Here is a 56,555-nt window from a genome sequence, read left to right as displayed (position 1 = left end):
AACTGGCAACAGCCAAGTGAGATGTCCGAATGGCTCACTCGCTTAGAAAAAGTTTAAACGAAACGCGTTGTTGTCCAAGACGGCACGCGAGTAGCAACCGGAGCGAATTTTGCTAAAACATTTCGCCAAATCCTTACATATCGGTCGTCTCTACACGCCTGTTTCCATGAAATAATGGGCGCCACCCCCGAATCGCGCCTCTGTATCCTCGTAAGCAAGGGGTTAGGGGTTAAGTTTCAGAACACTTATTACCCATGAAAATTTTTCCATTTGGTAGTTGATACATTCCTTGTGGCTCAACTATGCTGTCACCTTTTTTCCAAGGGCGCCGTTGTTGCGTGGATAATTCTTGTTCTGGTAGATTACTAACACTTCCTGTTGAATAGGTACTGAGTGGAGCATTACCAGGACGCGCGCTTAAACCACCAGAACCTTTGAAATAAAATGTACCGCTTTTTTTATCTCTAGCAATACAACTAGTAGCAATAATCGCATTAGTATCGATTGTAGCTTTATTTAACTCTGTCAGATTATTGGGAATAAAACTATTATTAGGAGAATCAATATCAGCAGTACCAGAAACACCAAATTGAGAACTGACTGTGATATCACTCAATTTTGTTTCTTGAGGACTAAAACCAATTCCAAATATACCTTGAGTATTAATTTGGACTCTGCCACCATTTCCTTCAAAAGCATTAGCGTTGATATTACTGTTTTCTTTGGGAATCGCTACAACAAATCTGGCATTAATATCGATGTTACCACCGTCTCCCCCGGTGCCTGCTGTTCCCGCAGTTGTAGAAATTTCGCTATTACGTCTTAATACAAACTTATCACTAAGAGCAAATTTGATATTACCACCATCACGACTGGCAGAACGAGCAGTAATTGAAGCTTTATCGAGAGTGAGATTTCCACCTTTAATAGAAATACTACCAGCCGTTCCCGCACCTTCGCTATTAACTGAGATGCGTCCACCGTCAGAGATAGTAAATTCACGAGGGTCAATAATAATGCTACCACCATTACCTATAGAACCAGGCGCCGTATTGGCGAATAATCCACTAGCGGCGCCGTTATTATTCAAAGCTTCATTTATTTTCTCATCTCCGGCGCCTGTTTTTCTGAAATTTTCTTGTACTAAAGCGACGCGCTGGTTAAAAGTTGGGTCGCTTCCTGATATGGTGATACGGTCTTTGACATTGAGGAGAATATTACCTGCGTTTCCACTGCCAAAAGTAGTTGTAAAAACTTGGGCGCCGTTGAAAAGTTCAAAAATATTGGCATTGATAGTGATATCACCACCTTTATCCTGATTTGAAGTAGCTGCAGATACAATTGCTCCATCAGCAATGCGAATATTTGAACTAGTAAGGCTAATATTTCCTGCTGCTCCTGATGCACCTGTCTCAGTCAAGCTTCCGATTCCAGTCGAAAAACCATTTGCACTATAACCAGAAAAAATGATGGAATCTGAAGCATTAATGCGAATATCTCCACCTTGACCTTTACCTGGAGGTAAAGAAATATTTCCAATTTGGTTAGCACTAGAAACACCAGTAACTACAGAGGAATTTTTTGCTGTTACATTTCTAGCAGTAATATCTATATCTCCACTATCTCCCACACCACCTATTACACCACTTACAATATTACTACTATCAAGTGATATATCCTCAGATAGTTGGATGAAAATACTACCAGCATTCCCACGTCCAATAGTTGTATTTAGGAAAGAAGAATTATTACTTATGTCTGATTTTCTCGCAGTTAAGCTGATGTCTCCAGCATTGCCTTCTCCACCAGTGCTAGCATTCATTTGGGCGCCATCTAGCAAAGAAAACGAATCTGCTTTAATTGTTATATTTCCTGCATTACCTGTTGCTCCTAAACCAACAAAATTATCAACACCACTAGAACCATCAATTCCTATAGAACTTGCATCTTTAATACCAGCAAAAACTATCGCCCCATTAACATTAATATTTACGTTACCAGCATTCCCAATTCCTCCTGAACGATTATCATCCTTTGGCTGTAATGAAGTTATAATTTTCGCACCATCTTTAAATATTAAAGAGCCAGCTTGAATACTTACATTCCCAGCATTACCTATTGCTCCAGCCCAAACATTAGCAAAGATATTACTGCTAGTAAAAGAAATAGACTTATTTGCTTGGATTAAAATATTACCAGCATTCCCATTTCCAAAAGTTGAGCCACCAATTAATGCTCCATTAATCATATTCAAAGAACCAGTGGTAATATTAATGCTCCCTGCATTGCCTTTTGCTCCAGCTTGAACAGCATTAACAATACGACTAGGATTTCCATTATTATTCTTGCTACTATCAAAGCTAATAAAATCGCGAGCATTAATAGTTATATTTCCTGAATTTCCTATTCCACTTGTAATAGACTGAATCTCTGAACCATCACTAACTTCAAGCGAACCAGTATTAATAGTAACATTACCAGCATTACCCTCGACACCAGATTCTACTCCGGTAATAATACCGTTGCTACCAGATAGCGGTCTCGCAAAAATAATTTTGTCCCTAACGTTGATATCTACATTACCACCATTACCCCGACCAGCAGGTAAATCTGTTTTTGCGCTTACACCTGTTGATAATAGAGCGCTATTAGTTAAAGAAAGAGAACCAGCTTCAATTTTAATATTGCCACCATTACCAACTCCACCAGCTTCAACTATACTGGAAATATTAACATTGTCAAAATTGACTAAATCTTTTGCTTGTATCAATAAGTTACCAGCATTTCCTATTCCTTGAGTAGCTGTATCTATTGTTGCAGTATCCAATAACGAGAATGAACCAGCATTAATAGTAATATTTCCGCTACGTCCTTCTGCTCCTACACCTAACTTAGTAGAAATTGTGCTAGGAAATGTATCTCTATTTCCTGAGATATTAACAGCATCACGGACGTTAATATTGACATCACCTCCATTTCCTTTACCACCAGGTAAATCAGCACTTTTTCCAACTAATCCCGTCAATATTTGAGAGTTATTAGTTAAAGAAAGAGAAGCCGATGCAATATTAATATTACCACCATTACCAACAGACCCTTCATTTGCATCACTAAATATATTACTATTATCTAAAGAGACAAAATCTTTAACTTGAATAGAAATATTACCAGCATTTCCTTGACCAAATGTACCGGAATTAAGTTGTGCTTGATCTGCTAAAGACAAAGAGCTAGAAGTGATTGTAATATTGCCTCCACGTCCTTCTGCCCCACGACCTAATACACTACGAATACCGCTAGGTATGCCATCTTTGGTGCCGGAAATATTAATTGCTCCACGGACGTTTACATTAACATTTCCAGCATTACCTTTTCCGGCAGCTTTTCCATCATTTTGGCGCCGAACTAATGTTTGAATTTGCGTACCATCAGTAATTGATAGTGAACCTGCCTCAATATTTATATTACCCCCATTTCCTACTGCGCCTGCTTCCACGTTGCCAAATATGCTTGTATCTGCTAAAGAAATAGTAGAACCAGCTTTAAGATTAATACTACCACCATTTTCTACAGCATCACCTTCTACACTACTAAAGATGCTTGCACCTAATATAGATATATTATTACCAGCTTCAAGATTGATATTACCACCATTTCCTACGGCGCCAGCTTCTACATTACTATCTAAACTAGAATCACCAGTCAGAGAGATAGCATCATTCACTTTGAGTAATATATTGCCAGCATTACCATTTCCAAAAGTGCTGACATCTAAGAGACTTCCATCAGTTATAGAAAGCAAATTAGCTATAACGCTTATGTTACCTCCATTTCCTCTTGCCCTCGATTGTACACTACTACCAATAAAGCCATCATTTACAAGTACTTTATCAGATGCAAAAATAGATATATTTCCTGCATCTCCTATACCAAAAGTACTTGTACTCAAACTTGCATCATTACTTACAATCAATGAATCTGTAATGATATTTACATTACCGCTTTTACCTAAAGCTTCCTCATCCAAAACATTACTAATACGAGAATTCACATCAGTTAAAGTTACCGTTCCCGTCGCGTTTATCTGTATGTCACCCGACTTACTCGTGAGACTACCCAACTTCTTATCAATACCCGCTCTAACTATACTAACCTCACTAACATTTACATCCTTGGCAGTAAAAGCAATATCTCCACCACCAGAACCACGAACATTGATTTCTGCCCCATTAGTGAGCGATATATTACCCCGTTCCACACCTTCAGGAATGTTAAAACTCAAACTATCGCTAGCTACATTAAACCCTACAATACCAGGCGCCGCTAAACTCCCAAGCTCTATTCTTCCGTTATAAGCGCGCAGTCCACCACCTTCTATATTGACATCGCCACCTAAAAGTAACAAACTCTTACCATCCGGTACGCGCAACCCTGTGATATCCTCACCAATTAGATTTTGTCCCGCAGATGCAACTGAACGATTGGTAATATTACCCTTGGATATTTGATTGAATAAGAAAGCTGAAGGATTGATAGTCAGCACATCAGCAGGTTGACCACCATTCGCATTGTATACTCCGCGTTCGCCAAACTGAATTCCATTTGCCGTTGTTGCTAAAAACGAACCACCTACATCTAACCTCGCATTTAGTCCGAACAAAATTCCATTCGGATTCATCAAATACAGATTTGCTGTGGAAGGTGTGAAGTCCAAAGCTTGACGTACACCCAGAGTTCCAAAGATTTGTGAAGGGTTACTCCCTGTTACCCGTGCAAAAATATTTTGGATATTGGCATTGGGAGTCAGAAAATAAGCTCCCCTACTTTCGCTGATGTTAAGCTCTCTGAGACTGTGAAACAAATTCTGTCCACGTTCGGCGCCTCCTATTATCGCATCGTTTGTGGCGCCGTTAAAGTTGAAAATGACTCTCGAAGACTCTGTTCCCAAAGTTTCGTCAGGTACAATGTTGCTTTGGGCAAAACTTGGACTGATAGATGTAGTAAAAGCACTTATGCATCCAAGTAAAAGAGATGTACTCAAACGCCAAATGATACTGCCCAAACCAACATTTTTCACTTCGAGTCTCCCTTGGTATTAATAAGTTCAATGTTTCGGAACAATCGATTTACGCTCCGGGCGCCTGTGTATATACTGGAAACAGGTAAAACTTTGACTCCTGTCATGCTGAGGAACGAAGCATCTATTAAGATTTTCGTTCGCTTTAAAAGTAAAGTTTTATCCTGTTTTGAGTATACCTATCCAAACAAGACGAACCGAGAGTGATAATCAATATGTCTTTAAAAATACCATGAGAATGTTTCCGTGTAAAAGTAATCTATACTACATTCATATATCACCCTAATAGTGGTATGGTTTTGTCTATATATGAATTTAAAATCCTCCCTTAGTCTTGTTTTTGTTTAAAAACCTTTAAAATCAGCCAATGAAACACCTATTTCGCAAGCGTCAATTACTGGTATCCCTTTGCTGCATTAGCCTTGTAGTTTGTTTGTGGTTAGGTAATATCACATCTAATACTGTTCAAATTCAGATTGGTAAAGCTACAAATGCACAAAACAGTACATCAAGTCAATGGGTACAAGAAGGTGTAGAGAAATATCAAGCAGACCAATACCTTGATGCAATTGAAGATTGGAACAAAGCTTTAGATATAGAAAAAAATAATCGTAACCCTCGAAATAAAGCAATCATTATAGAAAACTTAGCCAGAGCATACCAACAAGTTGGGCAAACAGAAAACGCAATAAAACACTGGGAAAATGTAGTACAGTTGCATAATCAATTAGGAGATGCAGCAAAAGTTGGGCACTCACTCACCGAACTAGCGCAGGTATACACTAGTTACGGGCAACCCAAAAAGGCGATAGAGCTTTTGTGTAATCCTAATGAGAGTAATGAATGTCAGACTGGTACATCTGTTAAAATTGCCCAACAGAACGTAGATATTGAGGGAGAAGTCGCTGCATTGGGTAGTTTAGGAGATGCTTATCAGTTATTTGAAGGTTGCGAAGAAGAAGGAAAATGTCGGGCAATACAACGTCTTGAAGACAGTCTTAATAAAATTAAAGAAAAAAACAAAAACATTAATAATAAAAATTATGAAATTTCTATACTGAATAGCTTAGGTAATATTTATTCTAACCGTGCATCATTAAGATATCGTCGTGCTTTTTTTCTCGAAAAGCAAGAATCTTACAATTTTCCTAATTTAAAACCCAATTTACAAAACAATAAACGTGAATCAGAAAAAAAAAGGCAAGAAGCGACAATAGATGATACAAATGCATTAAATAAATTTAAAGACAGCTATAATATTGCTCAAGAAATAGGTGAAAAATCCGCAAAAGTCAAAGTTTTACTTAGTGAAATTCCTATATATTACCGTACAAAGCAAGCTGAACAAGCAAAGCAAGCACTGACACAAGCTAGAAAATTATTACATTCTTTACCTAAAAATAGCCAAATAGTTTATACATATATTGATTTTGCAGACAAATTGCAGCCAACAGTAGATAATAAAGGTGTACCATTAAATCTTAATAGATGTTCGCAAACATTAAACAACTCTCCTGAAAATTTTAATGAAGCTCAAACACTACTCAAGGAAGCTGCAAAAATTGCCCATAAAATTAAAGACAGTCGTGCTGAATCTTTTGCACTTGGCAAATTGGGTAAATTATTTGAGTGCAATAATAAATATGATGCAGCGTTAGCATATACTCAACAAGCTAGAGAAGTAATAGAACAAAACTTAGCAGCAAAAGATAGCTTATTTCTTTGGGAATGGCAAGCAGCAAGAATTTTAAAACAGCAAGATAAAATAAACGAAGCGATTATTGCTTATCAAAATTCTAAAAACACTCTAGAAAAAGTTCGCCAAGACATATTAAGTGAAAATCGCAACTTTCAATTTGACTTTAAAAATGAAATTGAACCTATTTATCGTGAATTAATAGCACTACATTTAAATGTAGAAGCTGGAAAAAAAGAAAATAAATTAAACAATCAAAACTTGCTAGCTGCGTTAGAGACAATCGACTCGTTCAAAATAGCAGAATTACAGAATTATTTTGGTAGCGATTGTATAATTACTATTCCTAATGAAAACCCAAAGGATAAACAAAATAGTTTTAAAAATAAAATATTATCTTTGACTAGCGATAAAAAAACGGCTATTTTTAGTTCGATTATCTTAGAAGATAAAATCGCAATTATTCTAACTTTACCTAATGGAGAATCAAAAATTAATTTGAGGGACAGAGAAACTATTCAGCAACAAGTAATTGAATATAGCACTGGGTTAAAAGAAGATGCAGAAACTAAATACCTTAAACCAGCACAGCTTCTTTATAATGAGATTATCCGCGACTTTGAGCAAAGCTTAACACCACCTATAAATACACTTGTATTTGTGCAAGACGAAATTTTTCAGAGTGTACCAATGGCAGCTTTGCATGATGGAAATAATTTTTTAGTTGAAAAATATGCCATAGCAACCACACCCACTCTCTTGCTAACAGATGATAAGAACTTTGAACGAAAAAACTTGCAAGTATTAGCATTAGGCTTAACTGTTGAAAAAAAACCATTTCCAAAGTTAGAAAATGTACAAACAGAATTAGATGCTATTCCAAATAGTACACAAGTTAAAAACGAAAAATTCACACGTGAAAATATTAAACAAGAATTAAGTAGGCAAATATATTCTGTAATTCATATTGCTACTCATGGAAAGTTTGGTATAGAGCCAAAAGATACGTTTTTAGTTACGTGGGACAATGAAAATTTTACTATTAACCAACTAGATAGAATAATTCGCAATACTACAACAAAACAAAATAGAATTGATTTACTTACTCTTACTGCTTGCAATACTGCTGTCGGAGAATCATTAGGATTGGCAGGAGTTGCCATACAAGCAGGAGCAAAAAGTATCCTAGCGTCATTATGGTCAATTGATGATACAAGCACATCAGAGTTAGTTCAAACTTTTTATCAAGGTTGGAAAAACCCTGAATTAACCAAAGCAGTAGCATTACAAAAAGCTCAAATGGCACTAATTAAAAATCCTAAATATCAACATCCCTATTTTTGGGCGCCGTTTGTACTAGTAGGCAATTGGCAATAAAAGTTACTCCTAAGAAACCGAATTTCTAATAAGAAGCTCGGTTTCTGTTCGAGATGCAAGATAAAATATTATTTGCTAAGACTTTTCTAACTCATTAATTATTCCTTGTAATCGCTGCTGTAACTCTTTATTGGCATTTTCATTGGCATCTTCATTGGCATCTTCTTCTATTAATGTACTAAGTAACAATCGTTGATAATCTCGTGTTGATTTATCTTGTTGCACGCGCAAAGTTTGCATAAATGCATCATACCATATACCATCACTTGCATAAATTTTTGCTTTATCTAATGAATTACTACGTGATTTAATTGTACTTTTTAATTCAGGTGATAGCTCATCTAATGTGAATTTAGATTCGTCTTGATATGAGTCTGAAATATCAGATAAATTACAGTAAATTTTTACTCGCCAAGTATACTTTTCGTTGTAGGATAATTTAAGAGTTTTGGGTAATGTATACTCATTAATTCCTTTCTTGCTTAGTATTTCACCCATACTTGTTGAGTAAAACGGATTTTTTTCTTCATTACGATATACAAAAATTCTGATTGGGTAAGTTCCTGAGTCAGGTATATACCAAGCTAAAGTAGGATTTTCTGATGTTATTAGACCTAAATAATTCTTAGGTGCTAAAGTTGTTAACTGTATTTGTGAATTCCTCTTTTCACAAGAACCAGAACCACGTTTTGCAGTAATTGTTGTTTGACTTGTAATCTTTTTAGCATTTGTACGTTTTCTATAACCCTCTGTTACATTCCGTCTTTTCGGTTGTTTACTAGCGCTATTTTGACTAATGGGAGATTGAGCATTAGCTAGATAGTAAGCGCTTACTGGGGTTAAAATACTAAAAAATAGTATCAACGAACAAAATAAAGAGATGTATTGGTTTTTTGGGTTTCTATAGGGGGTTTTCTGCTTGCTCATAGTTTTAACTCAAATATTCTCTTATTTATAGAATACGAGTTTTTACTTAGAAAAACTACAAACAGAAGTGCCTATTTAGATGCAGAAAACTGCATTCGCTATCAGCCGGCTTTGGCAGGCGCGGTGAATATAGCCCCACCCTTCTAGGGTGTAGGTTTTTATATTTACCAGATAAATTCACAAATAGTACCTTTTGGGCTATGAGAATACCTACGAAATTCTCCTTGGAGTTTTTTTGCTAATTTATTAGTTAGTTTTGTACCTAAAGATTGAGATGAAGAATCCTGGTTTATTCCTATTCCATTATCTGTAACTCTAATTATTTGCTTACCGTTTTCTTGTTTACAAACAACATGCAAACGTGTGGCGCCGTTAGCATACTTACCTACATTGAGTAATGCTTCTTCTAGAAACCGACATAACCCCCGTTTATCTTCTACATTAAGTTTCGAGTCATCAATTGGGTCGAAGTTAATAATTTTGACTTGAATACCTTGAAAATAAGGAAAATCTTTTTCTAAAGTATGTATATAAACATTTTGTAACAATTCCCGTAATGGTTGTCGTAAATTTATTCTCATATCATTTCCCAATACCAAAACATTCTCTTCATCTAGTACATGTGCTTTGTCGTCATCACAAATATCTCGTATTTCTTGATTTAAATATTCTAATTTTAATAATAAAGACTCAGGTATACTATCTCTTTCTCTAAGAAGTAATTGTAAAGTTTGTAGTGGTTCATTATGAATTCTTGTAAAAATACGTTGTTTAACTGCTTCTTTTTCTTTAAGTCTTGATTCGCGTACTTTAATATCTTGGTAGTAACGGTAAAATAACGTAGCTGTCAATCCTCCGCCATTTAGCCATAAAATGATTAAACTTGGAACAACAGGAACCCACCAACCAAGCATAATTAATCCATAACAAAATAGAAGTAATAAACCGCTACTAGTCAACAACACAAACATTATTTTCCAGGGTGAACGCAAAAATCTTCCAAGACTTATTCCTACTATTCCCCAACCAAAAATCCATATATACTCCCAACCATCAGACCAAACGTTGAGTAATGGTCTTCCATCTAATACTGCACTAATAATTTGACTTATAGCATGAGCTTGAGCTTCTACACCATATACTAGTGCTGGGTTTATTCCTCCAATTGCCGATGAATTGACAACATCTTTGGCACTTAAAGCAGTAATACCCACCAATACAATACGATTTTTAAAAAATTCAGGTTTCACTTTTCCACTTTCAACTTCACCAGCAGAGATAAAACGAAAGGGTTGATTTCCACTGCGATAGTTCAGCAATATTTGATTTTCACCGTCATCTGCATTAATATATCCTCCAAAATTACGTCGAAAGCGCGTTAGTTCCAGGGAACCAAAACGAGCAGCAAGTGGGTCTTTTTTTCCTGGTTCTAATATAATATTTTGGTCATGAATTTGTAGATAATGCGCTGCTAATAATAAAGAAAGAGACAAGCGAGGTTCTACTGACCCATAAGAAATATCTAAAATACTGCGTCGTAAGTAACCATCGTCATCAAGTATCGCATCTACGAAACCAACCATTTCTTTCGCTATTTTTGGTGGTGGTGCTATCGTATAGCCATCACGGTCTTTCAAAGCTTTTTCAACTGCAAATACATCTTGATTATTTTTATCCCTAAAAATTGCATTTAATTCCTCAGTTCCGGGTTTAACAGAAACATTCCGAATGATATCAAGACCAATTAAGGCAGGTTTATAGGAGCGAATCTTTTTTAATAAATTAGCAATATTACCATCTGGGATTGGGTAAGTTTTTGCTTTTTCAATATCCCTCTCAGTAATGCCAACAATTACGATTCTTTCATCTACTGGTTCTGGAGGACGTAACCGTAAAAAATTGTCTAACATTACTAATTCTAAAAACTGTAAAGAACCTGTTAGACGCGCGATGATGACAGCAAGAAATATCAGTAGCCCTGGCAGTAAACCAACTTGCCAAACAGCGAATTCTGATTTAACTCTATTCCAAAGCTGATGTGTCATTGACCTTTATTATTAATATATATAATTGAACATAATAGACGTGAACAATGTAAACGTTAATTATTTTAAATATACTTCAATCAATTAATCCTTCATGTCTAGCTCGAATCCCTGTTAAAATCCGGAGATTTTTTCCATCTTCTGGATAAATACCCAAGACATCTTGAATATTTGTCCAGTAACGACGTACTGTTCTTTCACCTATATTCATTTGTTCGGCTATTGCTTTGTCTTGCAGTCCATGATTAAATGCTAAATCCAATACCGTTAACCATTCCTCTTTAACTTCCAAACCAGAACGCATTTCTTTAGGTGTATAAATTACACCACCAAATGCCCAATCTACCCTTGTCAGCATCTCTTGTGTTGTAAGCTTTTTCTCTGCGACTATAAACCCGGCGCCGTGTTCATGAATTGCAAATTTTAATTTCACCAAAGGACGAAAATCAGCACTTTGTACGACAATAGGTAACGAAGGATAGCGTTCCATTACCGTCTTAATCAAATTAATCCCTACCTCCGAGCGCGCGCTTCCTCCTTCTTTATCTGGTATAGAAATATCAACTACAAATAAATTAGGCTTAACCTTATCTAACTTTTCTAAAGCTTCCCATGCGGTTTTAGCAGTATACATATCTACTTTTGAATAGTGCTGCTCTAAAACCTGAACAGTTGAGCCTAAAATTAACTCATGGTCATCAACGACCAAAATTCTTAATATTTCTTGGTTAGATAAAGCTTGACTCATGGTAAAATGCTCCGATTTAAAAGTAAGTTTATGACAATTTACTATCGCTTTTCCAATTAAGACGACATATTAATATTGCATCTTTTTGATAATAATAAAATTTTCCAGAAATTAAAATAGCAAATATTTTATTGATATAATCTAACTCTTTTATTCGTCTAATTTTGTTGACAATGAGAGTATCTTGATAATTAAAGTTGACTGTTACTCCATTTAAATCTCCTTGCTTGGCTAAACAAACTTGTATTTGCTGCGGTATTTGTTGCTGCGATAAAATAACTTGGAATAATCGATTCAGTAACGATAACAGGACTCGACTGTGTATAGGAGACTCGTTATCCCAGTCAACAGGTAGTTTTGTCACCCAACTTGCTGCTGTCACTTTTATCTTCCAAGCCGAAACCAAGTACTGAATCGCCAATGGTAGACTATCATTGACATAGGCAGGGGACAGGTGATTAATCAACTCCGTAACTGCATCATATATCTTTTCGATGCTATTTAAGTATTTTTCCTTAACTTTGCCAGAATTTGACGTGAGATTTCCATCTAATAGTTCTATACTCCGGCGAAGGAAAAAAGACTCTTGTAACAAGCCATTTTTAGCAAACTCCGCTTCTTCGTTGAATTCTATAGATTGCGTCTCATACCACCACTGCAATGCATTTTTTGTACGATAACGAGAACCCAGAAGCATTGCTATTGATATAAAAGTAGTTAAGATTACAATCTGCTCAACAGATATCATTGTTTGAGTGTAAATAATAAATCGATTGTCATAAACCACACAACTACATACGTTGATAACTTAATATAAAGTAATATTTTTAACAATGTAAGGGTTTTCTGTGCCAAAGTTTAGGCAGAAAGTACCTAAAAGCGTGGCACTTTTATGCCATCAGTTGAAACATGATAAGGCAAAATTAGTACATAAATTAATACAAAACCTGTAATTCCCCCATATGTGATTCCCATTATCACCCCAATCATAACCAAATTAAAAAAAGTTCCTGTACCCAAACTCATAAAACCCAACCATACACCTATAGCAGAAGCAAAAGCATTAGCATTAATCCACCAAGCTATTTGCTTGATACTTGCTTGCAGATATTTTATCATTGCCAAACCCTGAGCAAAACCCATCAAAATACCCATACTAGCTCCCAGCCACAACAATTTTAGAAATATGGATAAAGTCCCTATCATCTCTGTATTCAAAGCTAACTCTAAAACAATCACCGTACTTACCATTAATAACAATATCCATTCTAAAAATTCTGCAATTGTCGTTACAACTAACCAAAATATGAAATTAGAAAGATACCGACGCAAAACCCAATATCTTGCAACTCCTAATACAACCCCTCTAATTAATCCCATTAAAATCAAAATATTATTAGAATTTTCATCCTCAGCAAATTTTATCGAATGAATTATAATCGAAATTATCGTAAAACTAAGAATCTCTGCCACTACATTAACAACTACCCATCTTTCCCATAACATTAATGCATATCTACGACGAAAATTTCGAGGTGTGGGTCTCATACCTTGCATCATAACCAAATAATCCAATTACACTAATTAGTAAAGCTCCAGTCGAAACACTTTTCTTGAAGTTCATATTCTCAATTCTCCAGATTAATAAAATTTCACAAACCGTCAAAGATAAACAAAAGCGAAGCGGATTGAAACACAATGTACTAACTTTGGGCTTTAAATTTTAGAATCAAAAGCTATCCCAACATCTAAGCTCGACTTTATCCAAAATTAAGAACTTGGTTGCCTTTATCTGGCAAAAATCTTAGGTTTTAGGCAAAAACTTTTTCAATGTCACTAGTTTACGCTGAAATAGAAAAAGTAAAACTACCGTCTCATAAAGGTTTCAGCCTATGCTTAGGCGTTGAAGAAAAATGGATAAAGTCGAGCTAAGAGGATGTTTGAAAAGTCGGCTAAGGTATAAATTGTCATTCTGAGTGGAGTCTTACGGAACGAAGAATCTAGGGTTTTGGACATATACACCAGATGCTACCCTGCGGGAAAACTGCGTTAACGTTCCTCAGCATGACATTCACAGACACTTTTCAAACAACATCTAAAACCCAAAAATAACACTGCCATTAAAACCTATAACCAACACCAACTTTCCAAAGTGTTCCACCCCCATTAGTGAAATAAGTTCCATCACCATAGAGAACAACATTTTGGTTAATAGCTCCTTCGGCGCCTGCTTGCACCACAGCACCAGTGCCCAAAGAAACCGAAGAATTACTATCACTTATCGAAACAGCCGAAGCACCAATACCTGCATAAATATTTGCGTTTTTACCAATACCAAAATCATAAGTAACAGTCGGAACAACCAAAGTTGCACATAAACCACTATCACAAGCACCCGTAACAGTAGTTCGTATCGAAACAGGGTTTAAATCAATACGTCCTGTTGCAGATGCTGCGGCGCCACTTCCATCCGCACTAATACCAACACCTACATAACTTCCGCGCATACCTTCATTAGCACTAGCAGACTCAGTATTTAATAAAACAGGGACAGATGTGATAGCACAAACATCAGTCATCGTCACCACAGACTTCAAGAAGTGTTGCATAATAGCCTCTATTCAACTAAGTTATAAATTTTTTTCAGATGTTTTAGCCGTCAGTGTTTTTACTGACACTTACAGATTAAAACAGCAGGCAAGTAAATAAAATAACCAAAGCAACCACTTTACTGGCATGAAGAGTTGCCAACAATGGCACAAAACTGTAATAGACCCTAAATAAGTCGGCGCCAAAACACAAATACTGTAGAGACGCGATTTAATCGCGTCTCTACGCTATCTATGTTATGGGTAATTAATCGAACATGATATGACGCTTATACGAGAATGTTACCATACCCCAAATTTTTCTGGGTATGGTAACAGAAAGCTCTAATTACTCTAATTAGGGACTTCCAAAATATTTAATTCTCCATCTTGTGGGGTGGGCATCCTTGCCCGCCCTCTTTGAATGAACGGGCAGGATGCCCATTCCACAAGAAAATATTGGAGATTTTTTTATTTGGAAGTCCCTTATTTCACGGTAAATGTCGCGCTATCGCTAAGTTGAGAACTACCGTTACTGAAATTTGCAGTTATCCACCATTCTGCGCTGGCTCGTGCAAAACGCACCCCAGGACTAACTGTACAAGTACTGTTGCTAGTACAACTAGCTTGTGTAGGGGTAAAATCGCGATTAATTTTACCTGGTATATTGGGGTTGCTATACTCGTTAACCCAAAGTTTGTAACTAGTAGCTCCAGGTACTGCTTGCCAAGAGAAACTTGGCGTATTAGTTGTAATTTCACCTTTTGGCGAGATAAGTACAGGCTTTGTCACACTCACAAGCTGCTTAAAAGTTTGACCAGAAGGTTTAAGTTGACCATTGATGTTAAAAAGTCCAAACCTACCCTCACGGTCATCTTTCGCATATCGGTCAACAAGTTGATACCAACAAGCAACCGGAACAAAATTCCAAGTGTTAATTAAGGCAATAGAAGAGCGTAGATGGTCAGCTTGGTCGTTTGGAAATCTGGAACCATTCCATCCAGTTGTGCTACTAAAACCAAATTCAGTAAACCAAATCGGTTTGTCATCACCTTTGGCTAACATCGCTTGTCTAACTCGCTCAACACCAATCTTGAAGCACCACAGTTTTGAAGATTCAACTCCTGCTGGACATTCATTCGGTCCGTAACTCCTGCCACTAGAATCACCAGGATAAACACCACTGTAAGGATGCATTGACAGCGCATCAAAGTAACCCTTAATGCCAGCCTTATACATTTCGTTGACATAATCAACATCTCCACCAGCAATGGCGCCTGCTAATACTGTAGCCTTGGGGTCAACACTTTTGATTTTGCTATAAGATGCTTTCACTAGATTTGTATATTGTGAGGCGCCTTGAAGATTGATAAACAAATTATTCAAGTCGTTGATTGCCAAGGGACGAGAGCCAAGCGGTTTCCAATTACCTCTAAGATTAGGCTCATTCCAAATTTCCCAAGCATAAACCCTGCTACGATAACGCTGTACAAGTTTAGCAATAGCGTTTGCATAGTCATTGTAATTCGTCGGTGGGTATAGCAAGTAATCGGTGTAACTTGAGTCGTTGCATCTTTTATTTAGTGCCGATGAAGCCCAACATGGTGTCTGTCCTAATTCAATAATCAGCTTAACTCCTGCTTTTTCGGCAGCAGACACATCTGCGTCTAGTTCATCCCAAAACCATTGCGGTGTTATTCCTTGTTGCTGCGGTTCCATCAAATGCCAAGTTACTGGTAAACGAACAACTTTCGCTCCTACTTGCTGCACTTGGCTAATTCGCTCTGGCAAATTACGTCCTACCTGTCTAGCAATGTTAAACTCATGTACTCCGTATAGCTTGCTACTAGTTTGTTGTGCTATAATCGGTCTAAAAAATATGAATTGAGAGAAAAAAAATATCAATTGTAAAACAATAACCAGCATGAAAATTGATATGAATTTTCGCATGAGTAATCTCCTTATTTTTCTTGAAGTTCATATTCTTACTTTTCCACACTCCTAAAATTTAGGCGCCTAAAAATATACCTAAACTCTGACCAGAAGCGAGCCTAAAAGTACCAGCGGGTAAAGCAGCGGAAAACGTGCTGCGAACATCTGCAACCAAATCAAAACCAGACCCTCTTGCAACAAACAAATCAAACCCAGCAGCATCTGGTCTAGCAAAATAAGTTTCACCAATACCCAACCGAATCACATCTCCCCTAGATAAATCAGAAATTTGAGCATAATCACCATTACCAAAACCATAGTAAGACCCACTGCGGTCGCCTAGAACAAATGCATCATTATTAGCTCCACCCACCAAAACATCAAACTCACCCTTACCGCGCGAAAATTGATTAGTACCCAACAAAACATCATTACCAGCATCACCAACCACCAAATCATTGCCAGCAGAACCAATCAATAAATCATTCCCACCACCACCAAAAAGGGAATCATTACCAGCAAAACCATCAATCGTATTATTAAAATTATTGCCTACAACCCTATCACTATTACCAGTAGCCAAAACATTACTAAAATTTACCACCTGAAAATTCAACGAACCAATTCCTGGAACATTGTTAACAGTCAGTCGATTTTGACTTAAATCAACATTTAAAGAAGCTCCCCTGGCGCCACTCGAAGCATTAATTGTATTTCCTAGAACATTAGGAGCAATAATTCTTTCAACATTCAATAATTGGTCAGTTCCAAAACTACTTTTACCAATACCACCACGAGGCAAAAGTGAGATAGCTTGCCCAAAATTCCTGTAATCAACAGTATCAAAACCGCTACCACCACTAATTACATCATTTCCAGCAGAAGAAACAAAGGTATCATTACCAGCAGAACCAAATAATCTGTCATTATTTTTAGAACCAAAAATCGTCATTATTTTTTCTCCAATTTAATTACTTTTCAAAAACAAACATCTTTGTGCAGAATAAAACTTACACAACCGAAACATAAAACCTAGGGTGCATAACGCTACGAAAAATTTGAACTTAGTGATAAAACTTGTAACGTAACGTAACGCACCGATGTAATAGCACAAACAGCAATCATCGTCGCCACAGACTTCAAAAAGTGTTGCATAATAACCTCTATTAACGGGCGTTCTTAATTTTTTTCAGATGAGTGTAAATAGCAACTCAAACATCTGTATAATTACTTTTCAGCTTTAGAACTTGATGTTTGAGCCGCCATTGTTTTTACTGACACTTTCAGAGTAAAACAGCAAGCAAGTAGATAAAAGAACCAAAGCGACCACTTTACTGGCACGAAGAGTTACCAGTAAATGGCACAAAACTGTCATAGACCCATCCGGAAAAAAAATTTGCACATTTTTTTGATAGAGTAATGCTTTAATCGCTGTTCATCTCTATGTCCCAGGTACTGCTTCCCCAAACACTCCAGAAAAACCTACCCCTCACCGCTCTTGCTCCTATGCAAGATGTCACAAACCTCTGGTTTATGAAGGTCATTGCTCAATACGGCAGTCCTGATTACTTCTTTACCCAATATTTCCGCGTCAATGAAACCTCACGCCTCAATCGTACCATTTTATCTTCAATCACCGAAAACGATACAGGGCGCCCTGTTTTTGCTCAAATGATTGGCGAAAGCATTCCAGACTTAGTAAGAACAGCAAAGGAACTATGCACCTATAATATAGCTGGAGTTGATTTAAATATGGGATGTCCGGCGCCTAGAATCTATCGCAAAAATGTTGGGGGTGGATTACTGCGAGAACCAGAAAAAGTAGATAAAATTTTGGCAGAACTGCGGCAAGCAGTACAAGATAAACCTTTGACTGTCAAAATGCGCGTCGGCTTTGAAAATACAGATACATTTTACGAAATATTAGATATAATCAATCGCCACAACATAGATTTACTAAGTTTGCACGGTCGCACAGTAAAAGACATGTACCACGGGGTAGTAAAATATGATTTGATTGCCGATGCGGTTAAACGGGTCGATTGTCCAGTGCTTGCTAATGGTAATATTCACTCTGCAACGACTGCCCTCGAAGTGCTTGAAAATACGGGAGCAGCAGGTGTAATGGTAGGACGCTGGGCAATAGGGAATCCTTGGATTTTTAATCAAATTCGGCAAGCTTTACGGTCTGAACCAATTACACCCGTTCCTTTAGTAGAGGTACGCAATTATATCGAACGTTTATGGCAAACCCCTAGTAAAGATAACTTTCCAGTACAATCGCGTCTAGGCTACCTCAAAATGTTCCTTAATTATATAGCCCTCTTGGTTGATGCTGAAGGGCATTTCCTGCGGTTGATGCGAAAAACTTCTACCGAGCTAGAACTATTTAACCTCTGTGATAGCGTTCTCCTTAGCGATAGTACAAAAACTCTAGCCCTGGCGCCGTACTTAGGACTGTAATTTGGTAAAATACGGGATTTAAGGCAAGAGTATGGACTTAAACCGCTTTGATCTAATTATTTTTGATTGCGATGGAGTGTTAGTCGATAGCGAACCAATCGTGAATCGTATTTTTGCTGAAGTATTAAACGAGGCAGGATTTAAGATTACCTATGAAGAAGTGATGCAGCAATTTATTGGAAAGTCACTTGCCACCTGTCTAGAAATTATAAAAGAATCCTACGGTAGACCACTGCCCAAAAACTTTATTGAACTTTGTAAAGAACGAGAAATTGCCGCATTGCAGAAAGAACTACAGCCAGTTCCAGGAATTACCGAAGTTTTAAAGCAAATAACATTACCAAAATGTGTTGCATCAAACAGTAGTCATCGCCATATTCAAATGGTTTTAACATTAACCGACCTTTTGCATAACTTTCAAGGAAAGTTATATAGTTGCTATGATGTCGAACGTCCCAAACCTTTTCCCGATTTGTATCTCTATGCAGCCCAGCAAATGAATACAAATCCAGAAAATTGTCTTGTAATTGAAGACTCTGCAACAGGTGTACAAGCAGCATGTGCAGCAGGAATGACAGTGTTTGGCTACGCTCAATATAACGATGGCGCCGCTCTTGCTCTTAATGGCGCCAAAATAGTCTTTAACAACATGCAACAACTTCCTGAAATGCTCTAGTTAAATTTTAGCTCTACCCACTGAGGAATATACCCGTTTACTGCTGCAATTATAGGAGCGAAGAGTTAATTAATCGTTTTAATTAGTCTTTTACTTTATATTAAGTTAATCGCAGGCGCCTTTATAGTCAGATAATAAAGTAGGCGCCTGCTTGTTTCTGCATTTAGTCAATAATATAGCTAGCTATATCTTATTTGTAGAATTAATCTACTACTTGTGGTTGGGGGTTTCACACGATGAATACAAGTAGGATTTTCAATAAATCCAAACCCTGCATTGCCAAAAAGCATTATTTTATTGCTTGAACTGAAATATTTTTCAATTTTGTCGGCAGTAATAATATTATTTGAGAATAACAGTGTTTGTGGCGTATAGTTCCCGTGACTTTTTTCGATATATTCGTGCGGTCCTGAATTGTTACCTCTAACATCAGTAATATAAAAATTGAGTGTCAACGATTCACAACCAACGACATCATAGTGCCAGTTAGTGGGTGCATAATCACGATTTACGTTGCTATCAGTGGGTGATGTAGGAAAGCTCCACGTTAGATGCGATGTGATTTTAGTTGGTTTATAACCTAGAAATTTAGTTGCTAGTCGAAGCGAAATTCTATTGTACGCAATTGCGGATATTGAATCACACTTGTGAGTATTTGTAACAAGTCCACGATATATTTGTTTTTTACTGACTGTTTCATATTGGTGGGAGTAAAATGCAATTCCATCCAACTTTGGGTCAACACATAGAGTTGATTTTGCGTGCAATAGAATCGACGATATCAAGTGTGGTTGTAAATTTAACCCGCACCACACTGCTTGACTATTAACGGTAGAAATTGCCTTGGGAATATCAACACTTGAAGCAAACACATTTATATCATTCGCTTCCAAGTCAAGCATATCATTTCTTTGCGTTTGTTTCTTATAATAACCAACAAGATTTCTATACCAACCAAATCGACCTAGCTTTTCAAGTTTATTTATATTGATGCGTGAATTGAAATCAGTTGGATTACACGTAAACATTTATGTATGTATTCTTGCTGAACTAAACACTATCATGCAGTCAGCAATGCTTCGTTGCCTACTGGTACAAATACGTTGAAGAATATTAAGCTTTACCATAATTATATAAACTATTGGTAACATGACCGAAATTATAATTAACTTTGAGTGGCGCCATATCACCATCCACAGTTATTTTACTTACTTAAATGTATAAATATATACTAAATTACTGAATAGAAAAAGCGAATAATTTAAAAATATGCACCTATAGTGGTGAACGGCACTTACTTAAAGAATTGTAGGTTGGGTGGAGGCTTTTCCTCAGTTAGTCCATTATTTAACCCTGCGGCACCTTGTTGGTCTTGGTTACTAGAATAAACTATATGAATAGGCGCCTCGGCATATTTAGCATATTTGGGCTGTTTGACAAGTTCGTTGAAATGTTGGGTAACTGCTTGTTTGTAAGCGATTGCTGCTTTAATCGAATATACCGCTAGCATAGCTTTACCCGTACCTCGAATTTGTCGATAAACGTCTTTTACCAGCAAGTCGGCAATATATTGGGCAATGGCATCAATACGGTCACGGTTTTCGTAAATATCTTTTTTATCTACGTCTTTGTAATTGGGTTCTGAAAAACCTTCTAATGTATTGCTAGGAATATCAAACAGCATTTTGGAGGCAACTGGGACAATGTTTTTTAGAGGATTGAGAATAAATCCGTCTTCGATAGCTTCCTTCATCGTGTAAGAGTCGAAGGGAACCCAAAGCTTTTCACTTTCCGCGTAACCACTAAATTCTCCAAAGCGCGCGAGAGTGTGGTTGTCGGGGGTTGCGGTAAAACCAACTATCAGGTTTTTCTTAGTGCGGGTTTGGTTGTATTGGGTTTGTTCATCGAAGGGGGTTTGGAGTTCATCAAAAATGTTGACCATTTCTTCGTGTTGGTCGCCACTATTGGAGCGGTGAATTTCGTCGATTAAGAAAACAATGCGGAGTTGGGCTAATTTTTGCAGGGTGTCTGCATCGAGCATTTCTCGGACGGCGCCGAACTTTTGCAGGTTGACGATAACCAAACGGGTATCAGATTTGAGGGCATTTTGAAACGTTTTTTTATTATTTGCCTCAACATACATGCGGTTATCGATATTCATGTTGAGCATTTTTGAATCAATTTGGCTGCGGAGTTGCAAGCGGTCTACCACAATCATGATTTTGTCATAGACGTATTCACCGTGGCGTCGTAGGTCTTTGAGTTGAAGCGCTGTCCAGCCAATGATATTGGATTTGCCAAAGCCCGCCGCATATTGTAGTAGTAAAGAATAGACGTTTTTGTTATTAGCGTAGGCTTTACGCTTTTCGATTAATTCCTGATGTCCAAAATTATCAACTGGAAACAGGTTAACGTTACATAACTTCACATTTTTCGTTTTCATCTCGTAAAAGTAACCGTACAATTTCTGGTAAATCCTCCACGCTTCCCAACCACTGGGAAACGGCGCCTGCTAATGAGAGTACGCTTCGGTTAATTTATAATTTATCTACGCACAAAGCTTTACCGCCAACATCTGGCAGTTCCTGAATCATTGGCGGGTAATCGTATTTTCAGAAATTTTAGTATAAAATATTATTCTATCAGCCCTATATTCTCGGATTAGGCAAGCTGTCATATTGTAGAAGTTGATTCAAAGGATGCCCCAATGCCAGAAGAAAACCGCGTAGAATTAGCAGAACTGATAGAGCAGGTTAAGCAAGAACTACTTTCTACTTACCCAAGTGATAAAAGCAACACTCCTTTCCTTAGTGTAGACTCTATTGAGTTAGAGCTACAGGTAACAGTGAAAAAAGAAGCAAAAGGTGGGGTAAAAATTAATGTTTTGCAATTTGGTGGGGGAGAACTAAGTGGGGGAGGTAGCAGAGACGATGTGCAAAAGGTGAAAGTAACACTTTCTCCTCTTTTGAAAAAAGAACAACTGCTTAGTATCTATCAAAAGCATAATCCAGAACAGTGGAAGCAATTTTTGGAAACTAGTGTAGAAGCTCTTACAAAAGGTAGTGAAAAAAACATAGTAGATGAATACTAGTAAGGTTTGAAATTAAGGAAGTATATAGGTGGAACTGTTAAAGTTGTCTCTATCTGCCATAGATGAACTTAACTTCAAGATTTCTGCTGATTCTAGTGCAGGTGAGGGAGAAATTAAATCAAATTTGCCTTTTTTTGATAATGGCATTAGCCGACTTAACACCATAATTAAGACGTTAGATATTGTTAATTTTTCTGTTGATAAATTTCACCAGGAAGAAATAAATTGGATGATAATAAATAAATTAATCAAAGAGGAAAAAAATGCTTTTAATCCTAACTTATTAGTTCTTATTGGAAATAATCTGTTTCAAGCCCTTTTTCCACCTAATAGTCAAATTAAGTCAATATTAAATAGTGTTATTACTTTAGCTGATAATAAGCATAGTAAGGTTCACATACAATTTACTTATAGAAGTGAAAACCCATCTGATTTAACTTATTATCCTTGGGAATTAGTGCATGACGGTCAACAATTTCTAGCACAACGTAATTTTACTTTCTCAAGATATATAGCTTATGATGCTGTCCAACCAAATTTACCACCAGTAGAGAAGCTTAATATTCTTCTAGTTTCTTCAAGAGCTTTCGACTCTAATAATGATTTAAAGCAATTTCCTAGTAGTGAGCAAGAGGCAATACGTAAAGGAATAGCTAAAGCTCAACGACAAAAATTTGTTTCCCTTTCTAAACGTAAAATCAATAAATTTAATGAATTTCGAACATATCTGACTGAAAATAAAAATAAAAAAATTCCTCACATAATTCATTTTGATGGACATGGGATGTATGGAAGAGCTTGTACAAACCAGCTATGTAGAAAAATTAATTCTGGAGTAAAAGTGAGCAAATGTAAATACTGTAATTCCGATTTAAGTAGCCCTCAAGGATATTTGCTTTTTGAAAGCGATGAGGGTACAGCAGATTACGTGAGTGCTACTAAGTTCGGCGATTTAATACAGAAACATAGTTTTAATTATAAAAGTCAACAAGGTATACTCTTGTTAGTACTTAGCGCCTGTAAATCAGGCATGGCACTTGCTGGTGATTCAAATTTTAATGGTATTGCCCAAAACTTGATCAGTCGTCAAATACCCGCAGTAGTAGCAATGCAATATTTAATTGAAGTATCTGTAGCAGAAGCTTTTACAGAACAATTTTACCGCTCATTAGGACAAAAAAACTCTCTTGCTACCGCAGTTAGTGACGGTTATGAAGCAATAGGTTTTGAAACCAATCAGTGGTATCGTCCAGTTCTTTATTTACGCTGGAGAGACAATGAAGGTGGACAACTTTTTGAGAAGTCATCAGAGTCAGAACCAGACCAAATAAAAAAAATAGTTCATAAGTATTTAGCGAATCAGCGAGATTCTGCTACTTCTGAAGAACTATCTAAAGAATTTAGTAGTGCAATAGATACAGTTGAATCATTCATTCAAACTACTCAATTTCTTAAACCAGCTGAAAAATGGCTGCAAGATGATAATATACGGTGGGAATTAGCTGAAACTTTAGTCAAGAAAACGCTAAAAGCACAACATTTGAAAAGTTATCGAACCCAAGAAGCTAAGGACGAGGCAAAGTTTCAATATCATCTAAACTTGTATAATTGTTTATATTGGCTTCTGGAAGCATTTCAGACTTGGCGAGCCAAAGAAATAGACTATTTTTATGATGATTTAAGCGAGTTTCCTAATCAACTATATATTGATGCTTTAAATAAGTTGAGAGATATCGCTCTGAAAGATTTTGCATCTAACAAAAATGTATTCAATGTGATAAGCTATTTCATTGATATGTTGATAGACAACTTAAATAAGTACACTTAATTTTAAATATTTTGAAAAATATTTAGAATTTTTTCTTACGCTTCAAAGACCTTTTTCTCCAATGACCTGATACCAATACCCCATTCCTATAGTGTTCGCTCACCCATATAGAACCATCTTTTATATGTGAAATCGATTGCGAACTTAAATTTGATTTTTGGTAAAATTCTCTTTTTGAATTATTGGTAATGTTTTTTGGAGGAGGCTTTGGTATAAATTGTTCATTACTAGCTTCATAAGCTTTAAGACTATCTATTGCCAATTTTAAATACGCGACTGTTTGTTGTACCTGCGAAGAGCGCAAGTTTATTAATCTTGAACGAATTCCTTCTAAGGTGTCAATAAATTGAGTTAGAAAATCTTTTCGTACCATATCTACTTAGTTTCAATAAAATTTTTAGTAAGATTTAAAAAAACAAGAAACAATCCGAAAACTGACTAGCCTACGCAATTAATATAAATATTTATTTTTATGAAATTCGTTTATCACATTAATAGAGACTTATGCAAAATTACTAAGCGTTTATAACCAATTTTTTACTATTGGTTATATTCCTTATTAAGATGTCATACTAATAGTTTCTTTTTGACAAGTCACTACCGTTAACTGGGACAGTGGCTTACTGATGATGAACTACTACTTAGAAGAGCTAAAAAGCGTAGCAAGCTCACACGCGGAGCCTGTCACTCGCTACAAATGCTTATAAACACAAGCGATTTTGAAGAATTTTTATAAGCTTTCTAGCTTGTGTTCTTAAGAAATACATTACTTAGCAGCTAATAAAGACAATCTGCAACATACGTATTTATGTGTTATGTAAGTTACTTTCCAAAACAAATGTAGAGTAGTAAGGCTTATACTTCATAACGACTGTCACATGCAAGCCTTGCCATTAGGTTAAAATTTTGACGAATCTTGAAGCTCAGTGTTCTGAGCTTTAAGATGAGACAAAATAACGACAAGTATCTTAGTTTTCTAGAAAAAATCCGCTGGGAAGCACAGCCACAGTGCCCTTACTGTGAATCAAATAATGCCACACCTTACAAAAAAGAGCGAAGATATCACTGTAATAGTTGTTATACTTCATACAGCGTTACTGTCGGTACACTCTTTCACAAAACTCATATAAGTATGGAGAAATGGCAGTTGGCTATTCGCATGATACATAATTCGCCAGACGGTATTAGTGTTCGTCAATTAGCCAAAGAATTAGGAATTAATAAAAATAGTGCTTCTTACATGATGGAGCGTATTCGCAAAGCCACATCTGAGGAACAAAAGCTCCTACAGAAGTTTGCCAACTTTCAGCTTAAGGAGGATGTTTAGCAGCCCTATCTAAGCTAACAATTTATTAATTTGTACACTTAGATTTTATCTAACTCTTGTGGGATGGGCATCCTGCCCGTCCAAGAGTGCAAATTTTCAGTGTATCCTTTTAGCATTTGTAAACTTAAACTTTTTATAATCATCTAGACACTTATGACTTTGATACTATTTACTATGGCAAAAGTGCGTTGGTGCGTGACGCTACAAGTATTGTCGTTACTTTGAAGTTTTTTCATGGCGTCACGCACCCTACTTCAGAATGGCACTTACTTAAGCATTCGCTCCAAGGCAAAAGCATTGGTATGATAGGCTTGCAGGCTCTGGTGATGGCGATTTACACGGTCGGCACCTGCATCAATACCAATACGTATCAACTATACATCAACGTAAAGCGCGATTAATTTATAAGTGGTGAAAAACAATTTATCACTTTCTCAAATCTAACTATATAATTACAAAATCTTAATTAATACGCAAATACTATTTAATACTTACTAATAAAACCGGAGGGCGCGTGAATAAATCGCGCATTTAGGGCGGGCGCCTGTAACACTATATTTAAGAATAGAGGTAAGTAAGTAAGTAAGTAAGTAAGTACAATCAAACGCTCAGGATGTAAAATTGTTGTTGTAAAAGCTTTAAAAATTAGCTTTTAAGCAATTTATATTTCTGAATTCTGTTATACTTTATGAAGTCTGGCTAAGAGATAAAAATGCTATACAATCATCACAAAAATAAATTAAAAGATGTTTGTATTAATACACTTTACGCAGCAATTTGAGGTTTAGTAGCATTTCTTGGTTTGGTCATAAAAGGATATGATTTTTGTCTACGTTTTATAACTCTTGGCTCAGTACGGTCGCTACGATCTGGAAGTAGCTTTTGTACAATTTTATCAAGCATGTCTGTGATGATAATTCTGTGTCTGAGATAGTTGATGACAACAGAACTTCTTCAATTGTTGATGCTGATAAGATTCCTTGCCACGGTATTCCTAGAGAACGACTAAATTTTTCCTTGAGAATTTCTACACAATTAGGCATAGTAGATATAATTGTTTTTTGATTTTGTCTCCAAGTCCTGAATGAAGTGAAATCAAGCAGGTTCCTATTTAACCTTGCTTTCCAGTTCACTTTTTTACCTTGCTTGGAGATTTTTTACATGCCTATTCTCTCATATTGCACATACTATTTCCGGAGCTAAATTCTTATATAAAAACAAGTAAGCTCCTTGTATAGCTGTGATATTTTTAACATAGTGTTACAGGCGCCCGCCCTGAATGCGCGATTTATTCACGCGCCCTCCGGTTTTATTAGTAAGTATTTAAATAGTACTTAAGTATTCATTGATTTTATAATTGATAGTTAGATTTAAGAAAGTGATAAGTTGTCGTTCACCACTAATAAATTAATCGCGCTTTACGTTGATATATAGTTTATACGTATTGATATTGATGTAGGCGCTGACCGTGTAAATCGCCATCACCAGAGCCTGCAAGCCTATCATACCAATACGTTTACCCTTAAGTAAGTACCATTCCCCCATAGGGGGGGATTGGCGATTACTACATCAAACTCATCGTTATAAAATTTATCATCTGTGAGTGTGTTGCCATGCTCTATTTTTGAATCCACCCGAAACCGACTTTCAATTTTTGCCAGTGCGTACAGCGCATCATTCCAGTCTTGCCCAAAAGTTTGGGTTAGTCGCTTAGACCTTTCATTAATTCTATCTTCCACACCGAATAATAAGTTACCACCGCCACAGGTGCAGTCGTAAATTTTTAACAGCTTATCAGATTCCTCAATCTTAGAAGCAATAATTTCCGCAATTAGCCCAATTACATCATCTGGTGTGTACTGTTCCCCTGCTGTCTCTGCCGAAATATCCGCCCAACGTCGCTTAATATGCTCTTCCAGCGTTGTAATTGCTGAGTTATCAAACGGTTTTAAATTAATACCGCTCCATTCTTTCGTATAACCCAAAAGCGCTTTTTTCGCCTTAAGCTTTGTAATTATCCCTTTAATATCGAGAAACTTCTCCCCCTCTGTCGCATCAACACCCAGCAGGTCTTTTGTTTCCCCATCAAAACCCCGCAGGTATGCTTCAAAGTCCACGTCAAAGGATTTATCATTTTTACAAATATCCTTCAGGGTTTGGTTCCTCTCAAAAATATAAACGTTATATCCCTGCCCCTTATCCTTAATTAGGTCGATTAAATCCTCTTTTGCGATATCTGCCAATGCCTCGGCGCCAATTTCTGCCTTTAACTCATCAAACATCCTCACCAAGCGACTTTCAATCATCACCAGTGCAAAAAATGGCATCATATAAGATGGCCACTCCGACTCCTTAATGCCGCAACCCCTTAGTAAATCAGCAGTTGCCCAGATATTTGATTCGTATTGGAGGATATTGTTAACGGTCATGCAGCAGTCTTTGGCTCAAAGGTAAAAATCACTATTACTCATTGTGACAGGGGAAGCGCGAAAATACACAAGTGATGCAACATTATTACCCCTAATTTGTTAAATGTAATTCAGTGTCGTTATTATAACAGAGTTTATCTGCGTGAGCTACAGTACTTAAAAGAAATCCCCCGCTCTCTTCGGGGGGACTTCATAAGTAAAAATCTTAGCCCCCCGAAATCGCGCTCTGTTGGGGGGATCAAAATTCAAAATACACGCAATACTAGCAGCATATTAATATTAGATAAAATCGATAAAATTAGTTATTTTAATTAACATTTAAACATATATTATCTGATAAAATAATATTGTATTGAGTTTTAAATGGGTGAATTTCTACAATGGCAAAAAGAGTATTATCAGATTACGATAGCCCTTGGAAAGAAGCATTAGATGTATATTTTGAATCATTCATGGAGCTATGTTTTCCTCATATTCATAGAGATATAGATTGGCAGAGAGGTTATGAATCATGGGATACAGAATTAAGAGAAATAATTAGAGACGCTGAAATTGGAAATAGGGTTGCAGACAAGTTGGTAAAAGTCTGGCTCCATGATGGAGAAGAAGTTTTTGTATTGATTCACGTTGAAATCCAAACCCAATACCAAAAAGAATTCCCCAGACGAATGCACGTTAGCAACAATAGAATATCCGATAAATATGGCAGAGAAGTCATTAGTCTTGCGGTATTGGGAGATGATGATAAAAATTGGCGCCCGACAAGATTCGCTTATACACGTTGGGGATTTATTAGCGGCACAAAATATCTAATGGTGAAGTTGTTAGATTTTCAACCGCGTTGGAGCGAATTAGAGCTTTCATTAAATCCATTTGCAGTGGTAATAATGGCACATTTAAGTACTTTGGAAACTCTTGGAAAGCCAAACCAAAGGTTTCAATCCAAATTAACTTTAGTGCGCGGACTTTATGAACGTGGTTATACTAAAAATGAAATACTGGAGTTGTTCCGCTTAATTCAATGGATGATGGTATTACCAAAACCATTGGAAATCAGCTTTAAACAAGAATTTAAACGTATTCAGGAGGAAGGACGAGTGCCTTATATTACAGATATCGAACTAGATGGCATGGTCAAAGCGACTCGTGAGTCAGTTGTCACGGCTTTGAGGACACGGTTTGGTGTTACACCAACACAAGTTAGCGAGCGTCTTGAGGCAATAGAAGATTTAGATGTGTTGAGAAAACTTCTCGAACAATCAATTACCATAGCTTCTGTAGAGGAATTTCAGCTTCGACTTAATGAAATTCCTCTATCCGAAGAAGCTTTGGAATAATAAGCATACTAAGAATTGCGTTTTAAATTTTGATTAAATACATGGTAGAGACGTTACATGTAACGTCTCTACCGTATCTTGGGTTTGATGCACGTATTTACCATTTTGACGGCGCCTTTATAATGAATTACGCTTAAAAGGCGCCTAACATGACTATTTAGATAGTAAAATTATATACTTTTGGTCAAGATAAAAAGCCGTGTTTTTCTCAATATAAATACGAAATTCGCGTTTTTCGGTCAAATAATATACCTTTGTTTTCATTTTTGACCGACTTCGGCGCCTAGATAATACATTAATAATACGTGTTAAAACGTTCCCAACAAAGGAAGTACTTTAATTTTCAGCAAATCAATCAAGTCAGCATCCATATAATCATACTCGTCTGGTAGGTCTAAACAAATAACTCGCTTGCCTTTCAAATACGGCTTGAATTTTTTTGATAGCTTGTTTCGATGAGCTTTTTCCATTACAAATATAATATCCGCGCGTTCTACAGCTTCAACAGATAGAGGTACTTCAGCGTCATGGTTTAAACCCGCAGATTCTACATCTAATCCTTCGTATTCAGAAAATATTGCTTCTGCAGTTGGACTTCTAAGTTTATTTTGGCTACATATAAATAAAATTTTTTTCATTGTTACGCTTTGTGATGTTGGAGTTAGTACCCTAATATCTAACTAAATAATTCTTTCTTTGTGTTCTTTGTGTCTATCCTGCGGCAAAACTTCGTTAACAGATTATGTGGTTAATTTTTCTTTTCTCTGTGGTCTAATAGTCTTTGTAGTGAAAAATTATAATAAAATAAATGCACAGGCAGGGATGCCTGTGCTACAAGAGGTAATTTACCAATATTCAATTGTTAAAGCTTACACCATTTCCGATTGCTGCATAGCAGGTTGAGGTTGAGGTTGGAACATGAACAGCGAGTATACAACGTCTCTACGAATATTTGTCATCATATCCAAGAATAATTCGTAACCTTCGCTCTTATATTCAATTAATGGGTCTTTTTGCCCATAACCACGTAAACCTACCGACTCACGCAAAGCATCCATACCTTGTAAATGCTCACGCCACAAAGTATCAATACGCTGCAAAATAAAGAAGCGTTCGGCTTGACGCATTAAACCAGCTTGAATTTGGTCGATTTGTGCCTCTTTCATATCATAAGCAATACGAACTTGCTCATGAAGAAAAGCCTTAATTTCGCTCACCGACATGTCTACCAACTGTTCCGATTGTAAATCAGCTAGTAAGTAAACAAACTCTTTAACTTTTTCAACTAATTTATCGAGTTCCCATTCTTCTGAAGGCAAGTCTATATTAATGTAGTAGTCAACGATGTCATCCATCGTTTTCTCAGCATACTTAATTACTTGCTCTTTCAAATCTTGCCCTTCTAATACCCGGCGCCGTTCCGCGTAAATAGCACGACGTTGGTTATTCATAACTTCGTCGTACTCAAATACTTGTTTCCGAATGTCGTAATAATATGTTTCGACTTTCTTTTGGGCGCCTTCCAAACTACGAGTTAACATACCCGACTCAATAGGCATGTCTTCTTCGACGTTGAACATGTTCATCAAGTTGGCGACTTTCTCTCCCCCAAAAATCCGCATCAAGTTATCCTCTAAACTGAGGAAAAATCTGGCGCTTCCAGGGTCTCCTTGTCGTCCAGCACGTCCCCGTAATTGATTATCGATACGGCGCGATTCGTGACGCTCGGTACCAATTACATGTAACCCACCCAACTCAACAACTTTGTCATGCTCAGTTTTGGTAAACTCTTCATACTCGTGCCGAATACGATTATAAGCATCACGCAATTTTTGAATTACTGGGTCATCAGTAGGCGCCTTTTCTGCGGCAACAGCAATTCTTTCTTCTGCCTCAAGTTCGGGTAAACTGCGCTCACCATACTCACGTGCGGCAAACTCTACTGCTTGCTTTAATAAATTCTCAGTCTCTTTTCCAATTTGAGTAGGGAAAATTTCTGGAGAAGCACGCCAAGTTTTTACCTTTTTACCAGGTACAAACCCTTGACCACCACCACCATGACCACCAGGTAAACCACTAGCACGTTGAATACCAAAAGTATCTTCGTCTTCTGGTTGAACAAGACGTGGCATAAAGTATTCGCGCACCTTCAAACGTGCCATATACTCAGCATTACCACCCAAGATAATGTCAGTTCCACGACCTGCCATGTTAGTCGCAATAGTCACAGCACCACTTCGTCCTGCTTGCGCGACAATTTCCGCTTCACGCTCTACGTTTTCTGGACGCGCGTTAAGCAACTCGTGTGGTATCTCCATTTGCCGTAACAACTGACTGAGATACTCAGATTTTTCAACACTAGTAGTACCCACCAATACAGGTCTACCTAGCTCGTGCATTTCCGCACATTCCCTTGCAATGGCAGTCCATTTACCGTTTTCAGTCTTAAAGACCATATCCGATAAATCTTTCCGCAATCGAGTTCGGTTGGTGGGTATTATGGTAACTTCCAGCTTGTAGATTTTTTCAAACTCAGCTTCTTCGGTTTTTGCTGTACCCGTCATTCCACCCAATTTAGGGTATAAAAGAAACAGGTTTTGATATGTAATTGTTGCAAGAGTTTGGGTTTCTGGCTGAATTTCTAAGTGTTCTTTTGCCTCAATCGCTTGGTGTAAACCATCACTCCAACGGCGCCCAGGCATAACCCGACCTGTAAATTCATCAACGATAACCACTTCACCACCACGGGTAATATAGTTAACGTCCTTTAAAAATAATTCTTTAGCTTTAATAGCATTAAATACAAAATGTGCCCAAGGGTCTTCTGGGTCAAATAAATCGGTAACTTCAAGTAAATTTTCTGACTCTGCAAACCCTTCATCACTCAGCAACACGTTACGTGCTTTCTCATCAACCTCATAATGGTCATCTTTTTTGAGTGCATTTGCAATTTCTGCCGCTCTGAGGTATTTTTCGGTTGGGCGCTCAACTTGCCCCGATATAATTAACGGTGTACGTGCTTCATCAACCAAAATCGAGTCAACTTCGTCAATAACGCAGTAATTGAAGGGACGCTGCACTACATCTTTGATATCTGTCGCCATATTATCGCGCAGATAGTCAAAACCAATTTCACTATTTGTTACATAAGTAATATCGCAGTCGTAATTCTTCTTACGCTCTTGCGGTGTCATACTTTGTTGAATAAGACCTACACTCAAACCCAAGAACCGATGTACCTGACCCATCCACTCAGCATCTCGACGAGCTAGGTAGTCGTTAACGGTTATTACGTGTACACCTTTACCACTTAGAGCATTTAAATAACTCGGCAAAGTCGCCACAAGGGTTTTACCCTCACCAGTCTTCATTTCGGCGATTTGACCTGTATGTAGAATAATACCACCTAACATTTGCACATCGAAGTGGCGCAACCCTAACACACGCCGTCCAGCTTCTCGAACAGTTGCAAAAGCTTCCGGCAAAATATCGTCAAGAGTTTCACCCTTTGCCAAACGCTGTCTAAACTCTACTGTTTTCCCCTTCAACTGCTCATCTGAAAGAGACTTAATTTCTTCCTCAAAGAGATTAATATCAGTGATGTAAGGTTGGTATTTTTTAAGTTTACGAGCGTTGGGGTCGCCCAACAAGGTTTTTAGCATGGCGGTTAATTAACTAAACAAAGAATGGGAATAATTAATGAAAGGCTTATAGATTATAGACATTTCACATAACCGAATTTAATAATTATCATCGGTTATACTCTAACAGACTTATTATATAGACGGTTACTTGAGACCAATATATATTGAGACTGTTTCCATATTAACCTAGGTTGTCCCCAAAGCTTGTCAGGAACTCCGACCATACTCCTGTCGCGATATCCCACCTTATTGCCACTCCTTGCTTAAGCTGCGAAAGTCATAATTATTTGCTCCTGGATGACATGTTACACAACTACTAACTTGTGTAGGGTTTGGTAGTTTAACTTGAGGATGTAAAGCTTTGAAATAACGTGAGCTATTTAAACGGTACGGTATTTGCTCGTCTTCGAGTATTGGACGCGAAAAAGTCGAAAGGTATCGCCACACTAACATACGCGGTGGGTCTACTAGCGGTTGAAGTTGTGAACCGTAATGTTGGCTATCGGAAAGAAGGTTTTTCCAGGTTTGAGTCGGAAAAACTGAGGCAGGCAAAGCAATATGACAAGTCGAGCAATTTTCTAAGTAAAGCTCCTGTCCAAGTTTAAATTGTGCAGGTACTACATCTACCGTACCAATTGATGACATTGTATCATCATTCGGAGTGGCGCCGTTTACACTTGTAGCAAAAGCGAGTAACCATCCCATCGCAAGACTCCAAGCCAAAACTATTAAAAGTAAACCAATCGGATTACGTTTTAGCCTTTTTTCCTTACTTTTGCGTTTAACGAGATTAGACATTTTAGATTATAGACTAGAATATTGTACTATGTAGTTCTAACAAACAAAACCAATAAATTTTAAACTCACCAAAATATAACCTGCATACACGCACTATACATTCAGAGTCTTATATTAGCTGTTTTGTTGCCATTACATAGTTTTTAAGATAACTATTGGCAACGGATGATAAACGGATGTAACGGATGCTCCATATTTAGCCAGTAGTACTAATGCTTGCAATAGAGACGTAGTTGCTACTGGTTAGCTTAACGAGTAGTACCAAATATAGTGATTTGAAGACCAATAGTGCTTCATGTCAATATTGGCGCCAATTTTAAATCTCTCTGACTAACTTTCTTCTCTGTGTTATCTACGACGGGCGTAGTAAAGATAATTACTTTTTTACTACACAGGCGAGACGCCTGTGCTACAATCCATTAAAATCCAAAATATAAAATTAAGGTATTGGTACTGAGCGTAGTATACGCTCCATAACACTCTTAGCTCGGCGCCCACCTACTGGTATCAAACGATGACACAAAACATTCGGCGCCAATAATTTAATGTCATCGGGAATTGCATAATCACGTCCCAGTAAGAAAGCAAGAGCCTGTGTAGCACGTTGCAAAGCTACAGTACCACGGGGACTGGCGCCAAGGGTAATTTCTTCATCTTGCCGTGTCGCTCGCACTAGGTCAAGAATATATTGTTGTAACGAAGTATCTATTTTAACGCCCGCACATAAACGACGTAACTGTGCAAGCTCTTCCAAAGTAATACAAGGCTCTAATGTGTCAAATTTCACACCATCTATTTGACGTTGCAACATTTGAAGTTCTTCGTTTTCCGATGGATAACCCAGACTTAATGACAGCATAAACCTATCCATCTGAGCTTCTGGAAGCGGAAAAGTACCTTGATACTCAATAGGGTTTTGGGTAGCAATAACAAAAAATGGTGAGGGAACCGGACGCGAAACACCATCAACAGTTACTTGTTGTTCTTCCATTACTTCCAACAATGCTGACTGAGTTCTAGGTGTAGCTCGATTTATTTCGTCTGCCAGTAGAACATTCGCAAAAACAGGCCCAGATAAAAAACTAAATTCGCCGCTTTTGGGATTCCAAATATTAGTGCCTGTTATATCGGTCGGTAGAAGGTCTGGAGTACACTGTAATCTTTGAAACCTACCGTCAATAGAACGAGCTAGCGATTTTGCTAATAAGGTTTTACCAACACCTGGGACATCTTCTAGTAGCGCATGACCACCTCCAAGCAAGGCAACTAGTACCAAACGGATAGATGTAGTTTTGCCAACTATTGTTTTCGCTAAGTTTTGTGTCAATGCGTCAATTTTTTCTCTCATGTCCCACCCCATTCGCACAATTAAATAAAGGTACGGATATACATCCGCACCCTGGCTTTACTTCTTGAGTCCTATATTGAGTATTCCCGCAACTCGCCAAAAATGAACATGTCAACTAAAAAAAGCTTTGGCAAGAGAGCAGTCAAGTTGAATTTGGTTCTTTAATGCTTCTAGAGAGGCAAATTTTGTTTCAGGTCGCAAAAATTTCTCTAGCTCAACTACCAACTTCTTACCATATAAATCTGCTGCCCAGTCGAACAAATGTACTTCAATAGTTACATTTTCACCATTTACTGTGGGACGGTTGCCAATATTCATCACACCAAGGGCAAGGAATTCAAGCAGTTCCGAAGCACCGGACGCTTCAAATATACGAACTGCATAAACACCATTGCTTGGTAAAAATTTATCTTTAGGTAACTCAAGATTTGCAGTTGGAAAACCAATTGTTCTACCAAGTTGTTGACCTTTGACAACAACACCGTGTAGAGTATATGGTCTTCCAAGAAGTTGTTGTGCGCGTTCAACATTGCCCTCTTCAAGGATGGAGCGAATTAATGAGGTTGAAATGCGCGTCATCTCTGGGGTTGTATTTTGTGCAGTACTATCGTGCTGAGTATCAATCTCTAAAGAAACAATCGTTACAGGAATATTGTACCTAGCCGCGATAATTTGTAGGTCATATGCGGTTCCACTGCGTTTTGAACCGAAACGAAAATCTTGCCCAACACTAATTTGGGTTGCTTGAAGTTGTTGCACTAAGATTTTCTCAACGAACTCCACAGGAGATAACTCACATAATTCGCGGTCAAAGGGCAGCAGTACTAATTGTTCGACACCAAGCAACTGTAATTGCTTAACCTTTTCATTAAGAGGTGTTAGCAATGTACGAGGTTTTCCGCTAAAAAATTCTTGCGGATGAGGGTCGAAGGTGACTACAGTCGAGTGGATATTCCCTTGTTCCAACTCTCTTGAACTCAAATTTAATCCCATCTCTGTGCTGGATGAGATGGGTTTAATAACCTGCTGATGTCCGCGATGTACACCATCAAACTTGCCAAGTGCGACAGCAGTAGGCGTTAGAGCTAATTCAGCTTGATTAGTAACCCGCACAGAACACCCATTTGGAGACAGATTTAGCACTTTTTGGTACTGGGATAAGCGTGTTTATGAGCGATTCACTTCAAAAGACTAACTGTCTAACGACCATTAACTTTTAAAGCGAAACCTATCACCAATCTAATCTAAAATCTTCTATTACTCCGGTTATCTATGTCTATTTTAAATATGGCTAACAGGAAATGTTTCTGATAGTAGAACTGATACGGGCACCTCAAGCACCATTCCTTCTTTTGCCATAATGGCGCCAGAAAAGTTTTGTGCAGCTTGTTTGCCAACCGAGTCCAAAAAATCATCATCGTGTGCTGGGTCATGATGAAAAATCACCAAAGTTTTGACGTTAGCAGCTTGGGCAACTTTTACTGCTTCTTGCCATGTCGAGTGACCCCAGCCAATTTTAGGAGATTTTGGAGAATTGTATTCCTCATCTGTATAAGTTGAATCGTAAATTAGAATATCGGCGTTACGTGCTAACCAAAGAACATTTTCGTCGAGATGATCAGCAAAATGCTCTGTATCGGTGATATAAGCTGCGGCACCACCACACCAGTTGACCCGATAACCAACAGCTTCACCAGGGTGATTGAGCGGCGCCGTTTCAACGACAATATCATCAATTTTGATTGGCTCTCCTGGCGCCACATCATAAAAATCCAAATCAGCCTGCATAATTTGTAAAGGTACAGGGAAATTAGGATGTAGCATTTGGTCGTTAAGACGCTGCTCAACGGTGGAACCATCAGGTGCAATTGCGCCGTATATACAAAAATGGTTTCCTCTCACAAATCCAGGAGTGAAAAATGGAAACCCTTGCATATGGTCCCAATGCGAGTGAGTAAAAAAGATGTGCGCGGTCGTTGGCATTTGGCGCAATAACGATTGCCCCAAAACATGTAACCCTGTACCACCATCGAAAACTAAACGCTTGCCGCCCACTTGCATCTCAACGCAAGGGGTGTTGCCGCCATAACGCACCGTGTTCGATCCCGGACAGGGGATGCTGCCGCGAACCCCCCAAAAATGCACTTTAAAATGTTTTTCTATCCTAGACATGAGTTAGTCAAAGCTTGATACTGAGTGGGCGATTTAAAACGTGACTCGTTTTGTTTAGTTTATACGCTATATAAAACCAAATGGCAGCAAGCGTGAATTCACTGGTAATGCTATATACCTAATTTCATTTTACTTTCCAAAGTTTCTAAACATAGAAAAGTACTGCCGTTACCCTTGTACAGTTTTAAGGAATCATGCGCGTAAGCTTGATTTATGAACTGCTCCTACTTTATAGCCTATATTTTGTCATTGTTGCATTGACTGACGGTAACTACTCTGTTTGTTTACCTGCTTGCCACTCGCCACCGATTCCCCACTCGCGCTTGCATAGCTCAGTCGCTGCCTTAGAATAAGTAAGATTATACTGTAAAGGAGTAATACTTATGTAGTTATCACGTATAACATGTACATCTATTGGTATATTTTGAGGCAAATTTAAGCCAATAGGAGGCTCGATATCTTCTTGAACTTCCCCAGTGAGCCAGTAATAAGTTTTACCACGTGGGTCAGTACGCTTGTCAAAAACATCAATGTAGCGCCGCACTCCTTGCCGTGTAACTACGGCGCCCCTTATTTCTTCCCACTTGACAGCAGGAACATTTACATTTAATAGCATCAAGTCAGGCAAAGGATTTTTTGCCAGCTCGGCGATCAAAATAGAAGCAAAATCGGCTGCGGGCTGAAATTCCCGAATTGTATGACTTGTTAAGCTAAAAGCAATGCTGGGAATACCTTCGATTAAACCTTCCATAGCAGCCGAAACCGTCCCAGAGTAAAGAATTTCTGTACCAACATTGGCGCCTTGATTAATTCCCGACACAACCAAATCAGGCGCCGAATCAAGCAAAGCCCACAGCGCTAACTTGACACAATCCGAAGGAGTTCCATCACAAGCCCAAGCTTTGACGTTGGGATGAAATAATGACTCAACTATTTCAGCACGAATGGGTTGATGCAAAGTTAGCCCATGTCCGGTTGCCGAACGCTCCCGGTCTGGACACACCACAGTTACCTCATGACCAGACAGAGCTAAAGTGTTAGCTAGAGTCCGGATACCTAGAGCAGAAACCCCATCATCATTGCTAATTAGCAGTTTCATTTAGTTAGTAGTGTTGCTATAAACAATTAATAAACAATATCATTAACGATATCGTCGTTGAACATTCATGCCGAGTCAGGGACGCATAAAACTTGATTTAATTTGATTTAATTTAAGAATTATAGTTTCTTTTTGCTAATCTAACTTATTACAAATACTTTTCAACTGTATAAAAAAATTAATAAATAATTAATAAAATACATACTACACTATTCTATCACTATGACGTCAGTTCAGGGTAGATGTTGTAAACTCAGTATTGCCCAAGCACGTATTAACAACCAACAGATGAGCAACCCTGAAAACGACTTAGAAGCTCAACTAAATGCACTGCGTACTGATGGAGAAAACGCAATTCGTAGCGCTGACACCCTTGACCGACTAGAAGAGTTGCGCGTTAACTATCTAGGCAAAAAAGGTCAATTGTCTGTGCTTTTAGGCAGCATGGGCAAACTGAGCGCTGAGGAACGTCCCAAAATAGGCGCCGCAGCTAACACTGTAAAGGAAGCTTTACAATCTAGCCTTGATAAACAACGCACCGCATTAGAAGCAGCAAAAATACAGGCACAACTCCAAGCGGAAACGTTAGATGTAACAATGCCAGGTATTTACGAGCGTCCTCAAGGTCGGATTCATCCCCTCAACGGTATTATCGACCGTGCCTTAGATATATTTGTAGGTATGGGGTATACCGTTGCACAGGGTCCAGAAATGGAAACTGACTACTACAATTTCGAGGCACTAAACACACCTGCTGACCATCCAGCGCGAGACATGCAGGATACATTTTACTTACCTGACGGAAATTTACTCAGGACACAAACCTCGTGCGTACAAATACGTTACATGGAAGCTGAAGAACCACCAATTCGTATTGTGGCGCCAGGGCGAGTGTATCGTAAAGATGATGTAGACGCTACCCACTCAGCAGTCTTTCATCAAATTGAACTCTTAGCTATTGACGAAGGATTAACTTTTACCGACCTCAAAGGCACAATAAAAGAATTCTTAACTTCAATATTTGGCGACCTACCCATTCGCTTTCGCGCTTCTTACTTCCCATTCACCGAACCAAGCGCCGAAGTAGACCTACAATGGAACGGACGCTGGTTAGAAGTAATGGGTTGTGGAATGGTTGACCCAAACGTTCTCAACGCAGTAGGTTACGACCCCGAAGTATACACTGGCTTTGCCGCAGGTTTCGGTGTCGAACGCTTCGCAATGGTACTACACCAAATGGACGACATTAGGCGCCTGTACACCAGCGACCTCAGATTCCTAAAACAATTTTAGTAAAGAGTGCTGAGTGCTGAGTGCTGAGTGCTGAGTAAAAAGTTAGGAGTTAGGAGTTAGGAGTTAGGAGTTAGGAGTTGAAACTCTTTTTATGCTGCTAAAAGCAGTGAATCACGCTCGTACACAAAGGGCATAAAGGCAATGACTTATAGGGGTTAGTATGCATCGTAGTTAATTTTACTTCTTCCTTTGTTTTCTTTGTGTTCTTTGTGGTTTATTCCCTTACCTATCAAAACAATACTGTTTCATCTCCAAGAAGATTTTCTCTAGAAAATTTCTAGGTAATAGGCATCGCAATATCACAGTAAATAATGATTTAAAGTATCATCTTGATGGATATATAAAAAATATCAAAATGTCCATATTGAAGGAAATAAAAAAACGTTTATCAAGTCAAGTTAACATTGATTTGCATTATCTAAAACTTGATTAAATCAAAGATTTTTTATACGAAATTTCTTACTTTGTCAATACGGCACCTTCCTTAATCATTTGGAAGAAGCGAGGTGCCAATGATATTATATAAATAATATCTACTTTGAAATTGACACACCTCGCTCAAACACGAGCAGAAACGCGCGGCTTTATGCTTATTTCTCACAAAATTTTTAATCAAGGTTATCAAAGAGTAACTTATAATCTCGACCCAGAACATTTGCACTTCTATTATAAAGATGCTGCTGAGTACACGCCTGTGATGTCGGCTAAATCGGTTGTTCTCTACGATAAAGTTGCTCTGACTTTAATTTGAATTATGGAGGCGCCGTGTACTCAGCATCAATTTTTGCTTTAATTAGCTTAAGTGTTATTGCTTTTTATTCTCAGCAAAAAGCAAAGCAAAAGTAAGTAATTGCACTCCAAAAGTTATAATTAAATTTATAATGACGGAACTTAACTTTTCAAAGAAGGCACATTCCTTATAATTATTGTAGTTAATTTAAAATATGGAAATTTAAAAAAACGTAGGATAGCTTAATGAAATTAATAAACAAATTATTAACTATTTTCACAGTTTGTAGCTTTAGTTTTGTAGTCCAACTTGAAAAAGTTTTAGCAGCAACGCTCACTGTAATTTCCGAATCTGCTGTTGTAAATAAGAATACTAAGGAAGTATTATTTACAATAAACTTTAATAAAACCCCAGACTTTTTATCAACTGATGAATTTGGGCGCCAAGCTGATTCATTCCAATACTTTATCGAAGCTGATGGGAAATTTCCAATATGGAGAGGTTCTCCGTACTATAGCGAACTAGATGCGATTGTTAGAGGAGAAGAAATTCATGTTGCAGGAAATATCCGATTTCGTAAAGCTTTACCAAGTTCTAGTGACCCCAACTCTGGAGGATGGGGAGATATTCGAGGTTCAGTCCCGTATAATTTAAACGGAAACACTGTATCATTCTCGGCGCCTCCACAACATATTAATTAAAATATGAACTTATGTAAATTTTTTAGGTGCCCGCGAACGGTAATGATGTCGGGCACGAGCGCTGTTCAAGCTAAAAGCGTGTTAAGCATTTTGCTGGAGCATACAAAAGACATTTAGCTTATTTCCATCAAGGTCACGAAAATACCCTGCATAAAATCCTGGCAACGCACTTCTTGTCCCTACCGCTCCTTCATCTGTAGCACCCAGTTCCATTGCTTTGTTATAAACTGAATTTACTTTCTCAGAACTTTTTACTTCAAGCGCTACCATTACCCCATTCCCAATCGTTGCTTTGTTTCCATCGAACGGTTTTGCAATTGCAAGTGCTGGTAACTCTGGAGAAACACTCCAGGCAATAAACTCTTCGGTTTCCATAAATCTTTTGGCGCCAATTTCAGAAAGCAAAGAATCATAGAACTTTGCTGCTCGTTGAATGTCATTTGTTCCGAGTGTGACGTATCCAATCATAACTTTATATCCTTGCTGCTACATAGAACGCTAAAATTAACATTACACCCTAACACGCTTTTTTAGTACAAATACTACTTAGTATTATTTTACTATAATATTGCTTACCTAAATAACTGTTAACCAATATTTTTACACAACTGATGCGCGTAGATATGGAAGTTGCACAATTTTATCATTTTTGTAACTGATTTGAAGAGAGAAAAGAGCTTGAATTACATAGCTATCAAAGGATCTGCTAACACAATTGGTAATGCTGAAGAGCAAATAGAAAATTCTTCTATTGTTATCCAAAATGCCATAGAAAAAGCTATTGCACTTTTATAAGTAGGTGGAGTTTACATGTTTGGCAATTCTTATTTATGCAGCAGTGGTCAAAAATATGACGCTCATCAAGGGGGAGCATCCAATGAATGGAAGAAACATAAATTATATGGCGCCGATAATGTACAAGCAGTTTGATTCGAGATTAATAGGTCGGTGCCATCAGTTTTATTGATTTATTCATGGGCGCCGAACTTTTTTCACCTAAAGGCGCCTAATAGTTTTAATTAGTACTCTTGCCAGCATATTTTTCAAATGCTTCTCTGAGATAATCGTGCAAATACCATAACGGATTGCCAAATTCCTCAGCGCTGTCAGCCCCTAATTCTATGAATAACGGCGCCCGTTTATTTATTTCTTCTGCGACTTTTGCGGCAAATTCCTCATCATAAAAAGATTCTGGACTCACCTGTTGAAAACAGCAAGAATCATCTTCATACTCTTCAAAGGTAATATCTTCCTCATCAGAAAGAAAATCATCATCAAGAGAATCTATCTCATATGTAAATGTAAAGCCAGCTACCTGACTAGTTTTTGGATAAGCATTGTACCAAAGAACATGAAGTGCAGAAGCTAACACTCTCCTCTTCCATATATGGGTACTAGGTGAATCTAAAAACTCTAAAATTAGCTCTAAATTATCTCTAGATGCAATAACCAAATCTTCGTCTTGTTGCGAAAACGAAAGTCCATCGTTAGTTGCCCAAATGGACAACACAGAGCGTGAAAGCCCTGGCATCGAGGCACTTTCACTAAATTCTGTTGAACCACATTGAGGACATGGTTCTCCCCAAGCGCGCGTTTGTTCAAATGCTGCACTTAATTCGTCAAGAAGTCTTTTTTCTTCGTAACCGCAGCTATCACAGGTGCGACTTTGTTCGTATTGTTCCGTTGACATCTACAACTTCCATATCTTAACAGATACAATTATCTTCACGCTTTTGTAGAGCAATTACGAAATTTCTTGCTTTGTCAATATGGCGCCTGTTCTTAAATGCCTTTTACAATTGTATTATTATTTATCAATTAGTACATAAGCTTTAGTATAGCGCTCACATTACACCTAATAACTATTTTTCGGAAAACAATGAACTATAAAAAGCAAAATTGGCTTTAGAACCAAAAACTTGTAAGTTCCATTGACTTAAAATCTCCAGCAGTCAAACAGTTATTTCCTCTTCCTTGTAATACGAGCCGAAACTTGGTATCTGGAGTTATAGCTTTGGAAAAAATACCGTTACCTACAACTTTTCCTTCCAAACGAAATTCCTTATAAAGCTCTGGCTCAATATTTTTTTGAGTATATAAATCTGTTGTAAAGGATGTAGCTTTCTTGGGAATAGTCAAGGAAAGAGTTCCAGTTTTACCTTTTTCGTCTTTAAATAAAAAATTCCAAACACGTTGCTGTTTATTCACTGATAGAGTATAATTAACTGAGTTAGAAGATATTCCAGTATTATTATCGCCTGCTGTTTGGTATAGTTTTGCATTTGGAGAAAATCGCAAACTATTTATTTCTTGAAATTCATAGTCACTGATTCTTTGAGAAGTTTGCGACCATTGACCAGCATTCGCACAACATGCACAAGCATATACTTCTTTAGGAAGACTAAGAAGCATTAACATTGATATTCCAACTACACTATTACTAATTTTTTGCAAATTCATCGTCATTATTTTTCGTGGTATTGATTTTTTTGTCGAATATCTCTTTAACATCAAAATAAAGCTTTTAAAGTAACATTAGTTACTTACTTCGGTATACTACCCTACATAATTATTTGATGTCAATGAGAATCTTTATAGCGGCACCGTTGGTAAAGCTAGTAGCAAAGCTTACCTAATATAAGTAGATAGGCGCCACTCGCTGCGCTCAAAGAAAGCTCCGCACATGAACATTCATTGTCGCAGACACAAAGTTCATTCATGTCCGCAGGAAATTTGAACGTAAACGAAGTTTTCCCGTAGGGTAGTGAGTGGCGCCTGTATTTCATACTTAAATCAATTTCAGCATTAATGAATAAAATGATACCTGCTACTGAGACATTTATACGCCTAGTTGGGTCTATTAGAAGATTGGCGACTTGATAAACTTCAGAACCAGCAATCCTATTAAATCGGCGCCTCCGAAACTGCGTTGTTTTCAAGGTAGAAGTTTTTGGTGCATAAAAAATACAACCCAGACATAACAACGAATGAAAGGGTTAAACCAAGCCCCCACAACAACTTACTACAACGCTCTTCATGCGTATCGCTGTTTTGTAATTGGCGAATGGCAAATGCGAGAGTATCGATGTACCAGAAACGCCGCAGACAAATTAAAAATTCAAAGTTCATTCATGTCCGCAGGAAATTTGAACGTAAACGGAGTTTTCCCGTATGTCTACGTTTAACTTCAAACCTTTATTAGATGTGGCGCCGAACGAATTTGGTAAAAAGTTAAAAGGGGATGGAACACCCAAACTAGACCAATCTAATTGGTCATCGTCTCCCAAAATACTACTTTGGGTTACAAATGTAACACTATATGATGCAGTTACTTGTGAGGTACTGTAATGGTTGTAAACGCTGTTGCAGCAATCACTCTGTAACAATTTAATACCAACTTCCGCATCGTTTTATCTACATTTAAGGTTTCAATTACATAGCAGATTACTGCTTCATGGCGCCTCCACTTTTTACTTAGCACCCTAAATATTAGTAGCAAATACACTGTATTATACTGCGATAGCTGGTACCTGTATTATATTAATTTTTAGAACTAATTCATAAAGATTGATTATTATTAACAATACTTTACTTCACATATTTTTCCACGGAAAATTAAATGCAGAAATAAAAATGTACTATAGGGTAGTACAATTTGGGAACAAATTATCAAGGCGCCGCTTTTTTAGTACAAATACCATTTAGTATAATTTAACTATATTATTACTTACCTAAATAACTTAAAGCCGCATCAAAGAAATATTTTATACTCAATTATTGGATTTTGAGCGACTGATTACTGAAATGAGCGCCGACAATTTACCATTTCTTCTGGAAATGCATAACTTGAAATCAGTCACACCTATTTAAATATTGGGGCTAAAAACAAACAGATTTAATCAAACGTACAATAGTGCTTTATTTGATAAATTCGGTTAAAGGGAAAAGGGGAAAAGGCTGAAACTCTTAATATATCGTTATTTCTTCCCTTTACCCCTTACCCTTTCCCCCAAATCCTACGTAGTATTGATTTTACTTTTACTTTGTATCAGGCGCCTTGATAACTAAACGGGCGCAAGGCGCCAATGATATCAAAGCAATTTTTATCGACTACCCTGACTGCATAACCTTCTTAGGAATTGAACTATGACTATTATTGCACCAAATACGAAAATAACTCCTGAATATATAGATAAAAATATAATTTTATGTTGTGGAGAAGATGCCAATGAACTTATTGATTCATTCAAAAATCTTTCTTTTGAAGGTACAAAAGTACATGAATATAGATGTTATCAATTCTGGAAATATTTAAATTTTTCGCTAATATGGACAGGAATTGGAACTGGTACATTAGAACCGCTTATTTGGGAAATACTTTTTAATCCAACTATTAAATCCAAAGTTAATAAAATTATTTTGATTGGAACAGCAGGAAAATTACCTAATTCAAGTAAAAAGCTTGGTGATGTTTATATTATAGACCAAGCATATTTAGGCGCTACAGCAGTTGACGATGATTCTATCAAACAACCTCTTACACCAAATTTTTTGGTGAAATGTGATTTTTCAACAGCTTCGATTGTGTCTACCGATTTTTTCTATGGCTTTTCTGAAAGAGTTCTTAGTGGAAATTACCCTAATCAAACGCAAAGACTTATTCAGGCAGTTAACCAATATTTTTACACAACTGATTTAGTAGATATGGAAGTTGCACAGTTTTATCATTTTTGTAACTTATTTGACCCTGAAAAGAGCTTGAATTACATAGCTATTAAAGGAGCTGCTAACACAATTGGTAATGCTGAAGAGCAAATAGAAAATTCTTCTATTGTTATTCAAAATGCCATAGAAAGAGCTATTGCACTTTTATAGACACAAAGAAAATTTCCTCTCTCCAGTAGAAAATTCTGTTGAAGTTAGGTCGAGGGAGGCACAATAGCCTCAAACGCTTACACAAAAATTACAGTACATATACACTATATTGCGAACAATAATATAGATAAAGGCGCCTGTATCTGCTACTCCTAGACGCTCCTGACAGGAAGATTGGTTTGAGGCGCCTCCGAAACTGCGTTGTTTTCAATGTAGAAGTTTTTGGTGCATAAAAAAATAGAACCTAATTTGCTACAAAGAGAAGTAAAAAGGCGCCAATATAAAACGTTTTAATCAAGTTCCAGGAACATACTGCACTCGGAACTTCTGGTTTGGACCACCGTGACAAGTGTACTGCCCAACAGAGGTGTAATCAGAGACCGAGGCATTGGCTACATCCATGCATTTACCGCTGTATTCTGACCAGGTGGTGAATGGCTGCCCAGCCCACATATGATGCTTGTTTGACACTCTCCACTCTGGTTTACGCGCGTCATCAGAGCCACTTTCGCAACCGTCTTGCTTCAGTACCTGACCTTGAGCATTCTCACAAATATTGTGTGTTAATAGATTCGTAATTTTTTAACATTTACTCATCCAAATATTTACATGTTTACCTTTGATGATTTATGCAATGTTGTTTTGAACTTTTAGCATCCACCATTGCTCCTCCTAACTCGTAACTCCTAACTCCTAACTTTTAAGCAATTATCACAATGACCACAACGCCAATTTTCAGATTCCCCACCAAAACCAAATCCTTTTAACAAAGACTGCCAACGGCACCCCCTACTAAACAAATACTTATGCATTTGTTTAGAAGCTTTTATATGCGTACTTGCTTGACTCTTTCCCTCCGCAGCAATCCTGTAATTAAAAGGGTCAAGCCATTCCAATTGACCATTACTATGAAGCAGCGAAAGCGCAGTTGCACTATTCGGAAATTTTGCCATTACAGAATTTATTTCACCTTGTCGCGGTAACTTCTTTACAAGCTGTTGCGCTTCAATCTGCTGTTCTCGCATTTTCAACTCAAAAAAATCCTGTCTTTGTTTATCTTCAGGGTCTAACCATCCAGTGGGTTCGCTAACTAACGTTAATGCTTCAGATGGTTTTCCATCTCTTCCCGCACGCCCAATTTCTTGTACATACTCTGATAACATTAACGGTGCATGAAAATGAACGACCCATCGGACATTCGGTTTATTCACTCCCATTCCAAACGCTGAAGTACAAATTACAAATGGTATTTTATCGTTTAACCAACTCGTTTCAATAGCACGGCGCCCTTCAGCATTTAACCCAGCATGATAAGCTGCTGTAGAATAGCCCAATTCTTCAAGCCAAGCTGCTAACTCTTCACTAGAGCTACGTTGACGAACATAAATTAAACCTGCTTGCTTCGGTCTATTCTTAATAAATCTTAATAATTGTTGCTTACGACCATTGGGTGTCCATGCTATACGAACAGTCGGATTCAAATTAGAACGATATGGATTAAGTCTAAATATTTCAGGTTTCTGTAATCCTAAAACTTTTTGTATTGTCTCTTGGGCTAGGGGGTCAGCGGTGGCAGTAAATGCAGCTATGCTTATTTTAGTTCCCACTGGTTTATATTTGAGTAAAGCTTGACGCACTGCCCCCAACCTTCGATACGCTGGACGAAACGTGTCGCCCCACTGGGTCAAACAATGCGCTTCGTCAAGTATGATTGCCGTAATATCAATTTCTGGTTTAATTAACCTTTCCCATACGGGTGGACTAAATAAAGTCTCTGGAGATAAATACAATAATCTTAACTTTTGTTCTTCCAACGCTTTTAACGTTTGGCGCCGTTGTATAGATGACAACTCGCTGTGTAAAAGTGCAGCAGGTAACTTTTTGCAGTGTAATTCCTGCACCTGATTTTCCATCAACGCTACTAATGGAGAAACAACCAGCGTCAAACCAGTTTGAAGTAACGCTGGCAATTGGAAACAAATCGACTTTCCGCCACCAGTTGGCATAATAATCAAAGCATCATTCCGCGCGAGTAAACAACGAATTATTTCTCCTTGGGGCGAACGAAAATCTTCATAACCCCAAATTTCCCGAAATGCTGCACGAACATCATGCCAAGATGAAGAAGAAAGTCGATTCATATTTGGGAGTAGATGCTCCCATCTCCTTGCACACTTATTTTCAACGTAATCACAAATATACATGTGCATATGTAATAAACGCTTCAGCGTTTACACTGATTTACGTATAAAATGTAATACTAATTTTCATCATTAAAAACCACCTAAACCCCTCCAAAGCAACAGTAAACAAGCTTTAAGACTGATTTTTAAATTGATACCCACGTATAACTTACTACCTTAGAAGGAGGACACGCTCACAAAACTTGAAGACTCAGTAAGAAGAGACGTTAATTTTTCAAATTTTGCGGGAACTCTATAAACAGAGTGTAATAATTCACAACTACATATGAACACAGCTGCGAACATAAATGAATTTTCCGTAACTAGTGTATTGACTCCGGACAAAATTCAAAGTCGAGAGAAAGCAAATAACTCAAATACCGACTCAGACACACTCGGTAACTTGGCAACTCATAGAGATTTTTATGTGCGTCGTGCAGTCGCAACACACTACAACACCCCAAAAACAGCTTTATCAAAGTTAGCTAGCGATGCAGAAGAACAAATACGCTTTTATCTGGCAGCAAATCCCAATACCCCACCCGAAACCTTAACTCAACTTGCTTCTGATGAGTCAGGTGATGTGCGTTCACAAGTTGCCGGAAATTCCAATACACCAGTAGATATCCTCGAAGAACTAGCCAAAGATATTTACATGGAGACACAACGTCAACTAGCAGAAAACCCTAATACCAGACCTACAATTCTAGAAAAAATTGGTGATAACATGGTCGAACTTGCCGAATCAAAAGCTCTATCAAGTCAAGAAGCGGCAGTCTTACGAGGAATCTCAATGAATTCCAGCACCCCATCCCATACACTAGAAAAAATCTGCACAATTCAAAATCGAGAAAACCACTACTGGCTATTTGAGCTTGGCATCGCAAAAAATTGCAACACATCAGACACCTTATTAGAAAAATTAGCTACACATCCTGACTACGATATTCGTTTTGCTGTAGCCAACAATTCCAGCACACCCGATTTTGTACTAAATATATTAGCTACAGACAAAGAATATTACATCCGCCAAGCCGCAGTAGATAAAAGATAATTTGTTACAAAAAAATCACCTAGTAGGTTGGGTGGAGGAACGGAACCCAACATGAAAACATCGAGTATTTGTTGGGTTCCGCAAAGCCTCCACCCAACCTACTAATCTAAGTAGAATCCCTCTATACTCTCACCCTCTATACTCTCACCTAATATATAATGACTAAACCAAATTAAATTTTGTTTCATTAGCGCGCGCGCAATACCAGGTTTATTCACTCCATGTCCCATATTCTTAAAAATCACAAGCTCAGTTTCTACATCAACATCACATAAACCTCGATATAGTTCATACGCATTAGAGACTGGTACACGTTTATCAGAATCACCGTGTTGAATTAGAGTTGGCGTGCAAGAATTCTTAATATAAGTCATTGGCGAAGCTTTCTCATAGACCTTCATATCATTCCAAGGAGTATCACCCAAATAATAGTGTGTAAAAGGGTAAATATCTGTACTAACATAGTAAGTAACCCAATTACTAATTCCGGCGCCTACACTAGCAGCTTTAAACCGTTTACTATAAGTAGCGCAAAAAGCAGAAATATATCCACCCTGACTCCAACCCATAACACCAGTTTTGTCACCATCAACAAAACCCTGACTAATTAAATAATCAACACCAGAAATAACATCCGCATAATCACCAGTACCCAAATCTTGATAATTCAAACTGCGGAACTTTTCACCATACCCATTACTACCTCGGTAATTAGGTAATAGTACAAGAAAACCTTTCTCCACAAAACTCTCAATCGGATAAGTGTTCTCATCTAACGCAACTGGAAGCGACGTTGATTTAGGTCCACCATGCACCCTGACTAACAAAGGATATTTTTTACTAGAATCAAAATCAACAGGTTTACATAAAATCCCCTCTACTTTAGTACCATCTAAACTAGACCATTCAATAACTTCTTTTTGAGCAAAAGCCTTGTTCGTTAATATACTTGATTGATTTGTCGCACGCACATCATTATAATAAAGCTCGTAACAATCTTGAGAGCCACCCTTTATATAAGCAAAATTTTCGCCATCTAAACTAATTGCAGCAATTTGAATATACGACTTATTATCTGCAACAAGTGGAGTTACTTTGCCATCGAGTTTTAATATACCCAATTTACTGCTAGTTTTATATTGCCACCAAATTAAAATTCCTTTAGTCGTCCAACGTAGCGGAGAAACACATTCATTAATACCCGTAACATCTGGTGTCAGCTTAGTAATTTGATTATTGTCTAAATTATATACAGCTATATACTTATCATCAAACCATTTGCCAGTACGTAAATAAGTAAAGCAAACACAAGTACTATCTGGAGAAAATAAAATGTTACGTTTAACACCAACAAGAGGAACGTCAAGTTTATTAACTTCCTTAGAATCTACATCTAAAATATAAATTTCAATTTTGTCTTGTTCTGCTAAATTTGGTGAAGGTGTAGCAAGCAAAGCGACTTTTTTCCCACTACTAGCGACATCAAAATCATGGATATGAAGATTTTTCAAACATGTAAACTGTATAGACAATTCATCTTTTTCTTCTTTAGTGCCATTATTCTCTTTGTTTTCATTACCTTCGCGCAAATCTTTCGGTAACTTACTAGCTTGCAAAGTTTTATCCAATCCTTTTTGCAAATCTAGATAAAATAAAGTACTATTGCGGTACTCACGGTTAACATACTCAATATCTCCATAAATTTCTCGTCGTTTTTTGATAGGTTTAGCTTCAACCTCACGCGAAACAAAGAAAAATCCCTCTCCTGACGGCGCCCATTGAAACGCGGTAATATCTTCAGAAGCATAAGAAACTTGAAAAGCCGTAACATCACCATCAGGCTTAATAAAAATTTGCCTTTTCCTATCCCTTTCACTCGGTCTTGCTAAATAAGCCAAAGTTTTGGAATGTACACTATCAAAAGGCGCCCATTTAGGTTGATAACTTTCATTTTTACCGCGCGTCAATGGATAATTATTACCATTCTCATAAACCCAAACATGCCATTGATAAACATTGCTATCCCAGTCAACTTGACGTTTCACATAAGCAACCCTTGTTCCATCGTTACTAATAGAAGGATTTACAGCCTTGGCAACGCAATTAATTCTTCGATTTTAAGGTATTCTGACATTTTGTTTTTGATGTTGATAATTTAACTATTTTCCCACTCCTCTCGACTAATTCCATAAACCACACATTCTTTACCCAAAACTTCTGCTGTACCCTCCAACTTCTCCCCCAACTTCTCGGCAACACGTCGAGAAGCAGCATTCTCTGGCTGAATAATACTAATCACGTGCGGTTGCTCTAGCTCCTCAAAAGCAAATTCCATAGCAGCACTACCCGCCTCAGTCGCAAATCCTTTTCCCCAAAATTCCCGTCGAATCATCCAACCAATCTCAAATCCTGGCCATCCTTCAGGGCGCCAACAACCAACTCTACCAATCATGGCGCCGCTAGTACGTTCCTCAACAGCCCATGACCCATAACCACGTAGATGCCAATGTCCTAACATCACTGCCATAAGGCGCCAAGATTCAGAACGGTTAGAAGTTTGACCCGAACCGATGTAGCGCATAACATCAGGATTGCCGTACATATCAGCGAAAGCATCTAAATCATTTTCCTCATATCCTCGTAAAATTAAGCGTTTCGTTACGATTTTAGGAATTTGCATAATTTTGAAAATTAAACACTTTTTATACAATATTTTTTATAATGTCACATTTAATTTTATACATCATTATAATGTAAAATATTATAATGCATTAAGCTTTAGGAAATATCGTCATGACTCAAGCACCAGATAAAATTCGCTGGACAATTGCCGATTTAGAACTTCTCGCTACCGATGAATGGAAGCGTTATGAAATTATTGATGGGGAATTATTTGTGACAAGGGCACCTGATATTGGACATCAAAATTCTGGTGGAAGGATTTACGCAAAATTATTGGTTTGGTCTGACTCAACGGGTAATGGTCAACCGATTCTAGCTCCAGGGGTGATTTTCTCTGATGCTGACAATGTTATCCCTGATGTAATTTGGATAAGTAATGGGCGACTTGCACAAGTTGTTGATGCAGAAGGTCATTTAACAGGCGCCCCAGAGTTAGTTGTTGAAGTTTTGTCTGAAGGTGTTAGTAACCAACGACGTGATAGAGAAGCAAAATTAAAGCTTTATTCGACCAAAGGTGTACAAGAGTATTGGATTGTAGATTGGAGGAAGCAGGAAATAGAAGTTTACCAGCGTCAAAATGCTCAACTAGTTCAAGTTGCAACACTGTTTGTTAATGATACGATAAGCTCACCTTTACTTCCAGGCTTTAGCTGTCAAGTAAAACAACTTTTTTAACTAAATATTATATTTGTACTAGAAAATTGAAAAAAATAGGAAAACGTCAAATAATTAGTATTTCGAGCTTAATTATACCTTTTATAGCAGTTATCATGTTCGACCGTTGGCTACCCTATAGTTTATTGAGTCATTATAAATTTCCAGTACTCGACAATCCCCCAATTCTAGAACAGTACGGCGCCTTGGCTGAAACACTAGCTTTTAAAACTAAAGATAATATTAATATTTCCGGTTGGTTTATACCAGCCAAAACACCATCTACAAAGACATTAATTGTATTACACTCAAGAGGCGCCACACGTCAAGACATGCTTGAATTTAGTTTACCCTTATGGCAAGCAGGATTTAATCTAGCATTAATAGACTTGCGGGGACATGGTAGAAGTGGTAGTGATTACTTTACCTTTGGTTATCACGAATGGCAAGATGTATCAGGATTAATTGATGACCTAGAAAGGCGCCATCCTATTGCCACAAATGATATTACCTTAATTGGAGTTTCCGCAGGTGGCGCCGTAGCAACATCAGCAGCATCCAAGGAACCGCGAATTAAAAGACTAGTCACAATTGCATCCTTTGCAGATTTAAACGACGCAATTAAACAGCAAGTACCCTTATTGCCTGAGTTTTGGAGAAATCGAGCCATTAGAGAAGCGGAAAAAATGGCAAAATTTGACATTGCAGAAGTTTCACCAATGCGGGCTATTAAAAAAGTGAAATGTCCAGTATTAATTATACATGCTGTCGAAGACGAATATATTCCATTTGAAAATGGCAAAATATTATTTGCAGCAGCAACATCCAAAAAAGAATTTTACGCTATTCCGGAAGCTAACCACGCTAACATGCTACGATTAGCGAAAGAAGAATTAAAAACAAAAATAATTCAATTTGCCTCAAAATAAAGCAACTTAAACACAAATGTCATGCTGAACGTAGTGAAGCATTTAAAAAGTTTAAACACAAATGTCATGCTGAACGTAGTGAAGCATCTAAAAAGTTTAAAGATAAACGAGATTCTTCGCTACGCTACTAATGACAAACTAGGCACCAATTGCCAAACCTTCACAGATTTATCACCACTTCCACTAACAAGAGTCTTACCATCACGACTAAAGGCTAAACCATAAATCCCACCAGCATGACCTTTTTGTGTAATAATCGCTTTCGATGTCTTAATATCGCACAATACAACTTCATAACCCAAACCACCTGCAACAAATACCTTCCCATCAGGACTTATAGCCAGCGTATCAACACCTGCACCACCAATCGAAACATTATAAATTAGTTTCCCTGTTTTCAAATTCCAAGCTTTGAGATTTTTACCATCAGTTTGTTGCAAAGGACCAGATTGAAAACTATCATCATAACCACCACTAATTAAAGTTTGTCCATTAGGACTAATAGCAAGAGAAATGGCGCCACTTGCTTGCTGCTGTGGAGAAAATGCATCCTTGGGACGTGGTGGTGTCAAAGTTCGCAGTTGTTTTCCAGTTGCTAAATTCCATATGCGAATCTTACCGCCATTTTCACCACCGCTAAATAACGTTTTACCATCAGAACTGACCGCTAAAACGCGCGCTTCAGCTTTTAGAGAGCGTTGAAGCTTCCCAGTTTTAATATTCCAAAGCTTGATAGTATTATCTGCACCCGTACTAATGAGTGTTTGCCCATCAGGAGTAAGAATAGCTGCAAACACACCATTCTTATGTGCAGTAATAGTTTTGATTAACTGACCAGTTTTAGTATTCCACAGTTTAATTGTCTCAGTATCAGAACTTACAAGCGTTGTTCCATCAGGTGTAAACGCAACTGATTTAATATTTTGCACATGTCCATTTAAATCAAAAAGCAACTTCCCTGTTAAAGCATCCCATAACTTCACTGTTTTATCATCGCCACCGCTAGCTATGCTTTGCCCATTTGGAGAAATTGCCACCGCGCGTACAGGCGCCTTATGTCCTGATAAAGTTAACCTAGCTGGTTTTGCAGATGGTGTAACAGCAACACTACTAGCTGCAACAGGATATTCTTGAGCAACAATTATTGATGTCGATAAGCTAAAAGCAAGTAATATAAGACTTTTAAATACTAAAGATGATTTCATTGACGTTATTACAAATACAATAAATCGAAATTTACCCTTATACTTATTGAACGTCATAACGGCCATTATAGTTCCCAAGTGATTAATCACGTCTCCAAAACTAACAATCTACAATCACAATATAAATAATGGGAACAAAATGCAGAAACTAGCGTCAATAGTCTAAGTATATTATCGAATTTATCACTCACCCATAAGTCTAAATCATAAATTTATTAATGTTTCCAAAACTGTAACCAATAAACAAGTAATTATTTTTAGAAGCTAAATTATTTACACAAACTATATAACTCAAAAAAATATGAAATCACTAAAGTATATACATATCGCTTTAGCAGCCTTAATCACGCTTACCACAAGCGCATCTATTACAACTGCACAACCACCAGACTCAATTAAACAACAAGTAAAATCAGAAGTAGTGGCGCCTAAAAAAATTACAGATGCAGCACTGCGTAACGCCCGCTCAGATTGGGGATTAGGCAAAAATTCAGGGAAAGTCATTAATACAAAACGTGGAAAATGGGCGCCAGATTGTGGAAATATTCCTCTACCACTTTGTGACGTAGCAGTATTCACAGGTTGGAATGTAACAATCGCCGATGGAAATAAATACTGGCATTACTTTGTCTCAGATTCTGTAGACCAAGTAATTCTAATAGGAAGAGACCCACAAAACCGAACTAGTGCATCAGTTCCAAAACCCGTCATGGATAATATCCTAAATATGGCATCAAAGCACCTGGAATTATCCAAAAACGTATTGCTCATCAAACAAGTACAGCGGAAAACTTGGACGAATATTTGTGTAGAATTCGCCCTACCTTATGCAAGATGTCGTACCGACGACAATCAACTTGGTTGGCGAGTAGTCATTGAAGGAAAACCAGGAAAAGAATATATTTACTTAGCCTCCGAAAAAGGTGAACAAGCTCGCACAGAAGCAACAAAAACACTCTTCACTCGCAATGATTTAATGCCTAATTCTTGGGCAACTAATATAGCCAAAACAGCAAGCAAACGCTTTAAAATTCCTAGCAACCGCGTTTACTTCCTAAGCGCAGAACAACAATACAATCAAAATCAAGGAAATTACTTCTGGAACGTAGCAGTTGATGTAAAACAAAATGCTTTTGTCACATACGAACTAGATACATCAGGTAACATCACCAAACAACCATAAATAGCCAAAACGCAAACGTAGATGTCGGTTGGGTAACTGCTAAACACTATTATCCAACGATTCGCACTCATAGACGATTCTCTTAAAAAGTACTCTTCTTATTAGGTTCCTGCACAGATAACTTTAAGTAAATTTATACTAGCAGGTGAATTAGCATATACGGATGTAATATTATCCCCTTGGTAAACGTACCATCCAGGTGTTTCAGTTGTAGGAACTGCATTTGGATTTTTTTTGACTTGTCCGCGATAACACCAACTAGTTACTCCTTGTTGTATTCTTACACTATCCTTTGTGATAACTCGGTAAGAAAATCGGGTAAGTCCTGGGTCATTGTTTTCAAAACTTAACGTGGCGCCATCATTCGTTACTCCAGAAACGTTTATCCATCTAGCTTCTGCGGGAGCAGCCAAAAGAAAACCGGATAGCATTACTAAACAAGTTGCAATATATTTCATATATTT

Annotated in this window: 47 protein-coding genes; 16 read left to right on the top strand and 31 right to left on the bottom strand. The window is 37.6% G+C overall.

The genetic code is table 11. The features are described from left to right. Nucleotides 1-229 precede the first annotated feature (229 nt). Nucleotides 230-5,077: a beta strand repeat-containing protein gene (locus DSM106972_RS36835; protein ID WP_127085343.1), complete on the bottom strand. Its 4,848-nt coding sequence runs from the start codon at nucleotides 5,075-5,077 to the stop codon at nucleotides 230-232. A gap of 367 nt (nucleotides 5,078-5,444) precedes the next feature. Between DSM106972_RS36835 and DSM106972_RS36830 the strand changes: the two genes are divergently transcribed. After that, nucleotides 5,445-8,150, top strand: coding sequence for a CHAT domain-containing protein (locus DSM106972_RS36830; RefSeq protein ID WP_127085342.1), 2,706 nt, complete (start codon nucleotides 5,445-5,447; stop codon nucleotides 8,148-8,150). A 75-nt stretch (nucleotides 8,151-8,225) separates the two neighbouring features. On the opposite strand, the gene DSM106972_RS36825 is transcribed toward DSM106972_RS36830, so the two are convergent. The 8 genes from DSM106972_RS36825 to DSM106972_RS36790 all read right to left on the bottom strand — a co-directional run bounded on the left by DSM106972_RS36825 (nucleotide 8,226) and on the right by DSM106972_RS36790 (nucleotide 17,342). Continuing rightward, nucleotides 8,226-9,077 (bottom strand): DUF928 domain-containing protein, encoded by an 852-nt coding sequence (locus DSM106972_RS36825; protein ID WP_127085341.1) that lies wholly within the window; start codon nucleotides 9,075-9,077, stop codon nucleotides 8,226-8,228. Between the two features lie 164 nt (nucleotides 9,078-9,241). Continuing rightward, entirely contained in the window at nucleotides 9,242-11,122 is a 1,881-nt protein-coding gene (locus DSM106972_RS36820; protein WP_127085340.1) for a sensor histidine kinase, read from the bottom strand. A gap of 76 nt (nucleotides 11,123-11,198) precedes the next feature. Continuing rightward, nucleotides 11,199-11,870: a response regulator transcription factor gene (locus DSM106972_RS36815; RefSeq protein WP_127085339.1), complete on the bottom strand. Its 672-nt coding sequence runs from the start codon at nucleotides 11,868-11,870 to the stop codon at nucleotides 11,199-11,201. A 28-nt stretch (nucleotides 11,871-11,898) separates the two neighbouring features. Then, a complete protein-coding gene (locus DSM106972_RS36810; RefSeq protein ID WP_127085338.1) occupies nucleotides 11,899-12,618 on the bottom strand; it encodes a hypothetical protein in 720 nt (239 codons plus the stop codon). Nucleotides 12,619-12,743: 125 nt separating this feature from the next. Next, nucleotides 12,744-13,430 carry a hypothetical protein gene (locus DSM106972_RS36805; protein WP_127085337.1) on the bottom strand — a complete coding sequence of 229 codons (687 nt, stop codon included), beginning with the start codon at nucleotides 13,428-13,430 and terminating at the stop codon, nucleotides 12,744-12,746. Nucleotides 13,431-13,990: 560 nt separating this feature from the next. Then, nucleotides 13,991-14,479 carry a hypothetical protein gene (locus DSM106972_RS36800; RefSeq protein ID WP_127085336.1) on the bottom strand — a complete coding sequence of 163 codons (489 nt, stop codon included), beginning with the start codon at nucleotides 14,477-14,479 and terminating at the stop codon, nucleotides 13,991-13,993. Between the two features lie 465 nt (nucleotides 14,480-14,944). Next, the gene (locus DSM106972_RS36795; protein WP_127085335.1) at nucleotides 14,945-16,408 is read right to left on the bottom strand and encodes a cellulase family glycosylhydrolase; all 1,464 of its coding nucleotides are present in this window, start codon (nucleotides 16,406-16,408) and stop codon (nucleotides 14,945-14,947) included. A 58-nt stretch (nucleotides 16,409-16,466) separates the two neighbouring features. Beyond that, a complete protein-coding gene (locus DSM106972_RS36790) occupies nucleotides 16,467-17,342 on the bottom strand; it encodes a calcium-binding protein (protein WP_127085334.1) in 876 nt (291 codons plus the stop codon). 491 nt (nucleotides 17,343-17,833) lie between these two features. On the opposite strand from DSM106972_RS36790, the gene DSM106972_RS36785 reads away from it, so the two are divergent. Together DSM106972_RS36785 and DSM106972_RS36780 are read left to right on the top strand one after the other, a co-directional pair. After that, entirely contained in the window at nucleotides 17,834-18,853 is a 1,020-nt protein-coding gene (locus tag DSM106972_RS36785; protein WP_127085333.1) for a tRNA dihydrouridine synthase, read from the top strand. Between the two features lie 31 nt (nucleotides 18,854-18,884). Beyond that, entirely contained in the window at nucleotides 18,885-19,529 is a 645-nt protein-coding gene (locus DSM106972_RS36780) for an HAD family hydrolase (protein ID WP_127085332.1), read from the top strand. Nucleotides 19,530-19,708: 179 nt separating this feature from the next. Here DSM106972_RS36780 and DSM106972_RS36775 read toward each other — a convergent pair whose 3' ends face one another. Together DSM106972_RS36775 and DSM106972_RS36770 are read right to left on the bottom strand one after the other, a co-directional pair. Continuing rightward, entirely contained in the window at nucleotides 19,709-20,557 is an 849-nt protein-coding gene (locus DSM106972_RS36775; RefSeq protein ID WP_127085331.1) for a hypothetical protein, read from the bottom strand. 266 nt (nucleotides 20,558-20,823) lie between these two features. Continuing rightward, a complete protein-coding gene (locus DSM106972_RS36770; protein WP_233787356.1) occupies nucleotides 20,824-21,972 on the bottom strand; it encodes a DEAD/DEAH box helicase family protein in 1,149 nt (382 codons plus the stop codon). A 264-nt stretch (nucleotides 21,973-22,236) separates the two neighbouring features. Here DSM106972_RS36770 and DSM106972_RS36760 point away from each other — a divergent pair, with 264 nt between their 5' ends. Then, nucleotides 22,237-22,620, top strand: coding sequence for a trypco2 family protein (locus DSM106972_RS36760; protein ID WP_127085330.1), 384 nt, complete (start codon nucleotides 22,237-22,239; stop codon nucleotides 22,618-22,620). A 28-nt stretch (nucleotides 22,621-22,648) separates the two neighbouring features. Beyond that, nucleotides 22,649-24,448, top strand: coding sequence for a CHAT domain-containing protein (locus tag DSM106972_RS36755; RefSeq protein ID WP_127085329.1), 1,800 nt, complete (start codon nucleotides 22,649-22,651; stop codon nucleotides 24,446-24,448). A gap of 22 nt (nucleotides 24,449-24,470) precedes the next feature. Here DSM106972_RS36755 and DSM106972_RS36750 read toward each other — a convergent pair whose 3' ends face one another. Next, nucleotides 24,471-24,821, bottom strand: coding sequence for a hypothetical protein (locus DSM106972_RS36750; protein ID WP_127085328.1), 351 nt, complete (start codon nucleotides 24,819-24,821; stop codon nucleotides 24,471-24,473). Nucleotides 24,822-25,391: 570 nt separating this feature from the next. Between DSM106972_RS36750 and DSM106972_RS36745 the strand changes: the two genes are divergently transcribed. Then, complete coding sequence (locus DSM106972_RS36745) at nucleotides 25,392-25,775, top strand: transposase (protein WP_127085327.1); 384 nt, start codon at nucleotides 25,392-25,394, stop codon at nucleotides 25,773-25,775. Between the two features lie 765 nt (nucleotides 25,776-26,540). Here DSM106972_RS36745 and DSM106972_RS36735 read toward each other — a convergent pair. Continuing rightward, entirely contained in the window at nucleotides 26,541-26,678 is a 138-nt protein-coding gene (locus DSM106972_RS36735) for a hypothetical protein (RefSeq protein ID WP_186538679.1), read from the bottom strand. Between the two features lie 599 nt (nucleotides 26,679-27,277). Beyond that, nucleotides 27,278-28,204, bottom strand: coding sequence for an HsdM family class I SAM-dependent methyltransferase (locus tag DSM106972_RS36730; RefSeq protein ID WP_233787357.1), 927 nt, complete (start codon nucleotides 28,202-28,204; stop codon nucleotides 27,278-27,280). A 380-nt stretch (nucleotides 28,205-28,584) separates the two neighbouring features. Between DSM106972_RS36730 and DSM106972_RS36725 the strand changes: the two genes are divergently transcribed. Further along, complete coding sequence (locus DSM106972_RS36725) at nucleotides 28,585-29,541, top strand: RpnC/YadD family protein (protein ID WP_127085325.1); 957 nt, start codon at nucleotides 28,585-28,587, stop codon at nucleotides 29,539-29,541. Between the two features lie 308 nt (nucleotides 29,542-29,849). Here DSM106972_RS36725 and DSM106972_RS36720 read toward each other — a convergent pair whose 3' ends face one another. From DSM106972_RS36720 to surE, 7 genes are all read right to left on the bottom strand, one after another. After that, the gene (locus DSM106972_RS36720; RefSeq protein ID WP_127085324.1) at nucleotides 29,850-30,179 is read right to left on the bottom strand and encodes a low molecular weight protein tyrosine phosphatase family protein; all 330 of its coding nucleotides are present in this window, start codon (nucleotides 30,177-30,179) and stop codon (nucleotides 29,850-29,852) included. 231 nt (nucleotides 30,180-30,410) lie between these two features. Next, nucleotides 30,411-33,203, bottom strand: coding sequence for a preprotein translocase subunit SecA (gene secA, locus DSM106972_RS36715; RefSeq protein ID WP_127085323.1), 2,793 nt, complete (start codon nucleotides 33,201-33,203; stop codon nucleotides 30,411-30,413). Between the two features lie 228 nt (nucleotides 33,204-33,431). After that, nucleotides 33,432-33,983: a cytochrome C gene (locus tag DSM106972_RS36710; protein WP_127085322.1), complete on the bottom strand. Its 552-nt coding sequence runs from the start codon at nucleotides 33,981-33,983 to the stop codon at nucleotides 33,432-33,434. Nucleotides 33,984-34,422: 439 nt separating this feature from the next. Further along, on the bottom strand, nucleotides 34,423-35,331 hold the full coding sequence (locus DSM106972_RS36705) for an AAA family ATPase (RefSeq protein ID WP_127085321.1): 909 nt from the start codon (nucleotides 35,329-35,331) through the stop codon (nucleotides 34,423-34,425). A 111-nt stretch (nucleotides 35,332-35,442) separates the two neighbouring features. Next, a complete protein-coding gene (locus tag DSM106972_RS36700) occupies nucleotides 35,443-36,474 on the bottom strand; it encodes a bifunctional riboflavin kinase/FAD synthetase (protein WP_186538681.1) in 1,032 nt (343 codons plus the stop codon). A gap of 138 nt (nucleotides 36,475-36,612) precedes the next feature. Next, nucleotides 36,613-37,503: an MBL fold metallo-hydrolase gene (locus DSM106972_RS36695; RefSeq protein WP_127085319.1), complete on the bottom strand. Its 891-nt coding sequence runs from the start codon at nucleotides 37,501-37,503 to the stop codon at nucleotides 36,613-36,615. 271 nt (nucleotides 37,504-37,774) lie between these two features. After that, nucleotides 37,775-38,602: a 5'/3'-nucleotidase SurE gene (gene surE / locus DSM106972_RS36690; protein WP_127085318.1), complete on the bottom strand. Its 828-nt coding sequence runs from the start codon at nucleotides 38,600-38,602 to the stop codon at nucleotides 37,775-37,777. A gap of 288 nt (nucleotides 38,603-38,890) precedes the next feature. Between surE and pheS the strand changes: the two genes are divergently transcribed. The 3 genes from pheS to DSM106972_RS36675 all read left to right on the top strand — a co-directional run bounded on the left by pheS (nucleotide 38,891) and on the right by DSM106972_RS36675 (nucleotide 41,326). Beyond that, nucleotides 38,891-39,895: a phenylalanine--tRNA ligase subunit alpha gene (gene pheS, locus DSM106972_RS36685; protein WP_127085395.1), complete on the top strand. Its 1,005-nt coding sequence runs from the start codon at nucleotides 38,891-38,893 to the stop codon at nucleotides 39,893-39,895. A 538-nt stretch (nucleotides 39,896-40,433) separates the two neighbouring features. Then, nucleotides 40,434-40,646 (top strand): hypothetical protein, encoded by a 213-nt coding sequence (locus DSM106972_RS36680; protein ID WP_127085317.1) that lies wholly within the window; start codon nucleotides 40,434-40,436, stop codon nucleotides 40,644-40,646. Between the two features lie 224 nt (nucleotides 40,647-40,870). Beyond that, complete coding sequence (locus DSM106972_RS36675) at nucleotides 40,871-41,326, top strand: hypothetical protein (protein ID WP_127085316.1); 456 nt, start codon at nucleotides 40,871-40,873, stop codon at nucleotides 41,324-41,326. Nucleotides 41,327-41,407: 81 nt separating this feature from the next. Here the strand turns inward: DSM106972_RS36675 and DSM106972_RS36670 are convergent, their stop codons facing one another. The 4 genes from DSM106972_RS36670 to DSM106972_RS36655 all read right to left on the bottom strand — a co-directional run bounded on the left by DSM106972_RS36670 (nucleotide 41,408) and on the right by DSM106972_RS36655 (nucleotide 44,265). Further along, entirely contained in the window at nucleotides 41,408-41,794 is a 387-nt protein-coding gene (locus DSM106972_RS36670) for a VOC family protein (protein ID WP_127085315.1), read from the bottom strand. Between the two features lie 547 nt (nucleotides 41,795-42,341). Beyond that, a complete protein-coding gene (locus tag DSM106972_RS52780; protein ID WP_186538684.1) occupies nucleotides 42,342-43,016 on the bottom strand; it encodes a hypothetical protein in 675 nt (224 codons plus the stop codon). A gap of 215 nt (nucleotides 43,017-43,231) precedes the next feature. After that, nucleotides 43,232-43,792: a hypothetical protein gene (locus tag DSM106972_RS36660; protein WP_233787358.1), complete on the bottom strand. Its 561-nt coding sequence runs from the start codon at nucleotides 43,790-43,792 to the stop codon at nucleotides 43,232-43,234. Nucleotides 43,793-43,941: 149 nt separating this feature from the next. Further along, complete coding sequence (locus DSM106972_RS36655; RefSeq protein WP_127085314.1) at nucleotides 43,942-44,265, bottom strand: hypothetical protein; 324 nt, start codon at nucleotides 44,263-44,265, stop codon at nucleotides 43,942-43,944. Nucleotides 44,266-44,497: 232 nt separating this feature from the next. Here DSM106972_RS36655 and DSM106972_RS51730 point away from each other — a divergent pair, with 232 nt between their 5' ends. After that, nucleotides 44,498-44,674, top strand: coding sequence for a hypothetical protein (locus DSM106972_RS51730; protein WP_158632938.1), 177 nt, complete (start codon nucleotides 44,498-44,500; stop codon nucleotides 44,672-44,674). 798 nt (nucleotides 44,675-45,472) lie between these two features. Beyond that, a complete protein-coding gene (locus DSM106972_RS36650; RefSeq protein WP_127085313.1) occupies nucleotides 45,473-46,201 on the top strand; it encodes a phosphorylase family protein in 729 nt (242 codons plus the stop codon). A gap of 294 nt (nucleotides 46,202-46,495) precedes the next feature. On the opposite strand, the gene DSM106972_RS36645 is transcribed toward DSM106972_RS36650, so the two are convergent. After that, nucleotides 46,496-46,672 carry an RICIN domain-containing protein gene (locus tag DSM106972_RS36645; protein ID WP_127085312.1) on the bottom strand — a complete coding sequence of 59 codons (177 nt, stop codon included), beginning with the start codon at nucleotides 46,670-46,672 and terminating at the stop codon, nucleotides 46,496-46,498. A 215-nt stretch (nucleotides 46,673-46,887) separates the two neighbouring features. Then, nucleotides 46,888-48,342 carry a RecQ family ATP-dependent DNA helicase gene (locus DSM106972_RS36640; RefSeq protein WP_127085311.1) on the bottom strand — a complete coding sequence of 485 codons (1,455 nt, stop codon included), beginning with the start codon at nucleotides 48,340-48,342 and terminating at the stop codon, nucleotides 46,888-46,890. A gap of 328 nt (nucleotides 48,343-48,670) precedes the next feature. Here DSM106972_RS36640 and DSM106972_RS36635 point away from each other — a divergent pair, with 328 nt between their 5' ends. Then, on the top strand, nucleotides 48,671-49,438 hold the full coding sequence (locus DSM106972_RS36635; RefSeq protein WP_127085310.1) for a hypothetical protein: 768 nt from the start codon (nucleotides 48,671-48,673) through the stop codon (nucleotides 49,436-49,438). Between the two features lie 101 nt (nucleotides 49,439-49,539). On the opposite strand, the gene DSM106972_RS36630 is transcribed toward DSM106972_RS36635, so the two are convergent. Next, nucleotides 49,540-51,483 (bottom strand): S9 family peptidase, encoded by a 1,944-nt coding sequence (locus tag DSM106972_RS36630; protein ID WP_158632937.1) that lies wholly within the window; start codon nucleotides 51,481-51,483, stop codon nucleotides 49,540-49,542. Nucleotides 51,484-51,593: 110 nt separating this feature from the next. Continuing rightward, nucleotides 51,594-52,118, bottom strand: a complete 525-nt coding sequence (locus DSM106972_RS36625) for a GNAT family N-acetyltransferase (protein ID WP_127085308.1) — start codon at nucleotides 52,116-52,118, stop codon at nucleotides 51,594-51,596. A gap of 113 nt (nucleotides 52,119-52,231) precedes the next feature. Between DSM106972_RS36625 and DSM106972_RS36620 the strand changes: the two genes are divergently transcribed. Beyond that, on the top strand, nucleotides 52,232-52,795 hold the full coding sequence (locus tag DSM106972_RS36620; protein WP_127085307.1) for a Uma2 family endonuclease: 564 nt from the start codon (nucleotides 52,232-52,234) through the stop codon (nucleotides 52,793-52,795). 26 nt (nucleotides 52,796-52,821) lie between these two features. Continuing rightward, entirely contained in the window at nucleotides 52,822-53,703 is an 882-nt protein-coding gene (locus DSM106972_RS36615) for an alpha/beta hydrolase (RefSeq protein WP_127085306.1), read from the top strand. Between the two features lie 119 nt (nucleotides 53,704-53,822). Here the strand turns inward: DSM106972_RS36615 and DSM106972_RS36610 are convergent, their stop codons facing one another. Continuing rightward, nucleotides 53,823-54,908, bottom strand: coding sequence for a WD40 repeat domain-containing protein (locus DSM106972_RS36610; RefSeq protein ID WP_127085305.1), 1,086 nt, complete (start codon nucleotides 54,906-54,908; stop codon nucleotides 53,823-53,825). A 301-nt stretch (nucleotides 54,909-55,209) separates the two neighbouring features. Here DSM106972_RS36610 and DSM106972_RS36605 point away from each other — a divergent pair, with 301 nt between their 5' ends. Further along, on the top strand, nucleotides 55,210-56,091 hold the full coding sequence (locus DSM106972_RS36605) for a hypothetical protein (protein WP_127085304.1): 882 nt from the start codon (nucleotides 55,210-55,212) through the stop codon (nucleotides 56,089-56,091). Between the two features lie 101 nt (nucleotides 56,092-56,192). Here DSM106972_RS36605 and DSM106972_RS36600 read toward each other — a convergent pair whose 3' ends face one another. Continuing rightward, nucleotides 56,193-56,549 (bottom strand): hypothetical protein, encoded by a 357-nt coding sequence (locus tag DSM106972_RS36600; protein WP_127085303.1) that lies wholly within the window; start codon nucleotides 56,547-56,549, stop codon nucleotides 56,193-56,195. Nucleotides 56,550-56,555: the final 6 nt, after the last annotated feature.

It is taken from the genome of Dulcicalothrix desertica PCC 7102 (genome assembly GCF_003991905.1).
Classification (GTDB): domain Bacteria; phylum Cyanobacteriota; class Cyanobacteriia; order Cyanobacteriales; family Nostocaceae; genus Dulcicalothrix; species Dulcicalothrix desertica.
The sequence above is the reverse complement of the archived record's forward strand: the minus strand, read 5'-3'. Positions and strand labels throughout refer to the sequence as shown.

Coding starts and splice junctions, on each gene's coding strand:
- DSM106972_RS36830 (WP_127085342.1), top strand. CDS start 5,445: ATGAAACACCTATTTCGCAAGCGTCAATTACTGGTATCCCTTTGCTGC.
- DSM106972_RS36825 (WP_127085341.1), bottom strand. CDS start 9,077: ATGAGCAAGCAGAAAACCCCCTATAGAAACCCAAAAAACCAATACATC.
- DSM106972_RS36820 (WP_127085340.1), bottom strand. CDS start 11,122: ATGACACATCAGCTTTGGAATAGAGTTAAATCAGAATTCGCTGTTTGG.
- DSM106972_RS36815 (WP_127085339.1), bottom strand. CDS start 11,870: ATGAGTCAAGCTTTATCTAACCAAGAAATATTAAGAATTTTGGTCGTT.
- DSM106972_RS36810 (WP_127085338.1), bottom strand. CDS start 12,618: ATGATATCTGTTGAGCAGATTGTAATCTTAACTACTTTTATATCAATA.
- DSM106972_RS36805 (WP_127085337.1), bottom strand. CDS start 13,430: ATGATGCAAGGTATGAGACCCACACCTCGAAATTTTCGTCGTAGATAT.
- DSM106972_RS36800 (WP_127085336.1), bottom strand. CDS start 14,479: ATGCAACACTTCTTGAAGTCTGTGGTGACGATGACTGATGTTTGTGCT.
- DSM106972_RS36795 (WP_127085335.1), bottom strand. CDS start 16,408: ATGCGAAAATTCATATCAATTTTCATGCTGGTTATTGTTTTACAATTG.
- DSM106972_RS36790 (WP_127085334.1), bottom strand. CDS start 17,342: ATGACGATTTTTGGTTCTAAAAATAATGACAGATTATTTGGTTCTGCT.
- DSM106972_RS36785 (WP_127085333.1), top strand. CDS start 17,834: ATGTCCCAGGTACTGCTTCCCCAAACACTCCAGAAAAACCTACCCCTC.
- DSM106972_RS36780 (WP_127085332.1), top strand. CDS start 18,885: ATGGACTTAAACCGCTTTGATCTAATTATTTTTGATTGCGATGGAGTG.
- DSM106972_RS36775 (WP_127085331.1), bottom strand. CDS start 20,557: ATGTTTACGTGTAATCCAACTGATTTCAATTCACGCATCAATATAAAT.
- DSM106972_RS36770 (WP_233787356.1), bottom strand. CDS start 21,972: ATGAAAACGAAAAATGTGAAGTTATGTAACGTTAACCTGTTTCCAGTT.
- DSM106972_RS36760 (WP_127085330.1), top strand. CDS start 22,237: ATGCCAGAAGAAAACCGCGTAGAATTAGCAGAACTGATAGAGCAGGTT.
- DSM106972_RS36750 (WP_127085328.1), bottom strand. CDS start 24,821: ATGGTACGAAAAGATTTTCTAACTCAATTTATTGACACCTTAGAAGGA.
- DSM106972_RS36745 (WP_127085327.1), top strand. CDS start 25,392: ATGAGACAAAATAACGACAAGTATCTTAGTTTTCTAGAAAAAATCCGC.
- DSM106972_RS36735 (WP_186538679.1), bottom strand. CDS start 26,678: ATGCTTGATAAAATTGTACAAAAGCTACTTCCAGATCGTAGCGACCGT.
- DSM106972_RS36730 (WP_233787357.1), bottom strand. CDS start 28,204: ATGACCGTTAACAATATCCTCCAATACGAATCAAATATCTGGGCAACT.
- DSM106972_RS36725 (WP_127085325.1), top strand. CDS start 28,585: ATGGCAAAAAGAGTATTATCAGATTACGATAGCCCTTGGAAAGAAGCA.
- DSM106972_RS36720 (WP_127085324.1), bottom strand. CDS start 30,179: ATGAAAAAAATTTTATTTATATGTAGCCAAAATAAACTTAGAAGTCCA.
- secA (WP_127085323.1), bottom strand. CDS start 33,203: ATGCTAAAAACCTTGTTGGGCGACCCCAACGCTCGTAAACTTAAAAAA.
- DSM106972_RS36710 (WP_127085322.1), bottom strand. CDS start 33,983: ATGTCTAATCTCGTTAAACGCAAAAGTAAGGAAAAAAGGCTAAAACGT.
- DSM106972_RS36705 (WP_127085321.1), bottom strand. CDS start 35,331: ATGAGAGAAAAAATTGACGCATTGACACAAAACTTAGCGAAAACAATA.
- DSM106972_RS36695 (WP_127085319.1), bottom strand. CDS start 37,503: ATGTCTAGGATAGAAAAACATTTTAAAGTGCATTTTTGGGGGGTTCGC.
- surE (WP_127085318.1), bottom strand. CDS start 38,602: ATGAAACTGCTAATTAGCAATGATGATGGGGTTTCTGCTCTAGGTATC.
- pheS (WP_127085395.1), top strand. CDS start 38,891: ATGAGCAACCCTGAAAACGACTTAGAAGCTCAACTAAATGCACTGCGT.
- DSM106972_RS36675 (WP_127085316.1), top strand. CDS start 40,871: ATGAAATTAATAAACAAATTATTAACTATTTTCACAGTTTGTAGCTTT.
- DSM106972_RS36670 (WP_127085315.1), bottom strand. CDS start 41,794: ATGATTGGATACGTCACACTCGGAACAAATGACATTCAACGAGCAGCA.
- DSM106972_RS52780 (WP_186538684.1), bottom strand. CDS start 43,016: ATGTCAACGGAACAATACGAACAAAGTCGCACCTGTGATAGCTGCGGT.
- DSM106972_RS36660 (WP_233787358.1), bottom strand. CDS start 43,792: ATGACGATGAATTTGCAAAAAATTAGTAATAGTGTAGTTGGAATATCA.
- DSM106972_RS51730 (WP_158632938.1), top strand. CDS start 44,498: ATGTCTACGTTTAACTTCAAACCTTTATTAGATGTGGCGCCGAACGAA.
- DSM106972_RS36650 (WP_127085313.1), top strand. CDS start 45,473: ATGACTATTATTGCACCAAATACGAAAATAACTCCTGAATATATAGAT.
- DSM106972_RS36640 (WP_127085311.1), bottom strand. CDS start 48,342: ATGAATCGACTTTCTTCTTCATCTTGGCATGATGTTCGTGCAGCATTT.
- DSM106972_RS36635 (WP_127085310.1), top strand. CDS start 48,671: ATGAACACAGCTGCGAACATAAATGAATTTTCCGTAACTAGTGTATTG.
- DSM106972_RS36625 (WP_127085308.1), bottom strand. CDS start 52,118: ATGCAAATTCCTAAAATCGTAACGAAACGCTTAATTTTACGAGGATAT.
- DSM106972_RS36620 (WP_127085307.1), top strand. CDS start 52,232: ATGACTCAAGCACCAGATAAAATTCGCTGGACAATTGCCGATTTAGAA.
- DSM106972_RS36610 (WP_127085305.1), bottom strand. CDS start 54,908: ATGAAATCATCTTTAGTATTTAAAAGTCTTATATTACTTGCTTTTAGC.
- DSM106972_RS36605 (WP_127085304.1), top strand. CDS start 55,210: ATGAAATCACTAAAGTATATACATATCGCTTTAGCAGCCTTAATCACG.
- DSM106972_RS36600 (WP_127085303.1), bottom strand. CDS start 56,549: ATGAAATATATTGCAACTTGTTTAGTAATGCTATCCGGTTTTCTTTTG.